The sequence below is a fragment of the Kiloniella spongiae genome (genome assembly GCF_001026905.1).
Classification (GTDB): domain Bacteria; phylum Pseudomonadota; class Alphaproteobacteria; order Kiloniellales; family Kiloniellaceae; genus Kiloniella; species Kiloniella spongiae.
Window position 1 is genome coordinate 1 of the sequence record NZ_LAQL01000007.1, and the last position, 57671, is coordinate 57671.

54 protein-coding genes and 1 pseudogene (1 of these 55 running past the window's edge) are annotated in these 57671 nt (G+C 45.7%); 23 read left to right on the plus strand and 32 right to left on the minus strand.

The window, feature by feature from the left end; translation table 11 throughout:
• Positions 1 to 22 precede the first annotated feature (22 nt).
• Positions 23 to 633, plus strand: a pseudogene (locus WH96_RS22540) (integrase core domain-containing protein); the annotation flags it as partial.
• Positions 634 to 860: 227 nt separating this feature from the next.
• Here WH96_RS22540 and WH96_RS11325 read toward each other — a convergent pair.
• The gene (locus tag WH96_RS11325) at positions 861 to 1892 is read right to left on the minus strand and encodes a helix-turn-helix domain-containing protein (protein ID WP_053005860.1); all 1032 of its coding nucleotides are present in this window, start codon (positions 1890 to 1892) and stop codon (positions 861 to 863) included.
• 213 nt (positions 1893 to 2105) lie between these two features.
• On the opposite strand from WH96_RS11325, the gene dctP reads away from it, so the two are divergent.
• The 10 genes from dctP to WH96_RS11375 all read left to right on the plus strand — a co-directional run bounded on the left by dctP (position 2106) and on the right by WH96_RS11375 (position 14623).
• On the plus strand, positions 2106 to 3158 hold the full coding sequence (gene dctP, locus WH96_RS11330; protein ID WP_053005861.1) for a TRAP transporter substrate-binding protein DctP: 1053 nt from the start codon (positions 2106 to 2108) through the stop codon (positions 3156 to 3158).
• Complete coding sequence (locus tag WH96_RS11335; RefSeq protein WP_047764310.1) at positions 3155 to 3688, plus strand: TRAP transporter small permease subunit; 534 nt, start codon at positions 3155 to 3157, stop codon at positions 3686 to 3688. The genes dctP and WH96_RS11335 overlap by 4 nt, the downstream gene beginning before the upstream one ends.
• The gene (locus WH96_RS11340) at positions 3681 to 5003 is read left to right on the plus strand and encodes a TRAP transporter large permease (RefSeq protein ID WP_047764311.1); all 1323 of its coding nucleotides are present in this window, start codon (positions 3681 to 3683) and stop codon (positions 5001 to 5003) included. Before WH96_RS11335 ends, WH96_RS11340 begins: the two co-directional genes overlap by 8 nt.
• Positions 5004 to 5094: 91 nt before the next feature.
• Complete coding sequence (locus WH96_RS11345) at positions 5095 to 6828, plus strand: amidohydrolase (protein WP_047764312.1); 1734 nt, start codon at positions 5095 to 5097, stop codon at positions 6826 to 6828.
• Positions 6829 to 6867: 39 nt separating this feature from the next.
• A complete protein-coding gene (locus tag WH96_RS11350; protein WP_053005862.1) occupies positions 6868 to 7827 on the plus strand; it encodes a CobW family GTP-binding protein in 960 nt (319 codons plus the stop codon).
• 13 nt (positions 7828 to 7840) lie between these two features.
• Positions 7841 to 9439, plus strand: a complete 1599-nt coding sequence (locus WH96_RS11355) for a zinc-binding metallopeptidase family protein (protein WP_047764313.1) — start codon at positions 7841 to 7843, stop codon at positions 9437 to 9439.
• Positions 9440 to 9451: 12 nt separating this feature from the next.
• On the plus strand, positions 9452 to 10534 hold the full coding sequence (locus WH96_RS11360; protein WP_053005863.1) for an arginase family protein: 1083 nt from the start codon (positions 9452 to 9454) through the stop codon (positions 10532 to 10534).
• 61 nt (positions 10535 to 10595) lie between these two features.
• Complete coding sequence (gene gabT, locus WH96_RS11365; RefSeq protein ID WP_047764314.1) at positions 10596 to 11885, plus strand: 4-aminobutyrate--2-oxoglutarate transaminase; 1290 nt, start codon at positions 10596 to 10598, stop codon at positions 11883 to 11885.
• A 13-nt stretch (positions 11886 to 11898) separates the two neighbouring features.
• Positions 11899 to 13353, plus strand: coding sequence for an NAD-dependent succinate-semialdehyde dehydrogenase (locus tag WH96_RS11370; protein ID WP_047764315.1), 1455 nt, complete (start codon positions 11899 to 11901; stop codon positions 13351 to 13353).
• A 505-nt stretch (positions 13354 to 13858) separates the two neighbouring features.
• Positions 13859 to 14623 (plus strand): helix-turn-helix domain-containing protein, encoded by a 765-nt coding sequence (locus tag WH96_RS11375; protein ID WP_047764316.1) that lies wholly within the window; start codon positions 13859 to 13861, stop codon positions 14621 to 14623.
• Positions 14624 to 14825: 202 nt separating this feature from the next.
• Here WH96_RS11375 and WH96_RS11380 read toward each other — a convergent pair whose 3' ends face one another.
• Positions 14826 to 17273 (minus strand): GcvT family protein, encoded by a 2448-nt coding sequence (locus WH96_RS11380; protein ID WP_047764536.1) that lies wholly within the window; start codon positions 17271 to 17273, stop codon positions 14826 to 14828.
• 398 nt (positions 17274 to 17671) lie between these two features.
• Here WH96_RS11380 and WH96_RS11385 point away from each other — a divergent pair, with 398 nt between their 5' ends.
• The 3 genes from WH96_RS11385 (at position 17672) to mtgA (ending at position 20089) form a co-directional block, all read left to right on the plus strand.
• The gene (locus WH96_RS11385) at positions 17672 to 18523 is read left to right on the plus strand and encodes a dimethylarginine dimethylaminohydrolase family protein (RefSeq protein ID WP_204248184.1); all 852 of its coding nucleotides are present in this window, start codon (positions 17672 to 17674) and stop codon (positions 18521 to 18523) included.
• Between the two features lie 11 nt (positions 18524 to 18534).
• Complete coding sequence (locus tag WH96_RS11390) at positions 18535 to 19209, plus strand: TetR/AcrR family transcriptional regulator (protein WP_047764318.1); 675 nt, start codon at positions 18535 to 18537, stop codon at positions 19207 to 19209.
• A gap of 214 nt (positions 19210 to 19423) precedes the next feature.
• Positions 19424 to 20089 carry a monofunctional biosynthetic peptidoglycan transglycosylase gene (gene mtgA, locus WH96_RS11395; protein WP_047764319.1) on the plus strand — a complete coding sequence of 222 codons (666 nt, stop codon included), beginning with the start codon at positions 19424 to 19426 and terminating at the stop codon, positions 20087 to 20089.
• A 124-nt stretch (positions 20090 to 20213) separates the two neighbouring features.
• On the opposite strand, the gene WH96_RS11400 is transcribed toward mtgA, so the two are convergent.
• Genes WH96_RS11400 through WH96_RS11425 form a run of 6 tightly spaced genes read right to left on the minus strand, consistent with a single transcriptional unit; the run spans position 20214 to position 25487 of the window.
• Positions 20214 to 20594, minus strand: coding sequence for a carboxymuconolactone decarboxylase family protein (locus WH96_RS11400; RefSeq protein WP_047764320.1), 381 nt, complete (start codon positions 20592 to 20594; stop codon positions 20214 to 20216).
• A gap of 59 nt (positions 20595 to 20653) precedes the next feature.
• Positions 20654 to 22120, minus strand: coding sequence for an aldehyde dehydrogenase (locus tag WH96_RS11405; RefSeq protein WP_047764321.1), 1467 nt, complete (start codon positions 22118 to 22120; stop codon positions 20654 to 20656).
• Entirely contained in the window at positions 22120 to 23166 is a 1047-nt protein-coding gene (locus tag WH96_RS11410) for an LLM class flavin-dependent oxidoreductase (RefSeq protein ID WP_047764322.1), read from the minus strand. Before WH96_RS11410 ends, WH96_RS11405 begins: the two co-directional genes overlap by 1 nt.
• Before the next feature lie 3 nt (positions 23167 to 23169).
• Complete coding sequence (locus WH96_RS11415) at positions 23170 to 24099, minus strand: flavin reductase family protein (protein WP_047764323.1); 930 nt, start codon at positions 24097 to 24099, stop codon at positions 23170 to 23172.
• A 1-nt stretch (position 24100) separates the two neighbouring features.
• Positions 24101 to 24913, minus strand: a complete 813-nt coding sequence (locus WH96_RS11420) for an alpha/beta fold hydrolase (protein WP_204248185.1) — start codon at positions 24911 to 24913, stop codon at positions 24101 to 24103.
• Complete coding sequence (locus tag WH96_RS11425; protein WP_047764324.1) at positions 24879 to 25487, minus strand: amino acid synthesis family protein; 609 nt, start codon at positions 25485 to 25487, stop codon at positions 24879 to 24881. The genes WH96_RS11420 and WH96_RS11425 overlap by 35 nt, the downstream gene beginning before the upstream one ends.
• Before the next feature lie 105 nt (positions 25488 to 25592).
• Between WH96_RS11425 and WH96_RS11430 the strand changes: the two genes are divergently transcribed.
• Together WH96_RS11430 and WH96_RS11435 are read left to right on the plus strand one after the other, a co-directional pair.
• Complete coding sequence (locus WH96_RS11430) at positions 25593 to 26294, plus strand: GntR family transcriptional regulator (RefSeq protein ID WP_047764325.1); 702 nt, start codon at positions 25593 to 25595, stop codon at positions 26292 to 26294.
• Positions 26294 to 26599: a DUF1330 domain-containing protein gene (locus WH96_RS11435; protein WP_047764326.1), complete on the plus strand. Its 306-nt coding sequence runs from the start codon at positions 26294 to 26296 to the stop codon at positions 26597 to 26599. The genes WH96_RS11430 and WH96_RS11435 overlap by 1 nt, the downstream gene beginning before the upstream one ends.
• A gap of 50 nt (positions 26600 to 26649) precedes the next feature.
• On the opposite strand, the gene WH96_RS11440 is transcribed toward WH96_RS11435, so the two are convergent.
• From WH96_RS11440 to WH96_RS11460, 5 genes are all read right to left on the minus strand, one after another.
• Positions 26650 to 27420, minus strand: coding sequence for a substrate-binding periplasmic protein (locus WH96_RS11440; RefSeq protein WP_047764327.1), 771 nt, complete (start codon positions 27418 to 27420; stop codon positions 26650 to 26652).
• A gap of 119 nt (positions 27421 to 27539) precedes the next feature.
• Positions 27540 to 28352, minus strand: coding sequence for a 5-deoxy-glucuronate isomerase (gene iolB / locus WH96_RS11445; protein WP_047764328.1), 813 nt, complete (start codon positions 28350 to 28352; stop codon positions 27540 to 27542).
• Between the two features lie 60 nt (positions 28353 to 28412).
• A complete protein-coding gene (gene iolE / locus WH96_RS11450; protein WP_047764329.1) occupies positions 28413 to 29309 on the minus strand; it encodes a myo-inosose-2 dehydratase in 897 nt (298 codons plus the stop codon).
• Positions 29310 to 29313: 4 nt separating this feature from the next.
• Positions 29314 to 31161 carry a 3D-(3,5/4)-trihydroxycyclohexane-1,2-dione acylhydrolase (decyclizing) gene (iolD, locus tag WH96_RS11455; protein WP_047764330.1) on the minus strand — a complete coding sequence of 616 codons (1848 nt, stop codon included), beginning with the start codon at positions 31159 to 31161 and terminating at the stop codon, positions 29314 to 29316.
• A 99-nt stretch (positions 31162 to 31260) separates the two neighbouring features.
• Complete coding sequence (locus tag WH96_RS11460; protein ID WP_047764331.1) at positions 31261 to 33180, minus strand: bifunctional 5-dehydro-2-deoxygluconokinase/5-dehydro-2-deoxyphosphogluconate aldolase; 1920 nt, start codon at positions 33178 to 33180, stop codon at positions 31261 to 31263.
• A 210-nt stretch (positions 33181 to 33390) separates the two neighbouring features.
• Here WH96_RS11460 and iolG point away from each other — a divergent pair, with 210 nt between their 5' ends.
• Positions 33391 to 34380, plus strand: coding sequence for an inositol 2-dehydrogenase (gene iolG, locus WH96_RS11465; RefSeq protein ID WP_047764538.1), 990 nt, complete (start codon positions 33391 to 33393; stop codon positions 34378 to 34380).
• Positions 34381 to 34471: 91 nt separating this feature from the next.
• On the opposite strand, the gene WH96_RS11470 is transcribed toward iolG, so the two are convergent.
• The 5 genes from WH96_RS11470 to WH96_RS11490 form a co-directional block, all read right to left on the minus strand.
• Positions 34472 to 35293, minus strand: coding sequence for an inositol monophosphatase family protein (locus WH96_RS11470; RefSeq protein ID WP_204248187.1), 822 nt, complete (start codon positions 35291 to 35293; stop codon positions 34472 to 34474).
• A 50-nt stretch (positions 35294 to 35343) separates the two neighbouring features.
• The gene (locus tag WH96_RS11475; RefSeq protein WP_047764332.1) at positions 35344 to 36414 is read right to left on the minus strand and encodes an ABC transporter ATP-binding protein; all 1071 of its coding nucleotides are present in this window, start codon (positions 36412 to 36414) and stop codon (positions 35344 to 35346) included.
• Complete coding sequence (locus tag WH96_RS11480) at positions 36411 to 38645, minus strand: ABC transporter permease (protein ID WP_245629481.1); 2235 nt, start codon at positions 38643 to 38645, stop codon at positions 36411 to 36413. Before WH96_RS11480 ends, WH96_RS11475 begins: the two co-directional genes overlap by 4 nt.
• 37 nt (positions 38646 to 38682) lie before the next feature.
• A complete protein-coding gene (locus tag WH96_RS11485; protein WP_047764333.1) occupies positions 38683 to 39714 on the minus strand; it encodes an ABC transporter substrate-binding protein in 1032 nt (343 codons plus the stop codon).
• Positions 39715 to 39928: 214 nt separating this feature from the next.
• Positions 39929 to 41062, minus strand: a complete 1134-nt coding sequence (locus WH96_RS11490) for a LacI family DNA-binding transcriptional regulator (protein ID WP_047764334.1) — start codon at positions 41060 to 41062, stop codon at positions 39929 to 39931.
• A gap of 75 nt (positions 41063 to 41137) precedes the next feature.
• Here WH96_RS11490 and WH96_RS11495 point away from each other — a divergent pair, with 75 nt between their 5' ends.
• Positions 41138 to 41965, plus strand: coding sequence for a MurR/RpiR family transcriptional regulator (locus WH96_RS11495; protein WP_047764335.1), 828 nt, complete (start codon positions 41138 to 41140; stop codon positions 41963 to 41965).
• Between the two features lie 135 nt (positions 41966 to 42100).
• Here the strand turns inward: WH96_RS11495 and WH96_RS11500 are convergent, their stop codons facing one another.
• The 7 genes from WH96_RS11500 to pspA all read right to left on the minus strand — a co-directional run bounded on the left by WH96_RS11500 (position 42101) and on the right by pspA (position 46187).
• A complete protein-coding gene (locus WH96_RS11500; RefSeq protein ID WP_047764336.1) occupies positions 42101 to 42781 on the minus strand; it encodes a DUF799 domain-containing protein in 681 nt (226 codons plus the stop codon).
• On the minus strand, positions 42778 to 43134 hold the full coding sequence (locus WH96_RS11505) for a DUF4810 domain-containing protein (RefSeq protein WP_047764337.1): 357 nt from the start codon (positions 43132 to 43134) through the stop codon (positions 42778 to 42780). Before WH96_RS11505 ends, WH96_RS11500 begins: the two co-directional genes overlap by 4 nt.
• Before the next feature lie 23 nt (positions 43135 to 43157).
• Positions 43158 to 43454 carry a hypothetical protein gene (locus WH96_RS11510; protein WP_047764338.1) on the minus strand — a complete coding sequence of 99 codons (297 nt, stop codon included), beginning with the start codon at positions 43452 to 43454 and terminating at the stop codon, positions 43158 to 43160.
• Positions 43454 to 44419, minus strand: coding sequence for a CsgG/HfaB family protein (locus WH96_RS11515; RefSeq protein ID WP_047764339.1), 966 nt, complete (start codon positions 44417 to 44419; stop codon positions 43454 to 43456). The genes WH96_RS11510 and WH96_RS11515 overlap by 1 nt, the downstream gene beginning before the upstream one ends.
• A gap of 233 nt (positions 44420 to 44652) precedes the next feature.
• Positions 44653 to 45135 (minus strand): hypothetical protein, encoded by a 483-nt coding sequence (locus WH96_RS11520; protein ID WP_047764340.1) that lies wholly within the window; start codon positions 45133 to 45135, stop codon positions 44653 to 44655.
• Positions 45136 to 45213: 78 nt separating this feature from the next.
• Positions 45214 to 45441 carry a hypothetical protein gene (locus WH96_RS11525; protein WP_047764341.1) on the minus strand — a complete coding sequence of 76 codons (228 nt, stop codon included), beginning with the start codon at positions 45439 to 45441 and terminating at the stop codon, positions 45214 to 45216.
• Positions 45442 to 45518: 77 nt separating this feature from the next.
• Complete coding sequence (gene pspA, locus WH96_RS11530; protein WP_047764342.1) at positions 45519 to 46187, minus strand: phage shock protein PspA; 669 nt, start codon at positions 46185 to 46187, stop codon at positions 45519 to 45521.
• 161 nt (positions 46188 to 46348) lie between these two features.
• On the opposite strand from pspA, the gene pspF reads away from it, so the two are divergent.
• Positions 46349 to 47344 (plus strand): phage shock protein operon transcriptional activator, encoded by a 996-nt coding sequence (gene pspF / locus WH96_RS11535; protein ID WP_047764343.1) that lies wholly within the window; start codon positions 46349 to 46351, stop codon positions 47342 to 47344.
• A gap of 24 nt (positions 47345 to 47368) precedes the next feature.
• Here pspF and WH96_RS11540 read toward each other — a convergent pair whose 3' ends face one another.
• The 5 genes from WH96_RS11540 to WH96_RS11560 form a co-directional block, all read right to left on the minus strand.
• Complete coding sequence (locus tag WH96_RS11540) at positions 47369 to 48346, minus strand: helix-turn-helix domain-containing protein (RefSeq protein WP_047764344.1); 978 nt, start codon at positions 48344 to 48346, stop codon at positions 47369 to 47371.
• A gap of 270 nt (positions 48347 to 48616) precedes the next feature.
• Positions 48617 to 49138, minus strand: coding sequence for a winged helix DNA-binding protein (locus WH96_RS11545; RefSeq protein WP_047764345.1), 522 nt, complete (start codon positions 49136 to 49138; stop codon positions 48617 to 48619).
• A gap of 56 nt (positions 49139 to 49194) precedes the next feature.
• Positions 49195 to 50490 (minus strand): TRAP transporter large permease, encoded by a 1296-nt coding sequence (locus WH96_RS11550; protein WP_047764346.1) that lies wholly within the window; start codon positions 50488 to 50490, stop codon positions 49195 to 49197.
• A gap of 14 nt (positions 50491 to 50504) precedes the next feature.
• Positions 50505 to 51077, minus strand: a complete 573-nt coding sequence (locus tag WH96_RS11555; RefSeq protein WP_047764347.1) for a TRAP transporter small permease — start codon at positions 51075 to 51077, stop codon at positions 50505 to 50507.
• Between the two features lie 140 nt (positions 51078 to 51217).
• Positions 51218 to 52195 carry a TRAP transporter substrate-binding protein gene (locus tag WH96_RS11560; protein WP_047764348.1) on the minus strand — a complete coding sequence of 326 codons (978 nt, stop codon included), beginning with the start codon at positions 52193 to 52195 and terminating at the stop codon, positions 51218 to 51220.
• Positions 52196 to 52472: 277 nt separating this feature from the next.
• Between WH96_RS11560 and pxpB the strand changes: the two genes are divergently transcribed.
• The 3 genes from pxpB to WH96_RS11575 are packed head-to-tail and all read left to right on the plus strand — an operon-like array spanning position 52473 to position 55070.
• Complete coding sequence (gene pxpB, locus WH96_RS11565) at positions 52473 to 53219, plus strand: 5-oxoprolinase subunit PxpB (protein WP_047764349.1); 747 nt, start codon at positions 52473 to 52475, stop codon at positions 53217 to 53219.
• Complete coding sequence (locus tag WH96_RS11570; protein WP_047764350.1) at positions 53219 to 54310, plus strand: 5-oxoprolinase subunit C family protein; 1092 nt, start codon at positions 53219 to 53221, stop codon at positions 54308 to 54310. Before pxpB ends, WH96_RS11570 begins: the two co-directional genes overlap by 1 nt.
• Positions 54297 to 55070: a LamB/YcsF family protein gene (locus tag WH96_RS11575; RefSeq protein ID WP_047764351.1), complete on the plus strand. Its 774-nt coding sequence runs from the start codon at positions 54297 to 54299 to the stop codon at positions 55068 to 55070. The genes WH96_RS11570 and WH96_RS11575 overlap by 14 nt, the downstream gene beginning before the upstream one ends.
• A 19-nt stretch (positions 55071 to 55089) precedes the next feature.
• On the opposite strand, the gene WH96_RS11580 is transcribed toward WH96_RS11575, so the two are convergent.
• A complete protein-coding gene (locus WH96_RS11580; RefSeq protein WP_047764352.1) occupies positions 55090 to 56172 on the minus strand; it encodes a D-TA family PLP-dependent enzyme in 1083 nt (360 codons plus the stop codon).
• A gap of 2 nt (positions 56173 to 56174) precedes the next feature.
• The gene (locus WH96_RS11585; RefSeq protein WP_156176787.1) at positions 56175 to 57053 is read right to left on the minus strand and encodes a MurR/RpiR family transcriptional regulator; all 879 of its coding nucleotides are present in this window, start codon (positions 57051 to 57053) and stop codon (positions 56175 to 56177) included.
• A gap of 205 nt (positions 57054 to 57258) precedes the next feature.
• Here WH96_RS11585 and WH96_RS11590 point away from each other — a divergent pair, with 205 nt between their 5' ends.
• Positions 57259 to 57671, plus strand: the 5' portion of a protein-coding gene (locus WH96_RS11590; RefSeq protein WP_047764353.1) for a TRAP transporter small permease. The gene runs 112 nt beyond the window's last position; only the first 413 of its 525 coding nucleotides appear in the window; it begins with the start codon at positions 57259 to 57261; its stop codon lies off the right edge, out of view.

Sequence of the window (57671 nt, forward strand, 5' to 3'; positions counted from 1 at the left end):
ATGACCATTATTAACACTGATACGATCTAAATCGCTTGGGGTAGAAAATACTAAGTTAAAGAAGTTACTTGCAGAACAAATGCTTGATGTCGCGACCTTGAAGGAAATGCTGGGAAAAAATTTCTATGGCCTAGTTCTAGAAGAAAAGCTGCGAGTTGGCCAATGAAAGTGAAAGATTATTCTTAATGCAAAGTGTGTGACCTGGAGGGCATTGCTCCACGTGTTTATCGCGATTAACCTTGGCGATCGGCTGACACTCATCTGCGCAAGTGGTTGGTAGAACTCTCATCCGAACGCAGACGCTTTGGGTATCGTCGCCTCCATTTTCTTCTGAAACGTGAAGGTTGTGAGTTGAATTGGACGAAACTTTACCGTTTATACAAGGAGGGGAAGTTGACCGTATGCAAGTGTGGCGGCAGGAAGATAGAAAAAGTAGAGTGGCATTATATTGCACCAGACATGCCCATGCAAAACGGATTTGTCGAGAGTTTTAACGGTCGCCTACTCACAAACTATCGTCATGCAAGAGAATTGATCGGGGAGTGGGAAATCGATTACAATATAAAAAGGCCCTACACTAGCTTGATGGGTCTAACACCAAATGAATATGCAATCAGACCAAAAATAGATTAAATGATGAACACTGCTAACTTATTAACGAGTAGAACCTGGGGAGCAGGTCAGTGCACGTCACTCATCACTCTTCGGGTCAACACTGATCTCTTTTGTTTCTTATAAAGAATCACAAATTAGCACTCTGGAAAAGCCTAAATGTCAACAAACTCTAATGTCTTCTAGCTCTATTTCAAATTTACCAAGAGTGCAAGCAAGTTATAATTTGGATACCTACACTATCTTATTTACGCAATTTCTTGGGTAGCTCTGAATTGCTCGGGAGTTAAGTTAAATTTCTTATGGAATGCTCGGTAAAAACTGGGAGGGTGTTCATAACCTGTCAAATAGGCAATTTCATTGATGGTTAATTCTGTACCCAATAAATATTGTCGTGCTAATGTCATTCGTGATTCATAGAGAACCTTTCTGAATGAAGTTCCGTTTTTTGATAAACGTCGTTGAAAAGTATGAATTGAAAGTCCAAAATGTTCCGCGGTTTCTTCTATATTTGAAAAAGCAATGTTTGCAGTTTGAAGAAGATATAATCGGACATCATCAACCAAATGATTGGCTTCATGCATAAATGGTAAAGTTGCAATACTATGCTCAAAGCACAGTTTTGAAACAGAGCTACTGGCAGATGAAAAAGGGTGTGCGTTGAATTCAATCGGGAAAGAGAATGATGTGCGCAGTTGATTAAATAAAATTTTTCCAGGGAAAATATTTTCATAAAATTCAGTATGATCAGGCTTCGCATAAGATAAGCGAATTTCAACGTCTTGACAATTTTGAATTTGAGGAAGTCTTTGGCATGTCCATTTCCAAGTACTGGTTAGCCATTCTTCTGATAATCCTTTTGATTGAAACTCATTGAGTTTCAGTGACTGCAAGATGATCTCAACTCTGTCATTGAGTATTTTCCTTTCTGTTTTGATGGGGTGAAAGAGAAGAGCAGAAGAAAGCTCCCAGGATCTTTGTAAATTAGTCGTGCTAACAAGTGCATACCCTAATAACCCTAAATCAAAAATATTGTAGCTGTGTCCAAGATGTAGAAAAAAGCCACGGTTCCAGCAAGATGGGGCAACAAGTAATAAAGTTTTATAATATGTATCAATATTAACCTTTTGCTTTTCTTTGACGATGGCGTTTTTGTTGTAGCCCATAGGTGCCAGTATTTTATCAATAGAAATATCTGGACAGCTTTTGTCCCACTGGCTGAAGAATCGCATAAAAAACTGATACGCCATTGTCTGATTTTCAACAAATTGGGTTTTCATCGTTATTCCTTATAAAATCTTGACGAGTATATTATACACAAATTGTCGTATAATGCTAGCAATATGCTGTGTAATGCTATTGTTCGTGTGGTTTTTCATAACTATGGTGTTTGAAGAAATAATGTAGCGTGAACGAACCCTCGGAATAGCATCTGTTCTTTTTTTGGTGTTTGCTCGTGATTACGTTTAACAAAAACATATGGGGTTTGCTAAATGTCTGAGGAAGTAAAGTTGTTTGCTAAATGGGCTAAGAAATTATCTTGTGTTGTAATTGGTGCAAGTGTGTTTGCCTCGGCACTAACGATAGGTGCTGATACATTTGCGGCAGACGAAAAAATCTATCGCTGGAAAATGCAACGTTATACTGGAACAGAAAGTCAAAAAATTTTCAGGAATTTTGCCAAAGACGTGAAAGAGGCGAGCAATGGTCGTTTGAGAATTACGACATTTGGCGGCGGTGAATTGGTTCCTAATGATCAGTTATTGAAAGCAACGGGTTCTGGCGTTCTCCAAATGTCATATGGGTATGGTGCTTATTGGAGTGGGAGTGTCGATCTTGCTCGTATCGAATCTGGCCTTCCACTTGCTTGGACAACGCTGGATGAAGCAAAAGACCTTTGGTTCAATAAAGGCATGAACAACCTTCTTGTCGAAGCTTATGGCGAGCATGGCGTGCGCTACATGTCTCCATCTTTTGGTGGTGATTATGATCTATTGTCAAAAGAGCCAATTGAATCACTTGATCATATGAAGAAAATTAAAATTCGGGCCACATCAAACGTAGCGGTAATTCTTGAAAAATTTGATGTACCGACAGTGTATTTGCCGCCTGAAGAGTTCTATACATCAATGAGTACAAACTCTATTAGTGGTATTATTTATGGTAGTGCTTATGACTATGAGCAGCTTAAGCTGCAAGAAACAGCCAAGCATTATACAAAGCTTTCCCTTTTGACACCTGGATTTGTCGACAACATTCTGGTCAATCAGGAAGCTTGGGATGAATTACCAAAAGATCTACAGGAAATTTTGGACACCAGCGTTAAGAAATTGGCGGAAGATCACCATAATTGGCTGATTGACGGAGCTAAAAAAACACTGAGTGATAATGTTTTTGAAGTTCATACTTTGCAAACAAGTGATGTTACCAAGCTTACTGATGCTGCCCAGGACCTATGGAATGAAGAAGCAAAGCGTTCTGTACGTAATGAAGCTGCAATCAATATGATCAAAGATTTAGCAGGTTCTAACGGACGCCTAAAATGACTTGGATGAAAATCCTTCTGCAACGACAATTGGAATTAGGCGATCGATTTGGTCGCCTAATTTCCTGGGTCAATTTATTGATTATTGCCGTTCTTCTGTATGAGGTCTGCATGCGCTATTTGTTCAGCGCTCCGACAAATTGGGCTCATGAAATGTCAACAATGTTGTTTGGCGGGTATTGCCTAGCTGCAGGGGTTTATACGCAAGCATATGATAAACATGTAAAAATTGACGTGATTTATCATCTGTTTGGCGAAAGAAGCCGTGCCTTTTTAGATGTTATCTCAGGCCTGTTTATCCTTGCCGGTTTTGCCTTTTTATTTATGATTTCGTATCAGTATGCGCTGGACTCCTGGATACTTTCTGAAGTGTCATCAAAAAGTTCTTGGCGTCCTATACTGTTTCCTATCAAAGCTGTTATTCCTTTAACAGTTTTTCTATTGATACTTAACCAGCTTATTTACTTTCTGCGTGACGTTATGATCGCTCTCAGAATGATTGATCGTGAAGGGGAGATTCTTCATGATTGATATGGATCCTCTTCTCGTTACCGCTATCATGTTTGGCTCAATGCTGTTTCTCATGATTATTGGTACTCCGCTTGCTTGGGCGTTACTCATAGTTGGTACCGGTTCAGCCATTAATCTTTGGGGCTGGGACTCTTTGGATATGGTGGTGATTAGCACCTTCGGGGTGATGAATACCTTTATCCTGGTTGCTTTACCCATGTTCATTTTTATGGGGCTTGTTTTACAGCGTTCTGGAATTACCGATGATTTATTCGGTATGGTTTATAAGGTGATGGGGGGTGTCAAAGGGGGGCTTGGCGCCGGTACAATTCTTATTTGTGCTGTAATTGCTGCGATGGCAGGTGTAACTGCAGCTGCAACGGTCAGTCTTGGCCTTATTGCATTACCTGCAATGTTAAAACGGGGATATGATAAGAGACTTGTTACGGGTGCTATCATGGCTGGTGGAGCGTTAGGATTTCTGATCCCACCAAGTATTACGATGATCCTCTACGCTTTTTTAACACGAGAATCAATTGGTAAGCTCTTTGCCGCCGGTGTAATGCCAGGTCTTATGCTGGCTGCAATATATATCATATATATTCTTGTCGTTTGCCGGGTTAAGCCATCTCTCGGTCCTGCAATCGCGGAAGAAGAGCGTGTGGATTGGCGTGGCAAGATTGCCTCTCTTCGTTCTTTAATTCTGCCGGGCATTATTATTACGACTGTTCTTGTTTTCACAATGAAGGGTGTTACGTCCCCAACAGAAGCCTCTGTAATTGGAGCGGTGGGGGCGGTTCTTAGTGCTGCGGTTAATCGGACACTTAGTTTGCAAGTGTTGAGAGGGGCGTTGCAGGAAACAGCGCGTATCATGGGGATGTTGATGTGGATCATGATCGGTGCTGTTATCTTTAGCAAAATCTATATTGGCTTGGGAGCAGGCCAAATTATTGCTGAAAGCATTATTGATGGTGATTTAAGTCCGAATCTTGTGCTTCTGATGATTATTTTGACCTATTTCCTGCTTGGAATGTTTCTGGATGATTCAGCCATCTTGTTCATTACAGTTCCATTATTTGTTCCGATTATCAATGAACTTGGCTATGACCCTGTCTGGTTTGGGATTGTCTTTATTCTGGCAATGCAAACGGCTTATCTGACCCCACCCTTTGGTTATAATCTGTTCTATATGAGATCAGTGGCTCCACCTGAAATTAGAACGGTTGATATCTATCATTCAGTTACACCATTTATCCTTTTGCAGATGGTTGGACTGGCTCTGGTTGTGTTCTTTCCTCAGATCGCATTATGGCTACCTCAAGTGCTGTTTAACTAGAATGGAGGAGGTGATCTCCTCCTTCAGCAACAAACGACAAAATAAGTGGCCTTAAATAGTACTCTCGCCAGACCTTACAAAGGAGAAGTAGATGAAGAGTATGCAAGACTTTGAGTCTTCAAACTGCACATTGACAGCAGGAAAAGCAGACCTTTTTTTAAAAAACGGACGCATTTACACCGTAAATTCAATGCAACCATGGGCTGATTGTGTTGCTATTCGAAATGGGCGATTTATCGGCGTCGGCAGTTTTGAAAAACTCTGTGAACTGATTACTTCAAACACGCATATTATCGACCTTCATGGTCAATTTGTTATGCCTGGAATTTATGACATGCATACACATCCAGATTTGGCATTGGCACCATCTTATGCTGGATATCTGGATATAGGTTGCGAAGATCCTTCACCGGATAATGTTAAAGATGCGATCCTAAATTATTCGAAGAAAAATACTGAAACCCCTTGGGTCTATGGGCAATCATTTGTCCGCTATACTTTCAAAAAAGAAGGGCTTGTGCCAGATCGATATTGGCTTGATAGTTTTATAAGTGACCGTCCCGTTGCCATTCATGATCGTTCATGGGGGTGCATGTTGGTAAATAGTAAAGCCCTAGAGCTTGCTGGGATTACATCAAAAACGAAAGACCCCGGTAATGGCTACATCGAACGAGACCCGCTAAGCGGAGAGCCCACGGGCATTTTGGTCGATGGTGCCTATTCTCTGATTTATCACGTAATGCCCCCGACACCGGCACCTGCATTAGAACGTGCATATCGTGATGGCTTGAATTATCAGGCAAGTCGCGGTGTCGTCGGGACAAAATATCTTCATGTTTGTGAATATCGATTGAATGCTTTGAAGGCCGTTGATGATGAAGGTCAAATGACGGCTCGCGTCGAAGCGGCGATTAGTTGGCAGGATGATATTTTTCCAGTTAAAAGGCGTTGGGAGCTGCTTGCTGGGGAGCGTCATTATTACAGAAGCAATCGCTTAAATGCGAATGCTGTTAAGTTCCACTTTGATGGGACACATGAGTCACGTTCGTCGTATCTTTCAACATCCTGGCCAGGTGAAAGCAAGTGGCGCGGCGGATTGAACCTTACGCCAGAACATATAACGGATATGGTTGTGGATATGGACCGCAAAGGCATCCGTGTTATCGCGCATTGTACAGGTGATGGTGCCTCAGATATCTTTTTGGATGCGGTTGCAGAAGCGCGCCGTAAAAATGGCAATAACGATGTGCGTCATCAATGTGCCCACTCAACCAATTTACTTGATGAAAACTTGCCTCGATTTGAAAATTTGAATGTGACGGCTGAGTTTTCACCAGTCGGATGGTATCCATCAGCATTTGCAACCGCGCGGCAAAATGTGGGTGAGGAACGTTGGCCTCGGATGTATAATTTTAAAGGCGTACTTGACGCTGGTGGTATTGCTGTAATGGGAACAGATTGGCCTGTTTCACATATCAATCCATGGGTTGGCTTTGAGGCCATGATCACACGACAAAATCCGATAACTGATTCTGTTGAAAATTTTCCAGGGCAACCCGTCAGTTTGGAAGAAGCGATTCAGGTTATGACCTTGAATGGTGCGTGTGCCATGGATTTAGAAGATCAAGCGGGATCAATTGTACTTGGAAAATCAGCAGACTTTATTGTTCTGGAAAACAATCCTTTTGAAATGGACGTCAGAGGCAGTCTCCACAAGATGAATGTCGAGATGACCTTTGTTGAAGGTCAATGTGCGTGGGATGTATTGGGGCGTATGGACGGGACGGACAATGAAGCGGTTTGGAAAGAAAGACCAAATTTCTAGTCACTCAAAAATAGAAATGCGGATAAAGCGAAGTCAAGGATGATGCAGAAAATTAACAAAATTCCTGTTTGTGTTATTTCCGGTTTTTTAGGAGCAGGAAAGACAACTCTATTAAATAATATTCTTAATGGGGAGCACGGTCTTAACATAACTGTGCTTGTAAATGATTTCGGCGCTATTGATATTGATAGTCAGCTTTTGTCTAAGCAGGATGGCAATAGCATCAGTCTGAAGAATGGATGTATTTGCTGTAGTCTTCAAAATGATTTGGTTAATGAATTAACGCAGTTGCTTAACCAACCTGATGGGCCACCAGAGTATATCATTATTGAATGTAGTGGTGTCTCAGACCCTGGCAAAATCATCAATTCATTGCGCTACCCTCAGCTACGTGAATATTTTCAAATTGACACGGTTCTTACTCTGATTGATGCCAAAATGATTAACTCTCTCGAAGGAGAGGTGAAGTACTTGGCAACCGCACAGTTGGATGTGGCTGACATTATCATTTTGAATAAAACAGATATTGTCTCACAAGATGAAATTGAAAAGATATATCACGACTGGCTGTATCCAGCTGCTCGGGTACTTGAGACGACGTATGCAAAAGTTCCAATGGATATTCTCTTCTCACGAGACCATGTTGAAAATGCGTCCATAGAGACAGAAAAAATGTTGGAAACAAAGCATATTCACACGCATTTGTTTCAATCGTGGAACTGGAGCAGCACAGCGCCTGTTTCTATTGAAAAGCTACGTTTGGCAATTACGGATTTGCCCAGAGAAACTTACCGAGCGAAAGGTATTTTCTATTCCGATCAATATCCACGCAAGCGCATTATTCTACAAATGGTCGGCAGCCGGCAGGAATGGTCTGTTGAAGAAAGTAATACTGATAAATGCGTTAGTGAATTGGTGATGATTTCTACAGATGGTGAGATTAACCAATTGCAGGTAGAACGAACTCTGAATAATTGCGTTCTATCTCCTACATTTTAAAAGGAATAATACTGTGAAAGATGCAAAAAGAGATGCATTGTCATGGGTAGAGGAAAACTTGCCTCGTCTTTCAGATTGGAATCAAACAATCTTTGATTACGGCGAAACAGCATGGCGGGAATATAAATCCTGCGCTTGGTATGTCGAACGCTTAAAAGCAGAAGGTTTTGATGTAGAGGAAGGTAGCGGAGGTATGCCGACCGCATTCTGTGCTGTTTGGAGAAATGGTGATGGTCCGACAATTGGAAGTTACGCAGAATATGATGCGGTACCTGGTAATTGTCAGGCTGCGGACACTGTTCAACGTCCTCGTGACAATTTAAGCGAACATGCTGGCGGGCATACAGATCCTCATTCAGCATTGGGTATTAGTGCTCTTGGTGGCCTGCTTGCTGCAAAAGAGACTATGCAACGTCATAACATACAAGGAACTTTGAAGTTTTTTGGCGAGCCTGCTGAAAAAGTACGTGGATCAAAACCGATCCATGCGGCAAAGGGGTATTATGATGATCTGGATGCGGCCATCAGCTTCCATCCTTTTTATATGTTGCCTCTCTCCAATACGACGCGTTGGAATACCCATTGTGGTGCGGCTTATGCGGTTATTTATACCTTTGAATGTAATGACCCGGAAAACTGGCTATTCCAAAGTGGTGAAGCAGCCTCTCCAATCCCTGCATCTCACGCTTCAGCACGTGCACCCGGAGCGAATGACGCCTTGATGCAAATGTATATGACATCAAAGATGCTTAAAGCGTCCATGGTATCGGCAGGTACTGGTTGGTCCATGAATGAGTGCATTCTGACGGCGGGTCAAGCAACTGCAGATAACCTTCCAGCTCAGATCGCACAAATTCAATATATGATGCGGGTGCCGGATCTTGAAATGGCTGAAACGATTATGCGTGTCTTGGATAAAAACGCAGAGTCCGCAGTCAATAATTCTCATTGCAGTTTCAAAAAAGATTGGGTTTGTAAATCTCGCCCCGGGCTGCCTAACCATGTCATGGCACAATTGACGTATGACAATTTGGAACGTGTTGGCGCGCCAATCTTTAACAAAGGTGAAGCCGTTACAAAGGCACAGGAAATTCAACGCAATCTTGGCATTGAAGTGATGGAACAGCCTTTTCTGTCTGAATGCGAGAAACTGATTTCCCCTCAAGATGCTGAACATGAGTTACGCAAACAGCTTCCCGAATGGCAGAAACATTTTACTTCGGATGACTATACGGAATTCTGTTGGCATGCACCGACCGTGCGCTTGTATGTTGCTCGTCCTATGTTACGAGCACCTGATAATGGTTTCAAATATCCTGCATGGGTAATGAATGCATTGGGGGGAATTCGTGAAACCATTGATCCAATGATTGAATGCGCGAGCAAGACGATTGGCGCAACTATTGTTGACCTGTTTTGCCGACCTGAAATGTTGGAAAAAGCACAAAAGGAATTCAATGAGCGCACGGGTGGTATCGGTGGTGAAAACTGGATACCTCCTCAATGTGACTATGACTCTCCCCATCATTTTCGCTGGCCTGAATATGTGGAGACAGACCGGGGGTATGAATGGTGGATACCAACGTTAGAAAAAGCAAGCTTGCGAAACTAAGGTAAAAATAAAATGGCTAAAATTGAAAAAGAACGTTTGGAAAAATACCGCAAGCTTTCTGAGAAAGGCTTGTGGGATATTAATGATGACGGTTTTCGAGATTTTTATGCTCGTGCAATAGGCGAAGGTGTAGAGCTTGTTAGCAACAATTTCAATATATTAGGAATGTTCCGGGCTCCACATAGAAAAAACCTCATAGACGTGGATATGGCGTTTGTTGGAATTCCCTTGGATCTTGGTGTGCCCAATCCTCGTCCCGGTACCCGAAAAGGCCCCGAAGCCGTTCGCTACTGGTCACTTGATCGAAACCTTGTTCATTATGCAACTAAAGTATGCCCATTTGATCTGTGTTCAGTGATTGACTGGGGAGACATAGAGTTTACGCAAGATGCCTATAATTTGGAGGCCTGCCTCAATGAAATCTATTGCGTATATAGAGAATTCAAGGAAAAAGATATTGTCCCCCTGACAATAGGGGGAGAGCACACATGCACATATCCTGTTCTCAAAGCTTTATCAAAAGACGGTGAGGAACCATTAGGTCTTATTCATCTCGATGCTCATGGAGACACCAGCTGCAATTTCGGGGGAACGCGTATTAGCGACGCAACATTGTTTCAAGTTGCAACTGTTGATGGCTTGATTGATCCGGAACGAACCATTCAAATCGGGTTAAGGGGACGTGGCGTACCACGCTGTGATTTCTCACATGATAGTGGTATGCGTGTCGTTCTTGCCGATGAATTGCAGGAAAAAGGTGTTTCGTATGTGTTGGAAGAAATTCGCAGGGTCGTCGGTGATAAACCTTGTTATCTTTCAGTTGATACGGATGTTTTAGATTGCTCTGTCATGCCGGGAACAACACTACCAGAACCTTTTGGTCTAACTGGTCGTGAAGTTCGTGATGTGATTAGAGGCACGCGAGGACTTGACGTGGTTGGGGCTGATTTAATGGAGCTAAGCCCGACCTATGATCCAACGGGTATGTCGGCATGTTTAGCCTCTGGTCTCGCGTTTGAATTGTTCTGCTTGCTTGCTGAAGCGCGAAGTAAAAGCAAGTCAAAAAATGAACTGACGCGTTGGAAAATTGCCTAATTCACATTGCTTTACAACGTTCTTTTCAAGAACGAATTAAATTTTTAAAAGGAAAACCCTAATGGCAACTAATTCAAACCTTTTGAAGCGCCGCGTTGACGCCATTTCTCGTGGCGTAGGTTTTTTGACAGATTTTTTTGCAGAATATGCGGAAAATTCAGAGATTTGGGATGTCGAGGGGCGTCGTTTTATCGACTTTGGTTCTGGGATTGGCGTGTGTAATACGGGGCACCGCCACCCTAAAGTCATGGCAGCCATTGAAAAACAATTGTCAGCCTTTACTCATACCTGCCATCAGGTCACACCTTATGAGAACTATATTGAGCTGGCAGAAAAACTGAATGCAGCAATGCCGGGTTCTTCGAAAAAGAAAACGGCTTTTGTGTCAACAGGTGCAGAAGCCGTTGAAAACGCAATTAAAATTGCACGCGCCCATACCGGGCGCCCTGCGGTGATTTCCTGTGCAGGTGGGTTTCACGGTCGCACCTTCATGGGCATGAGCCTTACTGGCAAAGTCGTTCCTTACAAAGTGGATTTCGGTTCGATGATGAATGATGTTTTCCATTTTCCGTTCCCCAATGACGTTCATGGCATTTCCATTGACGAGTCAATTGCGGGTTTGGAACGTTTGTTTAAAGCTGACGTCAGTGCCAACCGTGTGGCTGCGATTATTTTTGAACCAACCCAAGGTGAGGGTGGTTTCTACGTGGCGCCGAAAGAATGGGTTAAGCGCATTCGCGCCATCTGTGATGAGCATGGCATTGTGATGATTGCTGATGAAGTTCAATCCGGTTTCGGTCGTACAGGTAAATTCTTTGCCATGGAACATTACGGCGTCGAAGTCGACCTGATGACATCGGCAAAAGGTCTTGGCGGTGGTATGCCGATCTCAGCTGTGATCGGTAAAGCGGATATTATGGATGCGCCGAACCCGGGTGGTCTTGGTGGCACTTACGCAGGGAATGCGGTTGCTGTGGCTGCAGCCAATGCGGTGTGTGACATCATGTCTGAAGAGGCGTTCCACACGCGCACAACTGAATTGGGTGTGAAACTTAAAGACATGCTCAATGGTTTGAAATCTGATGTACCTCAAATTGCTGATGTACGCGGTCAAGGTCTTATGGTTGCCGTTGAGTTTATCGATGGCAAAACACCACGTGCAGATATGGTTGCCTCTGTCGTGAGTTATGCCAAAGAAAACGGCTTAATTTTGTTGTCTTGCGGTATTTACGGAAACTGTGTGCGTTTCTTGCCGCCGTTAACCATTCAGGATGATATTTTTGATGAAGCACTCGGCATTATTTCCAATGGCATCAAACAAGCTTCAAATACTGTGCAAGCAGCAGAATAAGAGAGAGTGTGTGATGCTTAAACTTACAAATGAAAACCTGCTGAAAAGCCAATGCTACATTGATGGTGAATGGATTGATGCTGACAATGCAGAAACCATGGATGTGCTTAACCCGGCCACAGGTGAGGTTATCACCAGTGTACCCAAAATGGGCCAAGCTGAAACAGAACGCGCCATCACTGCGGCAAACGCTGTGCAAAAAAACTGGGCGAAACGTCCGGCCAAGGAACGTGCAAATATTCTGCGCAACTGGTTCAACCTGATTATGGCGAATCAGGAAGATCTTGCGCAAATCATCACCGCTGAAATGGGAAAGCCTTTGGCGGAATCCCGGGGCGAGGTCGCTTATGGTGCGAGTTATATTGAATGGTATGCTGAAGAAGCAAAACGCGTGTATGGCGATACCATCCCCGCACCGGGTGATGATAAACGCATCATCGTGATGAAACAGCCCATCGGGGTTATTGCGTCGATCACGCCATGGAATTTCCCCAATGCGATGATTACACGTAAAATTGCTCCTGCCTTGGCGGTCGGCTGTGCCACGGTAATGAAACCTGCCGAACAAACGCCTTTGTCTGCCCTTGCTTTATGTGTCCTGGCTGAAGAAGCCGGCCTCCCCAAAGGCTTGGTCAACTGTGTCGTGGGTGACCCGGTGGCGATTGGTGGTGAGATGACATCAAACGATATTATCCGCAAACTGACCTTTACAGGCTCCACCGAAGTCGGACGCCTGTTGATGCGTCAATCGGCACAGCATATCAAGAAACTCGGTTTGGAATTGGGCGGAAACGCACCGTTTATCGTCTTTGATGATGCCGATATTGATGCTGCGGTTGAAGGTGCAATGATTTCAAAATATCGAAATTCCGGCCAAACCTGTGTCTGTGCCAATCGCATCTATGTTCAAGAAGGCGTTTATGACCAATTTGCTGAAAAACTCGCTGCCAAAGTCGCCGATCTTAAAATCGGTAACGGTGCTGAAGACGATGTTGTTCAAGGTCCGCTGATCGATGACAAGGCGGTTGCTAAGGTTGAAGCTCACCTCACAGATGCGGTTTCCAAAGGTGCTGAAATTGTTTGTGGCGGACAACGTCATGAATTGGGGCGTACGTTCTTTGAACCAACCATCGTTAAGAACGTCACCAAAGAAATGAAAGTGGCACGAGAAGAAACTTTTGGCCCCATCGCGCCTCTGTTCCGATTTAAAGATGATGCCGATGTGATCGCTCAAGCCAATGATACTGAATACGGTTTGGCTTCTTATTTTTATGCCAAAGACATGAGCCGTGTCTTCCGTGTGGCAGAAGAGTTGGAATACGGAATGGTTGGCGTGAATACAGGTATTCTGTCCAATGAGGTCGCGCCCTTTGGTGGTATCAAGCAATCGGGACTGGGCCGCGAAGGCTCTAAGTTCGGTCTCGATGACTACCTTGAGATCAAATACGTTTTGCTCTCTGAGATTTAAGTTTTTCCTTGGCCTGCTTTCTTTCTGTTGGGGGAGAAAGAGCGGCTCACAATATGAGATAAAAAGTGCTTGAGCGTTTTTCGGTGGTGAAGGAGGTTGCTATAAAAGCATTGAGTTTTTTCAATGTCTCTGTTGGCTTGCCTAAGTTGTGTACCGATATTATCTTTCCAATGCATGCTGCTCGGACAGCAACGAGTAGCCGGCAATATGCGCAATTGAAACTAGTTACTAATTTGAGTCTTCAAAAAGTCTGTCTAAAGTGTTGCGTGCCCCCGCAACCAACGAAATCAAAACACCCCTTACCAGAAATGGTAAGGGGTGTTTTGCGTCCGGGATAAAATATATGAAAAGGATCGAAAAGAGTGGTACTTGGAAATTGAGGGTTATTTAGTTTGGTTCCTTGAGAAAACAATGGGAAATTTGGAACGGTTTACTGATAAAGTAAAATCAACTAGAAATAATTAAACTGAGTTACTAAATATCCTTAAGTTTTTGAAATTGGGCAATGAACAAGAATTTTGCAAAAAATCTAAAATACTTATGCGCAGAGAAGGGACCTGTCGCCCAGGTTTGCCGGGAAATTGGTATTGTGCAACAGCAGTTCAGTAAATATCTACGCGGCCCGACAATGCCCTCAGCGCACACATTGCACAAAATTTGTGTGTATTTTGGCGTGACAGAAACGGAAATACTCGCACCTCATGATGATTTCCTGCGGGAGAATAAGGTGTTAAAGAGCAGAGGCGGAGAATTATCCAACCACCCCTTGTTTCGCGCTTTTCCAGGTGAGTTAGCCAAGCTCCGCCCGCTGTTGGGAATACATCATATTTTCTTTAAGCCACCTGCCTGGCCGAAATCGATTGTTGTTGGTGCCACGTTCCTACACGAAGAAAATGGCCAGATCCAGTCACGTACCATAGAGGGCGGGATCGCACCTGATGGTAGTAATATGGAAAGTACGCGGTTTGAGGGGTTACTTTGTTATCAGGGGGGGCGAATATTTGTGTGTGAGCGAGAGCGGCATAACGAAGGTGGTGTTATCGAAACCATACTGCTTCCGGCACACAGGCAGAATAAGAGATATCATATGGGGGTTTTCCTTGGGATGACATGGCAACCGCGCCGCTTTCCCTTTGCTGCTAATATTGTCTGGCGGAAAGCATCGTCTATTTCGACGGCCAGAGAAGTGCTCTCTGAATGTGGTGTTTATCCTGAAAATAGTCCCAAAATTGATGCTATTGTACGCAAACATTTGGATCAGGGAATGTAATTTCTGATCTACGAATGTACTTAAATAGGGGGAGAGCCGTTCTTATTAAAGCTATTTCCCTCTTAGTAATTTAGTCCAATTTAAAAAACCGTCTTTGATTGATAACTGCCAATAAACCTCATCATTACTCACATCGTCTGGACCTCTTCCTTGAGAGGCCCAGCTTGAAGTAACGTTTAATCTCGCTGTTGTCTTTAAGACATCAAGTACGCAGGCGTTCGTTTGCCGGATCCCAAAGTGGTTCGTCTTTCTGAATCACGGCAGGATATTTCTTACCGTAAATTTCGACTTCAAGTTCGGTGCCTGGTGCCGCGAAGTTGGAGCGCACGATGCCCAGTGCAATTGATGCGTTTACACGATACCCCCAACCACCTGAGGTGGTTTCTCCAATGATTTCGCCATCTTTCCAAATACAGGACATGTAGGGTGCATCTGCCTCACCTGCGTCGATAATCAAAGTGACAAAGGATTTTTTAACTCCTTGCTGCTTTTCGTTTTGGATTGCTGCTTTGCCTGGGAAATTCTGTGATTTGTCGAGTTTGACAAAACGTTCTAGCCCACCTTCAAGTAAGGAGTAGTCAGTTGACAGATCTCCTTTCCATGCACGATAGCCTTTTTCCAAACGCATGGAATTCAGCGCATACATGCCAAAAGGCTTCGCTCCACCATCCAGAATGGCCTCGTATATTTCAGGCATATCTTCGTTCAGGGCGTGGATTTCCCAGCCCAGTTCACCAGCGAAGGAAACGCGGATTAAGTGTACTGGTTTGCCTGTGATAGCCGCAAACTGATGAGTTAACCACCCCAGAGAAAGATCAGCATCGCTCAGATTTGACAGGATCTGGCGTGAGTTTGGACCTGTTACGATGAGGGTATCGCGTGTGGTGGTCACGTCTTCAACGGTGACGCTTGCTGGCATTGCCTGGATGAGAATATCACGATCATGCCACTGTGCTGTCGCGGCGGTGATCATAATGAATTCATTCTCATCCAGACGGATGCATGACATTTCAGTCAGTATCCGGCCTTGAGTATTCGGGATATAGACCAAGTTGATCCTGCCGATTTTTGGGAGGCCACCGGCTATTAGGCCTCGTAGGGCCTCAGCTGCTCCTTCGCCCCTAACCTCGAACCTGGAGAAACCAGGTAAATCCAATACACCGCAGTTATCACGCACGTTTTCTACTTCTTCCCTGATGCGTTGCTGCCAGGGTCCTGAACGGTTCCAGGTATGGGTACTCTCTTCAGAGGTATCGTCACCCGGTTTGGCAAACCAGTTGGCTCGTTCCCAACCGTTATAAGCACCCATCTGTCCGCCTAGTTCCTTAACTCTACTGTGTACGGGGGAGAGTTTCTTATCACGTGCTGCGGGCCATTCGTGGTGGGGGAAGTGCATGGCATATTCATTGCCATAGACCTCAAGCCCTTTCTTGTTGCAATAATCCTGATCGGTGTAGTCGGTGTAACGACGCGGATCGACAGCCCACATGTCCCATTCTGTTGCACCGTCGATAATCCATTCGGCCATAACTTTGCCTGCGCCGCCGCCCTGAGCAATGCCGAAAGTAAAGACACAGGCTTCGAAGGCATTTTCGACACCAGGCATAGGGCCTATCAGGGGCAATCCGTCTGGGGCATAGGGGATCGGGCCGTTAATGACACTTTGGATGCCTGAGGATGCCATGAGGGGAACGCGTTCCATAGCATCAGTTACGATGTCTTCAATGCGGTCCAAATCATCGGACCACAGTTGGAAAGAAAAGTCATCGGGCATCGGGTCGTCTTTGGTTGTCCAGTGTGCTTTGCAGTTCGGTTCGTATGGACCTAAGTTATAGCCGTTCTTTTCCTGCCTCAGGTAATAAGATACATCTACATCACGGATCAGTGGTAATTTGCCTCCATGCTCGTTTGACCATGCTTCAATTTCGGGAATTTGTTCTGTCAGTAAATACTGATGGGACATGACCATCATCGGAACGGTACGTCCCCCGTACGGTTTGAACCACTCACCAACTCGTTGTGCGTAATAACCAGCAGCATTGACCACGTAATCGCACTCTATATCGCCTTTTTCGGTGTGAACGATCCAGGTTTTGTCTTCCTTTTGGGTTACATCAGTAGCAGGACAGAAGCGAATGATTTTCTGCCCCATATCGCGTGCGCCCTTTGCCAGAGCCTGAGTGACCTGCGCCGGGTCAATATCGCCATCAGAGGGATCCCAAAGAACCCCTTCGAGGCCGTGGGTTTCCAAGAAAGGATAGCGTTCCTTGGCTTGTTCTGGAGTCCATATCTCCATTTCGATCCCCTGGTAGTGACCCATGGACATCGCGCGTTGGAATTCTTCCATTCGCTCCTTACTGTGTGCCAGACGGATCGAACCAGTCTGATGGTAGTTCATAGGGTAGTCGACTTCTTCGCCAAGACAGGAATACAGCTCAGTCGAATAGCGTTGCATGTTCATGATCGCCCAAGATGTGGAGAAAGTTGGTACATTGCCCGCTGCGTGCCATGTTGACCCTGCAGTTAGTTCATTTTTTTCGAGCAGAACACAATCGTTCCAGCCTTTCTTGCCCAGATGATAGAGAGTAGAGGCGCCTATGATGCCACCGCCAATAATGACCACTTGAGCTTTGGTTGGAAAATTAGACATGTTTTCTCCGTAAATCAGTTCTGTTGCCGCACACAGTTCGCGGTGCAAGTTCTTCTGTTCAATATGTTTTCAAAATGAACGTTTAAAATGGTTTTTCAAGAAAGCTAACTACAGCAAAATTAAGCTAATTAGATCTAATTAGCTTAAAAAAGCTTAAGTTAATCAAATGTAATCGTGCTGATATATGTGGATTAGGTGGGATTTAATATCCTGTTCAATAGACGCCGACGAAAGCCCGTCAGTTTACAATGATAAATTTTATTATGCAGTTGCATAAATTTATGCAATTGCATAAAGTGTGCTTTAGTTAATTTGTACGTACAAGCCGATTGCATGAATTGTGGCTAAAAAAATTAATAGTTGAGAGTGTTCCAATGTTGAAATACGGATGTCAAAATATGGTTGCTCCCATGACGCGGGTTCTGATGCGCAGACCGGGAGAGAGTTTGCGTAATGCCGATCCCGTAAAGTGGCATTACAATGAGTTGTTTGATGCTGAAAAAGCTATTATTCAATATCAAGGGCTTGTTGAAATGGTCGGAGAGACAGGTGCCGAGATTGTCTGGATTGAAGACAACAGTGATGGATTGTCGGACGCGATGTTCACCCGGGATGCTTCGCTCATTGTTAAGGCTGGTGCCGTGCTGTTACGCATGGGGAAGTCTTTGCGTGCAGAGGAGCCTGCGTTACATGGCAAGATTTATGAGGCGGCAGGTATCCCGGTTCTCGGGGCTTTATCCGGCGACGCGCTGGTGGAAGGTGGCGATACGATCTGGCTCGATGAAAAGACGCTTGTGGTCGGTCTAGGATTTCGATCAAATCGTGAAGGGGTGCGTCAGTTAAATGAATTGCTGAACCCGCATGGGATCGATGTGTTGAGTTTTGATTTGCCTACATGGCATGGGGAAGAAGCCTGTCTTCATCTGATGTCTGTGATTTCGCCGCTGGACGAAGATCTTTACTTGGTCTTTTCGCCATTGATCCCCGCATCTCTATATTCTCTGATAAAACAGCGTGGTATTCAGATGATTGAAGCACCGTCGAAAGAGTTTACGGCGAGTTATGGTTTGAACCTGAATATCATGCCTCTTTCACCACGAGACTGCATCATGATCGATGGGTTCCCCGAGACAAAAGCGATAATGGAAGCGCATAATGTCAAGGTGCGGACTTTTGATGGGGATGCCCTGTGCATGGCATGCGAAGGTGGACCAACCTGTTTAACGAACCCTATCCTGCGGGAAGTTTGAGGCGTTTTCCCATGCCTAAACTACAAAAGTTGAAACAACAGAGACCAAAGCAATTAAAGCCCAAAAGGGAAAAAAGCGAGATCCGCAAAGACGAGTTGATTGAGGCGACACTGGAGTGTATCGCCTGTGAGGGATTGCAAGGCGCGACAGTACGTAAAGTAGCTGAATATGCTGGCGTTACCAATGGTTTGATCCGGTTTCATTTTGGTAGCAAAGACGAGATGATCCAGGTAGCCTACCAACGGTTATTAGAGGGAATTTTTCAATCTTCCCTTACCGCTGTCGCGGATGATAAATCTCCCCCACGTCAACGCTTGAGACAATTCCTGAAAGCCAATCTGTCTCCGCCGATTGTGACGGCAAAGACAGTGGTCCTCTGGGCGAATTTCCTTCCTCTGACATACAAAGATAAACAGATGGCGTTTATCCGCCGTGCGGCTAATGCCAAAACAACAGCTTTGTTTGAAGACTTGATAGAAGCTGCATTGAGCAGTGAAAGGAAGATTCGTTCTGATAAAGGCTTTTCTGAGCAGGAGTACCGCCATTTAGCCGTCAAACTCAATTCACTGATTGATGGTCTGTGGTTGGAGGGTAGTATGGCAGAGAATAGCAGCTATAAAAAAGAATTGGTTGAAATTGGCTTGGATGCTGCATCTGACTTGATGGCGATGAACTTGAGGGAATAATGTTGCATTAATAAGAAATAAAAGCGGCTTGCAGGTATCAATGCGAGAGGTCAGTGCGGCATAGAAAAGCTACGTGTGAAGTTTCTTGTTCCTTTTGCATAGATTGTTACACTCGCTGGAATCAACTTCAGTGAAGTGAATGTTTCATGAATACTAATGAGATTAATCTTTGATAAATCGTATAAGCACTCTCCCCAAGGACAGCTGTAAATAGATGAAAATTTTTCTCCGTCGATTTATTTGGACCAGCGTGTTTGTCGGGCTAGTCTTTCCTGTCGGGGTGATCTTGTTGTATCGGGTTGTGCCGCCTTTGGTAACACCACTTATGTTGCTCAGGGATACGCCGATGCAGTATGATTTTGTCGCATTGGAGGATATCTCTCCAAATCTGGTGAAAGCCGTTTTGGTTTCAGAAGACCAACGCTTTTGTGACCACACAGGTTTTGACTGGAAGCAGATGGAGATCGTTTGGGAAGAGTTGCTTTATACAGGAACTGCTTCGCGTGGTGCCAGCACGATTTCCATGCAGACAGCAAAGAACCTGTTTCTTTGGCCATCGCGTAGTAAAGTTCGAAAGCTTCTTGAGATCCCGCTTACTCTGATGTTGGAAACATTATTGCCCAAGCGTCGAATTCTGGAACTCTATTTGAATATTGCTGAATTTGGTGATGGCGTTTATGGCGCAGAGACTGCTGCACAAAATCATTTTAAAAAGACAGCAAAAGGTTTAACACGAGGGCAGTCAGCCCGCCTTGCCGCGGTGTTGCCTAATCCGCTGACTAGAAATGCAGCGCGACCTAGTCAAAATGTGCAGAAAAGAGCAGATAAAATTCAGAGAGATATCAGGATTGCGCCTGCGTTCCTCTGGTCTTGTCTTTAGGTAGTGATTCGCTTTAAATTGCAGTTGATATTGTCGGTTAGTTCGTTCTTCATTTTTGCGATGTTGTAATTAATGATTCTTATGAATTTTAATCAAATAACGTCCCTGGTTAAATAAAGCTAACTTAAAGTTCTCCTGCTTCTTCAAGAACTTTGCGCGCGCTTCGAAAACATTCCACACCTTGAGGGACGCCTGCGTAAATAGCGATGACGTGACACGCTGCACGGATCTGTTCTTTTGTTACGCCATTTCTCAGTGCGCCTTTGCAGTGAAGTTCCCATTCATGCATTTTTCCAAGCGCGCCGATCATGGCTAAATTCATCAAACTGCGTGTTTTTGGGTCAATGGCTTCATCACCCCAGCCAAATCCCCAGCACCATTCGGTCATAGCTTCTTGAAAGGGGAGTGTGAAATCATCCGCTTTTGCCAAGTTGTTTTCGACATATTCCGCGCCAAGGGTGGCTTTGCGTTGTTTGAGGCCTTCTTCAAAGCGTTTGCTTTTCATTTCGTGATATCTCTTCAGCTTATGATGGTTTTAACTGATTAATTTTCTTTGGTTGTAGCTTAACGCATAACAAAGGGATCGGGGATCGGATCATCCGATGTACGCAACCATACTGTTTTCACTTTTGTATAGTCCAGCGCGGCTTCAATGCCCCCTTCACGGCCATGACCGGAAAGCCCATGACCACCAAAGGGAGCAATAGGGGATACAACGCGATAGGTGTTTACCCAGACAATGCCAGCCTTGATCCGTTTGATCATCCGATGTGCTCGGGCAAGATTTTGAGTGAAGACACCCGAGGCCAATCCAAAAGGCGTATCATTGGCAAGTTCAATGGCCTCTTCTTCACTGTCGAAGGTTAGAATGGATAGGACGGGGCCAAAAAACTCATTTTGAATAGCTGCAGCATCTTTCACATCGCTACAATCCAGAATAGTTGGAGGGTAGTAGAAACCTTCCTTTTCTATAGGACGCCCGCCAGTAAGAACCTTCGCGCCTTGCTCCTGTGATTTATCAACAAGTGCTTGAATATGTTCTACTTGTTGAGAGCTACAGAGAGGACCAACTTCGGTATTCATTTCCAAAGGTGAGCCAATAGTAATTGTTTTAGCTTTGTTGGTTAAGAGCTCAAGAAAGCGATCTTTCACTTTTCGTGAAATAAGTAATCGGGATCCTGCCACACAGCTTTGCCCTGTTGCGGCAAAAATGCCGGCAATTTGCGCGTTTACTGCACTTTCAATGTCGGCATCTTCAAAAACAATAAAGGGTGATTTCCCACCGAGTTCCAAAGATGTACTGGCAAGATTTTCAGCCGAGTTACGCACGATATGTCTGGCTGTTTCCGGCCCGCCTGTGAAGGCAACGTGAGCAACAGATGGATGCGACGTTAGAACGGCACCACACTCGGATCCAAAACCAGTAATAATATTGACGACACCTGCTGGGAAACCTGCTTTGTGGACAAGGCGTGCAAATTCAAGCAAAGGCCCCGGACCTTCTTCAGAAGCTTTTACAACTATGGTACAACCAGCGGCCAAAGCCGGGCCAATTTTCACTGCTGCAAGAAACAACTGGCTGTTCCAGGGAACAATCGCTGCGACAACCCCAACAGGTTCACGACGTAACCAGACTTCCATATCTGGCTTGTCGATAGGTAAATGTGCTCCCTCAATTTTATCTGCCAGACCTGCATAGTAGCGATAATATTCAGCTACATAAGAGATTTGTGCGGATGTCTCGCGGATGATTTTTCCTGTATCTCGGGTTTCAATCTCTGCGAGTTCTTGAACATGTTCTTCGATCAGATCTGCCAGTTTTAGAAGTAATTTCCCACGCTGTGTCGCTGTCAGATTACACCATTCTGGCGCATCAAATGCTTTTGATGCCGCTTTGACCGCACGATTTACATCGTCACTTTTTGCTTCAGGCATTTGTGCCCATGGCTGACCTGATGATGGATCAAGGCTCTCAAACGAGACTGACCCATCTTCAAAATTCCCATTCACATACTGCTGAAATCTTCGCATTATTTTGTCTCTGTAAAGGCGGGCATGACTTCGTTGATGAAACGTTCCAATGATGCTTTTTTACGGTCAAAGCTCATGCCGGAATCAATCCAGAAAGAATATTCATCATAACCTAATTCTTCATAAGCTTTAAGACGCTTGATGACGTCATCAGGTTGCCCGATAACATTGTTCTCTCGCATGCTTTGGGCGCTGTACATCGGATTATTAGCAATGTCTTCTGCGCTCAAACGTTCAATAAGTCCCTGTTTTACGGGGCGTTCGTTTTTAAACCATGCTCCAAAGTAATTGTAGAAGGTATTTATTTCTTCAGCACCTAGTTGAACGTCTGCTTCGCTATCACCAACATAGGTATGGCGTAACAGCATGATCTTGGGGCGTGGAACTTCGGCGTTATTTTTACAGGCCTCTTCGAAGCGTTCCATCAGGCTGATGACTTCTTCATCGCCAAGCCATAGCGGAGTTACTTGAACATTACAGCCATTAGCAACGGCAAAATCATGACTGTTAGGGTCTCGGGCGGCGACCCAGATTGGTGGATGGGGATCTTGTAGAGGTTGAGGTGTCGATGTGGTGCTTGGGAAGGACCAATGTTCTCCTTCGTGGGCATAATCCCCCTCCCACAATTTTTTTACGGCGGGGATAAGTTCGCGCATTCTTTGCCCGGCTGTCCAGGCATCCAGTCCAGGTGATAACCTTTCGTATTCGTAGCTATAGGCTCCTCTGGCGATACCAATATCAAGGCGGCCATCCATAATAATATCAGCCATGGCTGCTTCGCCTGCGAGCTTTATTGGATGCCAAAATGGGGCAACAATTGTACCTGTTCCCAACCGGACATTCTTTGTTCTTCGAGCAAGGTCAACCAGATTAAGGAAAGGATTAGGGGCCATGGTGAAATTCATACCATGATGTTCACCTGTCCAGATTGCATGCATGCCGCCTTTATCAGCAATTTCGCATAGCTCCAGAAATTCGTCATAGAGTTGCTGTTGGCTTTCTTCGGCTGAAATACGCTCTAAATGTGCAAAGAGTGAAAATTTCATTGCTTAAGCTCCTGATACAATCTGGCGGACTTCACCAGAATTCTGATTTCCAAAATATATACCATAATTTCCCATCCAGCTTTCGGCCTGCAGGCGTTTAAGCATGTCGATGGTTGCGCTGTCTTTTATTCGGGCAAATGTTTCATCATTGAGAGGGTAGAATGCACCTGATGAGGTTGTAGTATCTGCGGCAGCACAGTGATAAATAATGTTCTGCTGATTTTGGTTCATATCTTCATACACTGAGTAGATAAAGCCAACAGACGCTTGTAGCTTGGTTTCGGCGAGTATGGTGTTTATTTGTTCACTCGCCCCATGTGTTGGAGTAACAGATTTGTGAGGAAGTTCTAGGTTTCCCTCTTCACTTTCTGTGAATAGAACTTCGCCCTGATGATCAATTATGGCGCTTACAACAACATCCGTGCCTGTTGAGGCTACAGATGTGGCTTTATCTTCCAATGCCGGGGTAAAATAAGCGCCACGGGCATAGCCCAACCCATTGGCAAGACCGTTTTCAAAAGCCTCAACTTTGCCAATCAGGATCGCGTGGTCACCTGCTTCAACAATTTGATGTGTTGAACAGTCAAACCATGCCGCGACGTTATCAATAACTGGGGAGCCGTGAGGGCCCTTCTGCCATGTAACGGTTGCGAAACGATCGTCTACCGGAGTTGCAAAGGTTTGTGATACGTCCTTTTGATCTTCAGTCAGGATATTTACAGCAAAACCGGTGGCAGTAGTGAAGGCATCATAGTTCCGGGATGTTTTTGCCAGACTAATAAGCAGTAAGGGCGGGTCGAGCGATACACTGGAGAAGGAGTTGGCTGTAAATCCAAGTGGAGTACTTTGGCTATCATGTGTTGTCACAACCGTTACGCCTGTTAGAAATGCCCCGAAAGCATCTCGTAATTGTCTGGGGTCAATTGTGCTCATTTTAGCTACTCCTGTGATGACAGACAGGTTGGTTCAACCAGTCGGTGAGGGCATCATTTACGGTATCTGCTGCGGTCAGGTTTGCCATATGCTTGTGCCCTTTGATAATGCATAGATGTCCCCGGGGGGCTTGTTCTGCCATTGTACGTGACATCTCGGGGGTAGAGTTTGGATCGCCGTCGCCAGTCAGAAAAAGCGCCGGGCACTTAACTTTTTCCCATGAATCGGTATAGGTTGCATCACCGCGGGCAAAAGCACGGTAGGTGATTGCGTAGCTTTGTTGGTTCATTTGAGAAAGCCAGCGTTCAGTTTTCTCTTTCGCTATTAAATCTGTTGGACTTTCTGTAAACCATCTAGCTAAAGGCCCTTTTAGGTCAATGCCGCCATTGGCAATTTCGTCGGCTCTCGTAAGAACGGCTTTTTGGGCTGTTTCTGTACGTTTGTAAACTCCGTTTAGCAGAGCAACACGATTAACGCTCTCTGGGTGTTCTGATACATATCCGCCTGCAATTAAGGCTCCCATTGAATGGCCTGCGATATTTGCTGGCCCGCAATTGAGGGCAATGATGAAATCATGCAGCCATTGAACAAAATCAGGAAGCTCTGAGCCTTTTTCAAGGGGCGTGCTCTCGCCATGTCCGGGTAAATCAATTGCGATAACGCGGTGTGTCTGGCTAAAGGCCTCAATCTGAGGAGACCACGCCTGATGTTGCATGCCGACACCATGGATAAGTATCAGGGGTGAGCCTGTTCCTTGGTCGAGATAGGAAACTATTTGATCAGTTCTTAACCGCAGCCGGGTTGTCAACGTCATGACCCAAGTCCTTTAAATCCTGATATCGGTCACCAATCCGGTGATGAGGTCGTCCGCCAAGTGAAGCGCCCAAGGCGATGACAATTTCATCATCAGCGGGAGCATCTGGTACGGAGAGCTGGATTGTTAAGTAATGTGAGCGGCGCCCACCATCATTTTTATCCATCAGAGGAATCATGATCGGGGCGTTCGCACCACCGCGCGTGTTACAAAAAGCGAGATAGGATTTTGCGCCTACAGCCTCTCGATAATGATTGCCAAATCTAAGCGTGTGTATCAGGGCTGAAGCATGTTCGACTTCGCCATTTAAGCCCACTACGGCTGATTTTCCATATCCTTCAACTGAGTCACCGCTTCCGGCTTCTTCAATGATCATTTTGGTGAGAAGCTCGCCAAGTTCTGGAGCAACGCTGTGTATTCCGGGTTTTAGATCTTCAACAAAACCTTGGCCTGCCCATGGATTTTTTATGATAGCCACAGCTGCAATCATTTTTAACGGTTCGTCTGCTTTCTTTCCACCTTCGATAAAGGTGTTTTCTACATGGAGGAGGGTTTTTCTAATTTCAGCAGGCATTGGCGGTTTCCATAAATACGTAATAATAATGATAATATGGTATACCATAATACGGAATGTCAACAAATTGTTGCTCTGATCATATTTGCTGTGTAAATTCCCTGTATGAGTAATAGCTTAAGCCAAAGTCTTAAAATTGAACGCCCTCCCGTAACATTGCGAGAAATGGCGCTGGAACGTATGCGTGCAGCTATCATTGCTGGCCAATTTCCATCGGGGACTCGATTGGTAGAACGCCCCCTTTGCGAGCAACTGGGGGTTAGCCGTTCAGTTGTACGAGAGACAATCCGTTATCTGGAAGCAGAAGGGTTGGTCGAAATTATCCCCAACAAAGGGCCTATAGTTGCCTTGATGGATTGGGATCAAGCAAAGCAGATTTATGATGTACGTTTGCTGCTTGAAGCCAAGGCTGCAGAGACCTGTGCTAGTGTTGCAACTAAAAAAGATAAGGCTCGGTTGAAAAAAGCACTAGATGCTTTAGAGGCGGCTTATCATGCTGGTGAGGTAATACAGCTGTTTGAGACAACAACTGATTTTTACAAGGTAATCTTTGAGATCAGTGGTCATCGTGTCGCTTGGGAAATCGTGCAGCGGTTAAATGGTCGTATAAGTCGATTGAGAGCGATGACTTTGGGGACGTTTGATCGCCATCAAACCGGGTTTTCGCGTATTACAGAAATCTATCAAGCGATTGCGGATAATGATCCGGATACAGCTTCAAAATCTGTTCAGGTGCATTTGAATGAGGCGTCAGAAATCGCAAGAAAATTATTAACCAACGAGAATGACGGTAAGGGCAATTCGTAATGACAAAAGCCTATTGGATTGCGCATGTTACTGTTACAGATCCGAATAAATACAAGAGCTATATGGCGATGGCCCCAGAAGCTTTTCGCCGACACGGAGCACGTTTTCTGGCGCGTGGTGGTATGGTAACAACTTTTGAAGGTCAGGAATTTGACCGCCATGTCGTGATTGAATTTGATTCAATAGACCAAGCAAGAGCCTGTTATAATTCACCAGAATATCAGATGGCAAAAAAAGAGCGCGATGGTGCTTGTATTGCGAGTGTCACAATTGTTGAAGGTATTGGTGATATCAACTCAATTTGATTTAGTGGCAGATAAGCTTGAATTGGTAATGTCGAATGAGGTTCTTTTATTTACTCGTACAAATCGGAAGGCATAACAATATTATGTTTGGCGTATATATTTGCCAAGGTGCCATCTTTTTTGATTTGTGCAAGTGAAGCATTAAAATCTTGAATGATTCTATCTGCATCCTTACGTTTTTTGCTAATGATGAAATGTAAAGCTTTGCGGCCAAGCACTGGGCTAGCAAAATCGAAGATCTCATTCCATTTTGGATAAATCTTTTGGAGCAAATGACGCGCCACGTTTTCGTCTTCTGGTAATAGGTCAATACGGCCACGTCGCAGGAGTTCCAGACCTTGGTAAAAGTCATTTACTGTTGTGGTGTTCAAATCTTCATGGGCAACAGGTAATTCGTAAGCATAATTTCGCAGCAGACCGATTGAGTAGGTGGGGAGCGCATTAGGATTATCTATAGAGACGTTCTTTTTTGTCAGCTTGATCATACGTAAGCCACTTTTCACAAAAGGCATGCTATAGATATATTTTTTACGACGTTCTTCTGTATACCAGGCCCCTAAAACACCATCCGCTCTTCCCGTTTCAGCGTATTTCAATGCTCTTGACCATGGCAAGAATTCTATTCTTGTGTCGTAACCTGCACGGTTGAGCGTTGTTGTGACTATTTCGGTAACAAGCCCACCGTTTTGAAGTGATGCACTGTTATAAGGTGGGAATTCATCATTAACTAAATAGAGGGTTTCAGCCGAGGTTATTCGGGAGAAAAAAATTAGGATAAAATAAGCACAGATAGCTGGTTTGCAGAAAAGAAGCCTCTCCATTTGTGCATGCCTTTTTAGTCATGGGTTACATGCTATTGTATGAATGGAGAGGTTTCAAAAATGTTAAGCGCAGTGCTGCAACACTTTGTAGTTTTTTTTAATAAAACAGGATTAAATCTTTATGACTTCAGCATCCATTCATGATCGGGGTCGTTATGGAATTTCCAGACACGTTTGGGGCCGGCCATTACATTGAGATAATAGAGATCGTAACCATGAGGTGCGCCACAAGGGTGGTAGCCTTCCGGCACTAAAACGACATTACCATCTTCTATGGCAAAGGTTTCATCCAATGATCTATCATCCGTATAGACACGTTGAAAGGCAAAGCCCTGGGATGGATTGAGACGATGGTAATAGGTCTCTTCCAGCAATGATTCATTTGGTAAGGCATCCTGATCGTGTTTGTGAGGGGGATAGGAAGACCAGTGCCCACCGGGTGTTATAACCTCAACGACAAGCAAGCTGTCTGCAGGTTCGGTCTCTGGTAAAATGTTGGCTACATGGCGAACGTTTGTACCTTGTCCGCGTGTTTCCCTGCTTGCTTGCTTTGGTGAAATTACGCGGGGCTTCAAACGCTTGTCAGGTGCCGATGTTACTGGTGCTGAGCAAACGGCCAATTCTACATCAGTCTCTGCAGTTAAAGACCATGTGCATCCCCCTGGGATATAAACTGACCAGGGATCTCCTTCGAAGGGGGACATGCGTTCACCTAAAGAGCCAAAGTCCTGATCGTCCACACTGACTGTACCTTTGCCGGATACAAAAACGAGGCAAATTTCACGATCAGTGGTTTGTTCTGATATGGCTTGGTCTTTTGAAAGCTTGTGCACGTTAAAGCCAACATATTTCCAGCCGGCGTTTGCGGGGGTGACTTCTATCACCTTCCCGTTTTGATCCGGTGTTGATGGTTTTACAAGTAAGTGGCTCATTATTAATTTCTCGTGCTATTCAATTTGGTCGTTTAAATTTGTTCGATGGTGTAGCAGGTTTTACGCTGCTTTTTCAAGAAGACCTGCTTGTTGCAAATAACTAACCAAATTAGCATAGCCCAGTTTGGCAAAGGAAAGGGCTGAAATTTCATCCGAATACTGTTCTGCCTCAACAACAACCCAGCCTTGATATCCCTGAAGCTCTTTTAAGGTACTCACAAAATCAATCATACCATCGCCTGGGACGGTGTAGACACCAGCAATGACAGCCTCCAGAAAACTCATCTTCTCGTCGGTAGCTTTTTCCATAATTTCTGGACGGACATCTTTTGTGTGGACGTGACTGATCCGGTTTTTGTAGCGTGCAGCAAGGGCCGCAGGATCTGCGCCAGCCCAAGTGGCATGTCCTGTATCCAGCAGTAAATGAACGGATTGACCTGTGACACGCATAAAGTTGTGAATGTCTTCTTCAGACTGTACTACCGTGCCCATGTGATGGTGATATACAAGGCGAACGCCTTCGGCCAAGGTTGCATTGCCAATCTCGGTAACGCGTTTTCCAAATTCGACCCAATCTTCATCTTTTAGAACAGGACGTTTGGAGAGAGGTGTGTCGATATCACCATGAACAGCGTTTGATGTTTCGGCAAAAACCAGAACATCTGCGCCACAGTCTTTAAGAAGATCTAGGTGAGGGCGCAGGTGTACAAGTTCATCTTCAACTCTGCGGATTAACAATTCAGAAGAATACCAGCCGGATACAAGGCTATGTCCGTATTCGGCAAGTGTTGCTTTTAGCGTTTCACTTTTGCGCGGGAATTTATTGCCAAGTTCCATACCAACAAAACCGGCTTCCTGTGCTTCTCGAAGACATTGTTCCAGCGGAATGTGTCCGCCCAGTTCAGTCATATCATCATTTGACCAGCCAATAGGATTGGCACCAATACGAATGGTCATAAATTTAGTCTCCGATACGTTGTTGCTTGAGCGCGGTTTCATAGTTTTTACGCGCAGAATTTACATTTTTGTCTGCCGATACTTCTGGGACGGCGACATCCCACCAGTGCCCACCGGCTTCTGTTGATTCCAGAGGATCAGTGTCGATCACAATAACGGTTGTTTTATCGTTGCTTTGAGCTTGTTCTAAAGCTGCTTCCAGTTCGTCAATCGTACCGACCTTTGAGGCAATGGCCCCTAGGCTTTCGGCGTGGGTTTTAAAATTAATGGTCGGCAAAGACTGATGATTTGTGTGTTCGAGCAAGTTGTTGAAAGAGTGATTACCTGTACCGCGCTGCAGGCGATTGATACATCCGTAGCCACGGTTATCAAGTACGACAATTGTGAGCTTTTGTCCTAGAAGAACAGAGGTCGCGATTTCCGAATTCATCATCAAGTAGGAGCCATCGCCGACCATGATCACGACTTCCTTTTCAGGATTGGCAATCTTGACACCAAGGCCCCCCGCAATCTCATAGCCCATACAGGAGTAACCGTATTCTACATGATAACTGCCGGGCATTGAAGCTTGCCAGAGTTTATGCAATTCACCGGGCAGTCCGCCTGCAGCACAGACAACGATACTGTTCTCGGTTGATTGGCGTTGAACTGCGCCGATGACCTGGGCATCAGAGGGATAAAGGTCTAGTGTCGGGGCTGTAACTTTGTTGGCGGCATCTAACCAGCTTTGATAGGCATTTTGCCCTAAGGTTGCCCACTCATCCGGTGCTTTCCAGTCTTCTAGTTTAGCACTTAACTGCCTTAAGGTGCTTTTTGCATCGCCAACAAGAGGTAAGGAGCGATGTTTTGTTGCATCAAAGTTTTGTACGTTGATACCAATAAACTGTCGGTCGGGATTTTTGAAAAGTGCCCAGGATCCGGTTGTAAAGTCCTGAAGTCTTGTGCCGACAGCCAGGATGAGGTCGGTTTCTTCGGCTAGTTTGTTTGCTGCAAAGGTTCCCGTTACACCGATTGCTCCCATGTTCAAAGGATGATCGTGAGGCAAAGCTGATTTGCCGCCCTGTGTTTCTGTAACCGGGATATTGTGCTGCTTTGCAAAGAATTGAAGTGTGTCACACGCTTGTGAATAGTGAACACCACCCCCTGCAATAATGAGAGGTTTCTTGGCTTCTTTTAAAGCAGCAATCGCAATCTCAAGTTCTTTGGGGTCGGATGCGGGGCGGCGGATGTGCCAGATTTTCTCGTCAAAGAAACTCTCTGGATAATCGTAGGCTTCTGCCTGAGTATCTTGGCAAAGGGATAGGGTTACCGGGCCACAATCTGCCGGATCTGTGAGAACGTTCATTGCTCTGTTAAGGGCCGGGATAATTTGTTCTGGGCGTGTAATGCGATCAAAGTATCTGGATACAGGCTTGAAGCAGTCATTCGCCGAAATCGTGCCATCGCTAAAATCTTCGATTTGCTGAAGCACGGGATCAGGGTTTCGGTTGGCAAAGACATCACCGGGCAGTAGTAAAAGCGGCAGGCGATTGACGTGAGCCAATGCTGCAGCGGTGACCATATTCGTGGCACCGGGGCCGATGGATGTCGTGCAAGCCATCATGCGGTGACGCTGGGATGATTTGGCATAGGCGATTGCTGCGTGTGCCATGCCCTGTTCGTTGTGCGCGCGATAGGTCGGCAGCTTATCCCGAACCTGATAGAGGGCTTCCCCCATGCCGGCGACATTACCGTGCCCAAAGATAGCCCATACACCACTAAAGATTGGTTCTACCTTGTTATCAATTTCAATTTTTTGAGCGCTTAAAAAGCGAGCGACAGCTTGCGCCATTGTTAATCGTATTGTTTTCATCTATTTTAATCCGGTTCACGCAGATTTTTGTTTGCCTGATAGAAAACTAAGTATGACACATTTCGTCTTCATCGGCTTTGTTGGTATGGGATTTTTTGTTTACGAAGCGCGTGTTGATTTCTCGACTTCTATCCATGCATCTGTCAAACGACGGAATTTATTTTCCATGTCTGCAATAGCCGCGTTGTCATCAATCTCGCCCTTTAGCCATGCATTAGCTGCTGTGGCAAAGATTGTCCGCCCGACAGCAAATCCCTTGACCCAAGGGGAAGATATCGCCGACGCAAAGGCTTCTTTTAACTCGTCTTCAGGGGCTTCCAATCCCAATAGGACGATACCCCGGCAATAGAGATCATTTTCTTCAATGGCGTGGCTGATGTTTTGCCATGCAATCGTGCTGGTTTGTGGTTCCAGTTTCCACCAATCCGGTTTTATGCCTAAACAATAAAGTCTGTTCATGACCGTTGAAATTGTTTCATCATCGAGAGGGCCATTTTTCCCTGCAATGATTTCAATAAGGAGTTCACGACCAACTTTACGGGCAGCTTCGTGAAGCCTTAATAGCGATTTTTCTTGCTGTTCCCTGAGGCTTTCTTCGTCATCAGGATGGTAAAAGCACAGGCATTTAACAACATGTTCCACGGGCCACTCGTTCAAATGTGATCCCAGATCTTTGATTTGGTCAAAATCCAGAGGGCGAGAACCCGGCAACTCCACAGGTCGTCCAATCCATAAAGGTTCTTTTGCAGCATCAAACATGGCTTTTACACCATAGGTACTGTCCAGGAGCATGCCGTAGTTCGGGCGTCCTTGAGCAACGTTGCTGGCAGCTTTTACCGCGAGTTGTTTGAGCTCTGAAATACGATCGCGAGATACGCCAGCGCGGTCTGCCATGTCCTCTAGCTGAGATCTGTGGTCAATGGCAAAAGCCATCAGGCTTGTGTCCGCAGGGCGTCTTGTTGTGGCCCAGTGGATGTGATTGATATCCTGATCCTTGCGTAGGGCACGGTGTTTACTGCCAGCCTTCAGGAAGTATTGTAACTCGTCCCATGTGGGGATCTCCGGGGAACAAAGCAGGCGTGATACGGCAAAAGCGCCACAGGCATTGGCCCATTTAGCACAGGTCTCAAAGTTTTCATCTTTGAGCCAGCCTCGTAAAAATCCGGACATAAATGCGTCGCCAGCCCCCAACACATTGTAAACCTCAACAGGGAAACCTGGACCAGTAATACCGTCTTCCAGGTTTGACGGTATCGCGTCGGGATAGACAACGCAGCCCATGGGACCCCGCTTGAGAACAATAACGGCCTTGGAAAGAGAGCGAATTATCTTGAGGGCGTTGAGTGTATTTTCAGTGCCGCTAGCAATGTGAACTTCTTCTTCGGTGCCAACGATAAGATCACAGTCCGCTAAAGCAGATTGAAGGTGCTTTGTCACCAAATCCGATTTGATAAAGCGTTCTTCCCCTGCTTCATGGCCAGCCAGTCCCCAAAGATTGGGGCGGTAATCGATATCCAGAATAACTCTACGGCCTGCGGATTTCGCTATGGATACAGCCTTTTGGCTTGCTGCAAGAACATTGGGTTTTGACAGGTGCGTGCCGCTGATAAGAACTGATTGTGATCTCTGAATAAACGCAGGATCAATGTCTTCTTCACACAGGGCCATATCGGCACAGTTTTCGCGATAGAAAATCAAAGGAAAGGTGTCATCATCCTTTACACCCAAAAGAACCAATGCAGTCAATCGATCCTTGTCGGTGATAATGCCATCAGTAGCAACGTCTTCACGGGCCATTTGTTCTCTAATATAGCGTCCCATCTGTTCATCGCCGACCCGTGTGATGAAGCCGGATTGCAATCCCAATCTAGACGTACCAATTGCGATATTCGCTGGACATCCGCCGACTGACTTCGCAAAACTTGCCATATCTTCCAGGCGACCGCCAATTTGCTGACCGTAAAGATCCACGGAAGCCCGTCCAATGGTGATAACATCAAGATCGTGTTGCTTTGTCATGATTTTTGTCGTTTCTACTTACTGCTCTATGACTTGTTAGGCCGTTTGTAACGCGGGGCTCTGTTTGTCGTTGCGTTGCTTACGTAAAAGAGATCAATGTTCAAATCTTAAGTTTGAGGTACTGAATCTTTCGTATCTTCTTCTTGTGGTAATGAAACACATATTCTATATTTAAGTCAATTCAGAATATGTATTCCTTTGGAGGTTCTTTTGGTTGGGTTTGGATTAATTGGTGCTGGCCGGATTGGGCAGCTCCATGCAGATAATATTGTGGCAAACAGTCGGGCAAAATTGGTTACCGTTTCAGATGCCTTTGCTGAGGCTGCAGAATCTTTGGCAGCAAAAACAGGAGCTGTTGTTTCTTCTGTTGAAGATATGCTGGCTCGAGATGATGTTCAGGCGGTTTTTGTTGCGTCTTCGACGGATACGCATGCGGACTTTATTGAAGCTGGCGCACGTGCAGGTAAGGCTGTTTTTTGCGAGAAACCTGTGGATATGGATGCGAGTAGAATTCGTTCCTGCCTTGAAGTTGTTGAGAGTTGCAATCAATCCCTGATGATCGGCTTTAATCGTCGTTTTGATCCCAATTTTGCGTCATTGCAACGACGATTGTCTGAGGGTGAAATCGGGGATGTCGAAATCGTCACCATTCAATCCAGAGACCCTTCACCTCCTCCGGTTTCCTATATTGAGCGTTCCGGCGGTTTGTTCAGGGATATGATGATTCACGATCTGGACATGGCACGCTTCCTTTTGGGCGAAGAACCCGTTTCTATCTATGCCACAGGGTCGGCATTGGTTGATCCGGCTATCGGTGATGCCGGGGATGTGGATACCGCGCTTGCTGTCCTCAAAACCGCAAGTGGCAAGGTGTGTCAGATATCCAATTCGCGTCGCGCGACCTACGGCTATGACCAGCGCGTAGAGGTACATGGATCAAAGGGCATGCTCCGCGCAGGAAATGTTCATGAAACAACTGTGGAAGTCGCGACCTCTGCTGGTTTTAAGGCCGATCCCGTTCAGCATTTCTTCCTGGAACGCTATATGGCTGCGTACCGTGATGAGCTTAATGCCTTTATCGATGTCGTCGAGCAGGGTGCAAAGCCGTCGCCAAGTGGTTATGACGGACTCATGGCACAAGCCTTGGCCGATGCGGCAACCGAATCTCTAAAAACGGACGTGCCTGTTTCACTTGCCTAGTCTTGCTTAAAAGGCCGAATGCTCAAAAAAGAGAGGACGTAAAATGCGTCCTCTCTTTTGGTGCAGGTGTGAAAAGATATAGGTGGCAGCTTTAGGCTAGGCCTGTCATCTTTTGTAGATCAGATGCAATGCCGCTTGCTGATGAAAGAATAGGATTACCCTTGTTCAAACCATCATTAGCAAGGAAGGGTGATGACCATCCGCCAGCCTCATTGATCAGAATAATACCTGCCAGACAGTCCCAAGGGTTGATATGGGGTTCGTAGTAACCGATCAAACGGCCAGAAGCCACATATGACATCATTAAAGCGCAGGAACCATTCCGGATAAACATGCCGCCTGCTGAAAGTAGCTGGTCGAGAAAAGGCAAGAGCTCTGACGGTGGGATACGATGGGATGTTCCCACCCCCATGACCCCTTGTGTAACAGAGGTAATATCCTGTGTTTGAATGACCTGATTATTCAGGTGAGTGCCATTCCCTGTCAGGGCAGAAAATAACTCATCTTTATTGGGGTCATAAACAAAACCGGCAACGATTTTATTCCCTTTCATCAGGGCGATTGAAATACACCAGGCATACATACCTGTTAGAAAACAGGCCGTACCATCTATGGGGTCAATAACCCAAAGATAATCATTGGTGCCTTTTTCCTGTCCGTGCTCTTCGCCGAGATAGCCATCATTCGGAAATTTGTCCCGTGTTAAATTCCGAATAATTTTTTCGACATTTTGGTCTGCGATACTGACGACGTCCTGCGGATCTGTTTTGGTTTCGACAATTAGTTCATCGCGGCGATTAAAGTAATCAAGCGCAATTTCGCCCGCCTTTTTTATCATGTCCTTGCCGTGAATAAATCTCTGCTCAATGTCATTTTTATCTTCTGGTGTGAGATCCTGATAATCGAGAAACACAATAAAGTCCTTAGGTATTAGTTGTCTGAAAAATATTTTCTTTGGGCAATTTATGATGCAATGAGAGACATACCCTTGGTGGCAAAGGTGATAGAGATATCGCTACCTGCCTTTATGGCGTTTTCAATACGATAATCGACCACAAACAGTTCACCCAAAGGACTATCGACGGAATAGTGGATTTGATTACCTAAATAGGTTGAATGTGTGACACTTCCTTTGATGCCAGCTTGATTTGCAGAGGCGGGTTCAAGCAAAATTGAATCCGGACGTATGGCTATCTGTGTTGAACCATTTCCCAAACCTCTGTTCGGGAGTTCGTATTCAACGCTCTCGATGCGTACCTTCGCGGTTTTCTGGTTTGACTGAGTTACTTCGCCAGTAACCAGGTTTGCATCGCCGATAAAGTCGGCAATAAAGGCGGAAGCAGGTGCTTCATATAACTCTCTAGGTGTGCCTTCCTGCGCAATAACGGATCTGTTCATAACAATGATGCGGTCAGAAACGGCAAGGGCCTCTTCTTGGTCGTGTGTTACATAAACTGCCGTCAAACCTAAGTTTTGTTGAAGATCTCTTATTTCTTCACGGACTTTGCGGCGTAGTTTGGCATCCAGATTTGATAGGGGTTCATCAAGCAACAAGACTTCTGGCTCCAACACCAAAGCACGTGCGACGGCGACCCTCTGTTGTTGGCCACCGGAAAGCTCGCTTGGTAAACGTGATGCATATCCAGCAAGGCCAACCAGAGCCAAGCCTTCTTCTGCTCGTTCTGTCGCTTCTGATGCTTTTAGACCGCCCACGTTCAACCCGTACGCTACGTTTTCTCCAACTGTCATATGGGGGAAAAGGGCATAGGATTGAAAGACCATGCTGACATCGCGATCCGTGGCGGGAAGGCTGGTAACGTCTTTCCCGCCAATTAAGATCCGCCCGGAAGAAGCGTGTTCAAGTCCGGCAATCATACGCAATGTGGTGGTTTTTCCACATCCACTCGGCCCTAAAAGGGTGACGAGATGACCGGGCTCAATTGAGAACGAGACGTTATCAATTGCGGTAACTGCGCCATAGTTCTTGGTGACGTTTTCGAAGGTGACGGATCCTGCTTGAAGTTGCAGACTCATGCTTGTTTCTCCATCGGGGCAGAGTTTGTTGGTGATTTTGTCGTGTCGGATTGAGGTGCCAAGCGGTTTGTTCTCCGCAGTTTTCTCTCGCCAATGGCTTTTTGAACAAGAAGGATTGCGCTTAGCATCACAAAGATCAGGACAGAGGAATAGGCAATGGCGATCCCATATTCGCCATTTTCAACGAGGCCGATGATATAGGATGTTGCCATGTTATGATCTGCACTGACCAAGAAGATCACAGCGCTGACCGATGTGATGGCGCGAACAAAACTGTATACCAATGCAGCAACAATGGCTGGGCGCAATAAAGGCAATATAACTTTTCTCAGTGTTGTAAAGCTGTTCGCCCCAAGTGTGAGAGAAGCTTCATCCAGGCTTTTATCAAGTTGGCTCATGGCCGCGATTCCGCCTCGTACACCGACAGGCATATTCCTGAACATAAAGCAGAGCACAAGAATGGCAGCGGTGCCTGTTAACTCAAAAGGGGGAACATTAAAGGCGAGAATATAGCTGACACCGATAACAGTCCCGGGGATTGCAAAGCTCAACATCGTGCCGAATTCGAAGATGTTTTTCCCGCCGAACTTCTGGCGTACAAGAAGATAAGCAGTTAACAGGCCGAGGGCTGCGGTAAGAGGTGCTGCGATTGCTGAAATTGTTATGGTCGTCCAGAAGGAATCCCATGCGGCACCTTCCCATACCAGACTGCCTTCGCTCCAGCCAATGCCGAAACCCTCTGCGTAGTGTTGCAGGGTAAAGCTGTTGTTCCGACCCCAATTTACAACAAAGCCGCCAAAGAGAACTGTGCCGTATATAACAAGTGTAAACAGTGCCCAGGGAATAGTAACGCACAGGCAAATTCGACGCAGCAGCGGGTTCATCCCGGCGTGGATACCTGAATCTGCTTTGCCGGCAACTGTGGTGTAGGATTTTTTGCCAAGCCATATACGCTGTGCAAAGAAGGCGCTGAGCGTGAACATTAAGAGTGTGATAGCCAGAACGGCGGCCATGCTTTGATCATTTTGGGCGCCGACGATGGCAAAAAAGATTTCTGTGGACAAAACGTCATAGTTTCCGCCAAGCACCATGGGGTTACCAAAGTCGGCCATGCTTTCGATAAAGCCAATCAAAAATGCATTGGCGATACCGGGGCGCATCAGGGGCAAGGATACCTGTTTAAAGGTATGCCATCGACTGGCGCCAAGTGTTTGTGAAGCCTCTTCCATTGAAGGGCTGACGCCCTCGACGACACCAATCAGCACAAGGAAGGCGATGGGGGTAAAAGAAAGCGTTTGTGCCAACCAGATACCGGGAAGACCATAGAGCCATCGCCCGGCCTCAATATTTAAAAGATCAGCGACAAATTGAGTGATGGTCCCTGAGCGCCCCAAGAGAAGAATAAGGGCAAGACCGATAACAAAAGGCGGCGTGATGATAGGAAGGATGGTGAGAATTCTGAGGGATTTTTTCCAACGGAAATCAGTTCTTGTTGCAACCAATGCAAAGCCAAGCCCGAGCAATGTCGTTGATGTGGCAGTTAAAATTGCGAGAAAGAAGGAGTTTAATCCAACACCGCAAGAGACGCTGGTGCTTAAGCATTCGACCCCCCATATTTTTTGGGTGAAGAAGTTATCGGTAAAAGTACTGAGTGCATAAAGGCCTTCGTCATTTACAAAGGCGGAAACCAGAATTTTCCCGACAGGTAAGAATACAAATGTAGCGACAAGGGCAACGACAATCCCAATAGCCGAGGTTACAAAAACGTCACCTCGTAAATTCCCCGCTGCAGCAAGACCGGTGGTCAGAAGAATAAGAAATGAGCCTGCTGTGAGAAGCGCCCCGTAACCCATGCCGTATTGGCGTGTTTCCAAAGTACCAAACAGGCTTTCCAGCGTGTCGAATTCCCAACCACTGATCCCAACACTAAAGCCTTGTCCAAGCAGATAGGCAAGGCCGAAACCACCGGAAATTATCAGAGTTGATGCGTATTTAGGATCGCTTTTAATCCTGTTAAAAACCCGCAAAGGCAGAAGAAGAGGGAAGAAAAGTGGTAATAACCACCCTTTATCCTGAAAGATCTGAAGAAGTGCCGGGGCATAATCGCTATCAAACGGATACCCGTCGATAAGCCATTCAAAGGCCCAGAAGCCATCTTCAAGCGCATACCAGGGAAGAATGGCAAAGCCGATCCACCCCATAATAAGCCATGGAAAAAAAGATGTACGCACGAATCTTCCCTCTTTTATCTCAAGTAACGCTTATGAATTAGCGTGGTAGAGATTTAATTTCGTCATCCCAACGCTTCAGGAGACGTTTGCGTGTCTCGCTGGAACCGTAAGTGGCGAAGTCATAGTTGATCAATTTGATTTCTGTGAGTTTTGGCGCGCCTTCTGGAACGGAAGATCCTGAATTGGAAGGAACCTGATAGGCTTTTGCCTTTTCGGCCAAGGATTGTACGTCCGGACGCAGTGCAAATTCCGCGAACTTTTTAGCATTATCGAGGTTGCGTGCGCCTTTGATGATGCTCATGGAGCCAACTTCGTATCCTGTACCTTCACAAGGGGCGACAACCTTGATCGGAAAGCCCTTTTTAACCTGTTTCACCATGTCATGCATGAAGGTGATTGCCAAAGTGGTTTCGCCACGAGCTGAAGCCTTAATCGGCGCAGATCCAGATTTTGTGTATTGGTTTATGTTCGAATGAAGTCCGGCCAGAAATTCAAATCCTCTTTCTTCGCCAAGAAGCTGCACAACAGTTGCCAATGTTGTGTAGGCAGTACCTGAAGAATTCGGGTTTGCCATTTGTATTTCACCCTTGTAGGCAGGGTTGGTTAGATCGGCCCAGCATTTGGGTGCTGGAAGGCCTTTTTCTTTCAAAAGCTCTTCGTTGTATCCGATGCCAAGGGCTCCGGCATAGATTCCAACTGTTTTATAGTCGCCTTGTTTTGCCTGATTTTGAGCCCATTCAAGAAGGTTATCAATCTGATCTGATTTATAGGGTGTTGTTAAATCTTCTGCCGCAGCTTGCAGATGAGGATCACCAGTCCCGCCCCACCATACATCAACTTTAGGGTTTCTTGCTTCTGCTTTAACATGGGCGAAAATTTCGCCAGAGCTTTTCCGCACCATGGAAACATCAACGCCGGACTCTTTCTCGAACGTTGATTTCATCAGGTTGCACCATTCTTCATCCGCAGCGCAAAGGACATTCAGCTTTTCTTTCGCCTGTGCAGAAACCGCTGATACAGCGCAAAGCGTCGCAACTGCGAACCCGAATGCGATATTTTTCTTTGTCATCCCTGTGACCTCCCTTTTTGGTCGTTTCTTTTGAGGTTATTCTTCTTGGATTGAATTGTGCACACGTTTGCACAATTTGGCTAAAAAACCTTACTGAGAATCCTAGCTCTTGATATGATGATAAGAGGGGATAATGTTGAATGAAAGAAAAATTTCAAAAAATATAATGTTAGAATTTATTTTCTAAATCTGGACTTGTAGAAGGATATTCATTTCAATCCTTTAGGGATGGCTTTCCCGAAGGCTCTTGGGGTGGGGCCGTAATAGTTTTCCTCTTAATCAAGGAGACAGGAATTATTTTGCGTGTCCGTTCAGAGGTACTGTCAATCTTATCTATGCATTCTGCGACAGCTTTTGCCAGGTCGTTGGGGCATTGTTTAATTGTAGTTAAGTCGTAAGTTGGGCGCGCAGAAAGGGGCAGGTCATCAAACCCGATTACGGACACATCATCAGGAATTTTTTTACCCATTTCATAGCGTGCGGCATCCATAAAGCCAAAGGCGATATTGTCGGTTGCACAGAAAAATCCAGTTGGATGATCTGGTTGAGATAGTGTTTTAAGGGCAGCCTTAAACCCGGCTTCATATCCTGTCTCGTCGACGTTTATTTTTTCGAGAGTTACGTCGCCTGTACTTGTTTTCAGTGCAAGTGTTTGTTCGAAAAAATCACGTCTGGACACGCCGCTGAAGGTGCTGAAGCTGCTGTTAATAAAAGCAAGCTTCTTGTGTCCGGCATCTATGAGGGCCTGTGCTGCTAGCATAGCGCCTTTTTGATTGTCGCAATTTATCAGGTTTGCCTGATCTAGCTGTCCGGCTCTGTTTAGCAAGATAACAGGTATGTCCCGGTTTATAAATTTGGCGCCAATAGAAGAAGAGGGACTTCCCGATGTGATGACAATGCTTTTGACTTGGTACTGGGCAAGCTTCTTTATGGATATATCAAGCTGTGTTTCATTAGACGCATCCAGCAAAATGGGATGCAAACCCATTTTTTGGAGCGTTGAAATCAGCTGGTCCACAAGAATAACGGCAAAGGGGTCATGCAGGCCAGAAGAGACCAAGCCGACCAAATCGCTTTCCTTGGTGCTCATTGACCGTGCAAGCTTATTGACTTGATATCCCAGTTGATCCGAGATTTCTAATACCCGCTTACGTGTGTTATCGGATATTCGACTATCTTTTTTGAAGCAGCGTGAAACTGTCGAGCGCGATACACCGGCCAGCCTTGCTACATCGGCAGAGGTGATATTTTGTGTTTTTATACCGGGTCCTGATTTGGTCATAGGTGTTTTATCTACATGCTTTTTGGGTTTTGCGCAAACGTGTGCATAGGCTTGAGTTGTTATCATCTATTCCTTTTATAGAATTTATATTCCATTTGCGTGTCAGTCTGTTATGAATAATGGAAAACGAAAGGCTATTTGATGATTGCGCCCGGTACCTATGATGCTTTACGGAATGAGTTGGCGACACGCCACGATGAACTAAGTAAGCGTCTCAAACAGATCGCAGAGTATGCGCTGGAAAATCCAAATGATATGGCGCTGGAAACTGTTTCTGCGATTGCCGCGCGTGCAAAGGTTCAGCCTTCAAGTCTTATCCGTTTTGCTAAGGCCTTTGGGTACACGGGTTTTAGTGAAATGCAGAAGGTGTTTCGTTCGCACCTTGTCGAGAATGGCTCTAACTATAAAGAACGTATTCGATCATTAAGTCGGGATAATGCTCGTCAATCCAATAGCTCCAGTGTGGTCTTGGATGATTTTATTGATGGAGGTATCGCTGCGTTGAACAACCTGCGTCACGTAGTGAGTCCCGAAAAGCTCGAACAGGCCGTTGAGACTCTGGCGAATGCTGATGTGATATATCTGACAGCACAAAAAAGGGCTTTTCCTATTGCAAGTTATTTGGCCTATGCTCTGGCACAACTGGATAAGCGCTGTGTTCTGATAGATGGGAATGGGGGGATGTTTTTTGAGCAGGCGCGTTCTATCCGTAAGGGGGATGTATTGCTCGCGATTAGCTTTAAAAGCTATGCCTCTGAAGTTGTTCAGCTCGTCAAGGAAACGAAAAACAAAGATATACCTATCGTTTCAATCAGCGATGGTGTTTTAAGTCCTTTAGCACAGCATTCGGATGTGTGTTTGGAGGTCGAAGAGGTTGAAGTGCACGCTTTCCGTTCTCTTGCTGCAAGTATGACACTGGCTCTGACGCTGGTAGTTGCCTTGGGACGTGCTTTGGATCAGGAAAGTTGATGGTGTGATTATTTGCTTAGGTGGCATGCTTGGCGAGGGTAAGTAAAACTAACGCCCTGAAATTATTCTCAGGGCATTAGTCATAGAGTTATCGTAAGCTTGCAAAATCTGCATCGGGCAGCACGAAAAGATTATTTATTGAACGGGAGTTGGGGGCGTTTCTTCTTCTGGCAATCCATAATCTTTATGGTATGGACCGGGAAGTAGGCCTCGGTTCTGCTCGTTCACAGCAAAGTAGTTTGCTCTTCGGCTTAGAGGGATGTAGTTCGGTGATGCTTTTTCTATCGCAGAAGCAACAACTTGAACAATCAATCCGGCAAGTCCTCCGCCAGAATTCCCGTCATTTGGGGAGTATGATATTGTTGATGCGCTGTCCCATATGGTCTCGCCTGTTTCACCACTTTTTAGGATGTAAGAAAAACTGACGGTGGTTCTGGCGTCCAGAACAATGTATTGGGATGTCCATTCATCAATGGAGATGTAAAGGACGGAATCTGCACCAAAAAGTTCTGCAAGAACGGTTGGGTCGGAGTTATAAACGAGATCCGCATCAGACATTCCTTCTTCTTCCATGACCCGTTTAACAAGGTTCACAGGAAAGACATAGTAACCTTTTTCTGCAACTGGCTTGCTGATGGTCGATAGGAAATAATGCGGGGCTTCGACTTCGACACTTTTGTTTATTGGCATTACAACAAGAACTGAATGAGGGTCTTCTGTGCGCAGTTTTGTGTAATTGTAGGGTTCTGCCGTATGCTGGCAAGCGCCAAGCGTCAACAGTATAAGGGCGGATATTATTAGTTTTGGGAAATTCATTGTTTTTTGACCTCGGCTTCAGCAACCTTAATCATCGCCTGCATTAATGTTGCTGACTCTGGCCAGGCGTCGCGCTCTTTTTTAAAGTATAAAATACTGTCTTTCGCGTTACCGCTCTCTAATAAAAGATACCCGTACTCGGCGTAAATGCCTGGTGGTACTAACCCCTTTTCTTCTCCTTTGGTGATTGTTTCACTCAGATTTTCAACAAGAATAGTTCCTTTGTCGCTATCTCGATAATAGGTCAGAAGGTCTTGTTCGTAACTTCCCCAGTGATATTTGTCTTGCACCATGCAGCCTGATAGCAGGGCAGCCGTCAGTGCAGCAGTCCCCATGCGGACGACAGTTCGCATTGTTGTATTCCCCCAAATAAAAATTATGGTCGTAAAATTGTGACGGATGGACCGTTCAGGTATATATTCTGCGAGAGAATTTCTTGGCCGTTGTGGACAAGTTTGACTTTATGGCTGCCGTTAACAAGTGTCAGGCTACGTGTCTTTCCATCAAAATCTCCAGCAAGACCCATGTTTAATCCATCAATGATAATTTCTGCATCTTTGGGGACGTTGGAAAAGCCAATGCTTGGGCGTTCATCTAAAGTCCTCGTTGTTTCTGCTGTTGAGCACGCGCTGAGGAGGAAAATTGAGGCAACGAATAATAAGATTTTTGACATTAGTTAGCACCTTCGGCGATGAAATACTCCGATACGCTACTGTTTTCCATTGTACCAGAGGTGATTTGTGTGACTGAGCCTTCATTGGTTTCGTCTGTGCCAAAGAAACTTAGAATTTTTAGGCTTCCGATTTTTTGAGCCGGTAATTCGATATCAAAACCACTTTGAGCACTTCGGATGGTGTCGCCTGCTTTCATAATATCGAGAGTATCGCCAATAGATAACCCCTGGCTTTGTCCCCCACTAATAAAGACCGTCGAACCTTCTCTTTTTAGTATATCTGTGCGCCAAGGACGTTCATCAAGTTTGCGAACAATTTCGTTCATGACTGATGACACTGCAGCAGCAATTGCTTTGTCGTTTAGAGTTGCGTCATATTCTGATCTATTGCCAAAGCCTGCGACACTATTTGCTTCATTGCTTGCCTCGCCTGCACCGTTGGCGGAAAAGAAAATGTGCCCGGTTTTACTGTCGACCAATCGAATTTCGACTTTTGCTCTGGCAACTTGTTTTTTTGTTGAGCTTAAAAATCCGCTTTTTCCAACGGTTTTTCGGCCAAACTCGGTAACCGAGCCAACAATAAGTGTATCGACGCCAATCAAGTTTGATGCTTGCGTGTATTCTTGTTCTTTTTTGATTTTTTCGATGTCGGGACGTTCGAACACCAGAAACTTCCCTGATTCCACCAGTCTTGATGACAGCATATCTGTGGCTTGCTTGCCCAAAGGATCATTCTCACCGTCTCTCAAGAATGTTTTCCCGTAACGTGTTTCATTGGAAAAGCGCGCAATTGCAACTTTGCGTTTTAGTCTGGTGACCTCTGGCGTTGCAAAGGCTTGTTTTTGGGCTTCTTCCTGTTGAGCCTGAGATACAGGGGCTTCGACAGGTTTTGCGACTTTGTCTGGAACGGCACATGCTGAAAGTGTAAGCGCTGAAATTCCTGCGAGAATAATTTTTTTGATCATTTAAGTGGCCAATTTATCAAGGTTCTCTATTATACGATCAATATTTTGCAAATAATTTAGGTTGCATAGCATTGATGAGCTTTGTGGATTTTCTACTTAAAAACGAAATTGGCAAGAGTAAAGTGTTAATTATGCTTGGTTTCAACTTGTAGTGTAATTGTGTTGAGTAGAAAAAATCCCTTTAGGTGGGTTCCTAAAGGGATTTTTTTGATCGGATGTATTCTAGGGGGATTTTATTTGTCGTCTTTCTTCATCTTCTGAAATTCTTTGTTGAGTTTGTATTCTTCAGAAGAAACATGTTTTTCCATGTCTGCTGTTCGACGTTCTAGGTCTTCGAACTCTCGGCAAAGCTCAGAAAAGTCCAGATTGTCATCTCGACTATACTCATGGGATGATGGTTGTTCAGCGCCAGCATAGGCGTATTGTGTCTGATATTTTTCAGTATGATTGCCATTTGCCCAGTTTTTCGCTTTGCTGGCCATTCTGTTGAATTTTCTCTCTAGGCGGCCAGGGTTATTTACCCAGTAGAGGGAGAGAAAAAAAACGATTAAGGTCAGAACAAAGTTTATAAAAAGACCAATAATAAAGGCGGCCAACACGAGTTTCCGTGGTACGCCAAAGCGATCTGCAATGGCGCGGGTTACCCGTTTGATGGGGCCTTGATGATGATAGGCCTGATAGCTATGACAGCCTGATTTTTTTCTTTGATTGTGCATTTGAATAATCCCGTTCTCTTCTGGTCGCTGTTCTGATTGGGTGAGTGTGTCGTTGGCGCTTGTTTGCAGGCTTGGTGGTCAATCCTGTTCAAGTACCTTCTCAAGTGTGGCAACGCGATCTGCCAATTTTCTTGCAACGTCACGCATCTTTAAAAGCTCTTCTTTGGGGACAGCAACCATACCATTTCCCAGATCTTGTTTTTTCATCGTTTTCCACTTTGTTATGTAATGGAAAATGATCCAGAGCGGGGCAACGATAGATAAAAACACTACCAAGGGGACGAAGAAAGCTACAGCGAAGCTCATTGTTTTAATTTCTTTCTCAGTTCAAAATCTGTTTGTTCTAAATCCCGGCCGCTCTGGACCGTTGCAGGCTAGGGGCATTATTTCTTGGACTTTGACATTTTTGCCTTTAATGCTGCAAGTTCGTCAGCGATTTCTGCTTCGGCTTCCAGTTCCGAGAACTCATCGTTTAGCGTTTTTGTGCGACCAAGGTCGTATGAATCAGCTTCCGCGTCCAGTTCAGTAATTTTACGCTCTAGATTGTCGTAACGAGCCAGGGCGTCATCAACGCGGCCATCGTAAGTTGTCTTACGAAGTTTTACTCTTTTTTCTGCTGTGTTTAAACGAATTTCCATAGACTTCTTCTTGGCCTTGGCTTCGTCCAGCTTTGCCTGAAGTTTTGAAAGGTCGTCGCTGGATTTCGCGAGGCTTTCTTCGATGTAGCCAAGTTCTGTTTGAAGGGCGTCAATCTGCTCCTCAATCTTTCTTTTTGCCAAGAGAGCGCCTTTAGCGAGGTCGTCGCGTCCTTTGGATAGTGCAAATTCAGCTTTAGCTGCCCACTCAGTTTGGGATGTCTCAAGTGCCGTGAGCTTTCTCTCAATATCTTTTTTGTCGGCAATAGCCTTTACAGAAGATGAGCGTACCTCGATCAAGGTGTCTTCCATTTCCTGAATCATAAGGCGGGCCATTTTTTCCGGTTCTTCCGCACGGTCCAACAGTGAATTTATGTTGGAATTAACAATGTCGGTCAGACGGGAAAAGATACTCATAACAATTTCCTTTCGAGGAGTAAGAATACTTCGATAGATTGCATGAGGTGTGCCAACTTTATAAAATGTTTTAAAACAATAGCTTATAATAATAGGTTGAAAATTTCATTATTAAAACCGATATTAATTAGCGAAAATAGATAACGAAAATAGATAATACTATGGATGCACTTGTTAACATTATTGGGGAAGATCCACATTTTTTGGATGTGGTTGAAAAGAGCTCTCAACTTGCTCTGATTGATAAGCCTTGCCTTGTGGTGGGGGAGCGGGGGACAGGCAAAGAACTCTTTACGTCTCGCTTGCACTATTTGTCTCGGCGTTGGGATGGTCCTTTGGTCAAAATCAACTGTGCGGCTTTAACGGATAGTTTGTTGGAAAGTGAGTTGTTTGGGCACGAACGTGGGGCTTTTACAGGAGCGCAGAGAACACATATCGGCCGGTTTGAGCGTGCAGATGGTGGTACTTTGATATTGGATGAGATCGCAACGGCATCCAGTGCAGTTCAGGAAAAAGTTCTCCGTGTTATTGAGTATGGGGAATTTGAACGGGTTGGCGGCAGCGAAACACTTCATGTGGATGTACGGGTTATTGGGGCTGCTAACGTAGATCTGCCTGCTCTTGCTGCTGAAGGAGGCTTTCGGGCTGATTTACTGGATCGCTTGGCCTTTGATGTCCTCACGCTGCCACCTTTAAGGGTGAGGCCGCGAGATATTCTGACACTTGCGCATCACTTTGCATTGGAAGTCACGCGGGAAGTGGGGCGCGACCTTTTTACCGGATTTTCAGGACGAGCGCGAAAACAGTTGGTTGAGTATGCCTGGCCGGGTAATGTCAGGGAACTTAAAAACGCAGTTGAACGGACAATCTGTAGATGGCCTACCTCGGATGCAGCAATTGATGAAATCTATATAGACCCCTTCGCCAGTCCCTGGCGGTTTGGCTCGTTAGAAAAGAAAAAAGAAGATGCTGTTCAGGTTGAACGTGAAGTTGTTGATGACTTTGCCGAAGCTGTTGCGGGCTTTGAGCGTACAATTCTCACGCAAACTTTGGAGAGGCATCAGTTTAACCAAACTGACGCAGCGCAGGCCTTGTCGTTGAGCTATCACCAATTTCGGAGACTTCTAAAGAAGTATGATGTGTCTGTGCGGTCTTAGTCCGAGAACGCACATTTTCAGGATTTAGACCGCTAATCCCAGAAATTTGATTTTTCGATGTAACGTCGCACGACTTATCCCCATGGCGTGGGCTGCAGCTGAGATATTGCCACCAGTGTGGGCGAGTGCTTGAAGGATTACCCGACGCTCAGCCAGTTCATATTCTTTGGCGTGATTAACGTTCCTTCCACGCAGGTCAGCAAGCAGAATGGGTTCATTTATTGGGCCATTTGGAAGTCCATAGAGACGTCGGGCCCCACGGGAGGCGCCGATAACAATTCCATCCTGATCGACAGCCAAAAGAGCGGTTTGCAGACTTGTTGACGTCTCTTGTTGACTGCTTGGTGGTGTGGCCAGAACAATATCTGCATTGTGGTATGTTTGTCGAAAATATTCTGATTCAATTTGTCGAGCCGTATCAATGACTGAAAAGGAGATGATCTTTGCAAAATCGGGTGTTAAGTCTGCCCGGCTGGAGGATACATCTATAGCGGCTAATAGGTGGCCTTCATGATCAAAAATAGGGGCAGCGCTACAGGACAGGTTGGTATTCTTGCTGTGAAAATGTTGATTTTTATGGATGGTCAGTGGGCGTTTTTCGACGATACAGGTACCAATGCCATTGGTGCCTTCGCTTTCTTCGCTCCATAATGATCCAGTGCTAAGGCCCCAATCATCATAGGTTTTATCGTCGCTAACGGCACCTCTTCGATCAACCGCAATACCGCTCGCGTCTGCGAGTACAACGCAACAACCGGCATTGCCAACGGCGAGGTAAAGGCGGTCGAGACTAGTCTCGGCTGTATGAATCAAGGAGCCCAGTTTTTCACGGGCCTGTTTTAATTCGTGTTCGGATATACGTTCCGGTGGTCGTGTGTAATCGGGGGAGAGGTGGTGCAAGAGTTTTGAGCGCCGCCATGATGCCGCGACAGCTGTTTGGGCGGCGCCATTTGCCTCTAGTGTATTTTCCACATGTGCTGCGTGGTTGCTTGTCGATCCCATGTTCGTTGCCCCAAGAGCATCTCACAAGAAAATACAAAACTGTATTCTGGATATTGCTCTATTCCTGACGTTTTTAGTGTGCCGTTTTGGTGTTCTTTTTTACGGCTTCACTATCCTTTTTATTTTTTTATGCAGAACTTTGTTCTGTTGAATGCGCCTGTTCATGCACTCTTGTTATTTATTCACGTTAAAACAAGTGGGATCATTTCGCAAACTTTACAAGTCAGCGAGTTTTTTTGCTTGGGAGCATTTGGGTGTGTTTTAGCTAAATCAAAGAGACGCTGCGGCTCTGGATGCCTGATCGTAAAGGCCGGAAATACTGCGCAGGATCTGGGCTGTATGAGCAACTTCATCAAATCTGGTGTCGGTCGCAACAGCTGGATCTATCAAGCAAAGCTCTCTGATTTTTCTGTACTCAGAGCAGGCTTCTGCGCCTTCTTCCGTGGTTGAATAAAAGATCTCTTTCCCTTTTTTTGCTCCTCTGACCAACTTGGCTTTGATCAATTTTTTAAGGGAATAATTTACCGTGTGGGGATCTTCGACATTAAGCACGAAACAGATATCGTTCAGCCGCTTTTCCCTGTTACGGTGGTTTACATTGTGAAGTACCAAGACATCAAGTGGGTTGAAGTCCTGATGTCCTGCGGCGTTCATACAACGAACCATCCATCGGGAAAAGCCGTTAAAGGCGATGATCATTCCGTATTCAAGCTCACTCATCTGCCATCCCTGATCACTGGCCAGGTGTTCCGATGAAACGATGTGGCGCGGGGCTTTGGATGTATCAGACATACTGGAACCTTTTAATCAATAAACGGAGTGTCTTACTGTTAGCAGACTTATCTTGCCTACATATTGTTCGGAAGATAAGTCACGATTTCTGGTACGGCAATGATAATAGCAAGTGCCAGTACCAGTAGGCCGAAGAACGGTAGGGCCGCTTTCGCAACCGTTAAAATATTTCGTCCGGTCAAAGCTTGTAAAACGAATAGGTTGAAGCCTACAGGTGGCGTGATCTGTGACATCTCGACAACGATGACGATGTATATGCCAAACCAGAGCGGATCAATGCTTGCCTGTTCTACCATCGGCATGATCACTGATGTGGTTAGAACCACAACGCTGATACCGTCGAGGAAGCACCCAAGAACAACAAAGAACACAGTCAATGCAGCAAGAAGAGCGTAAGGACTTAGTTCTAGACCGCCAATCCATTCAGCCAATAGTTTGGGGATGCCTGTAAAACCCATTGCGACGGTAAGGAAGGCAGCGCCAGCGAGAATAAAGGCAATCATACATGATGTTTTGGTGGCGCCCATCAGTCCTTCGAAAAAGGTTGTTTTGTTGAGGTCCCCGGTAAACCAAGAGAGAAGCAAGGCCAAAACAACCCCAACGGCTGCTGCGTCTGTGGGTGACGCGATGCCTGTATATATGGAGCCGATAACGCCACTGATGAGAATGACAACAGGGAGTAAGCTCTTGGCGCGCTTTAGCTTCTCACTCAATGATATTTCTTCAATCACATCGGGTAGAATATCTCGGTTTATCATTGCCCAGATAATCACAAAGCCAACAAAAAGGCCTACAAGAAGTAGTCCGGGCAAGACGCCAGCTATGAACAGGCGAGCAATGGATTGTTCTGTGGCAACGCCGTACACAATTAAAATGATAGATGGTGGAATAAGCAGACCAAGAGTGGCTGACCCAGCTAAAGTGCCTATCATCATGCTTTCCGGATATTTACGTTTGGAAAGCTCGGGAATTGACATCTTCCCAATGGTTGCTGCTGTCGCAGCGGATGAACCGGAAACGGCTGCAAAGATCGCACAGCCAAAAATATTCACGTGTAGAAGCTTGCCCGGCACTTTTCCCATCCAGGGGGACAGGCCGCTGAACATATCTTCGGACAATCGGGACCGGAACAGGATTTCACCCATCCAGATGAAAAGAGGCAGGGCAGCAAGTGCCCAGGAATTACTCGCGCCCCAAACGGTTGTGGCGAGGACATCGCCAACTGGGGCGTCAGTGAAGAGTGTCATGCCGAACAGGCCAACACCAAAAAGAGAGAAGGCAACCCAGACCCCGGATCCCAAAAGGGCAAACAGGGTAATCATGAGAAGAAGGGTTAAATAAATTTCTGACATTGGTCTTGCCCTTCTTATTCAGCGTGAAGATCGGCCTGATCTTGTTCGAGCAAGTTTTCACCCTTGCCTTCGTAACTTGGTTCGCCACCTGTAATGACACAAAACAGTTCATCAATCAGGGCGAGGGCGAGAATGGCTAGCCCGACAAGCATGGGAAACATGGGTATCCAGATCGGAATAGCAATTATGCCGGGAGAGAGGTCGTTGTATGTGTAGGCTTCATGTACAAGAAGGCTTGTGTAGATCGTGAAATAGACAGCCATCGAAGCTGCGACACCCAGGCACCATATTTCAACGCCGTGGCGTAGTTTCGGCGAGAGGTGTTGTAACACCAGTGATACCCTGATGTGGCTGCCGTCCCTTAGTGTGTAGGCCAGGGCAAGGAAAGAGGCGCCAGCTAGAAAAAAGCCAGTAAAGTCAGCATAGGATGGGATTGTGAGTCCGATGGCTTCACCTGTGATAAGGCTACTGAGGCGATCAAGCAGGTTCAGGAGGACTTGGGCCATTACAGTGAGGCAGATCGCGACAATAAAAAAAGCTGCCGTCCAACCGCTTACTGAATATATTTTATTGAGTATCTGTCTCATGGTTTTGCTCACCCTTGAGTGACGTTATGTCTTCTGGCATCCATCCAGATACAAAGATCTGGATATAAAGTTTGAGGCCCAGATAAAAAGGGCGATTCATCGCACGGTAATAGAGTGAAATGAACCGCCCAACAGGGAACTTAGTTACCGTAAGATGTCAGGATTTCAGATCCTTCATCTCCAGCAGACGCTTTCCAATCAGAAAGCATATCAGCACCAACTTTTTTCAAGCCAGTCATCAATTCAGCCGCAGGCGGGTTCACAATTGTGACGCCGTTGTCTTGCATGATTTTGATTTTCGCTGCTGTTTCTTCCTGGCTCATTGCCCAGCCGCGTGTTTCCGCTTTTTCTGCTGCAGCCAAAACAGCTTTTTGTGTAGCTTCATCAAGCTTGCGCCAATATTTTTTGTTAATCACAACAATATTTTTTGGTACCCAGGCTTGAATGTGTGTGTAGTGAGAAACAAAGTCCCAAGCCTTGCTGTTTGCGCCAGTAGAAGGAGATGTGATCATCGCTTCAACACGACCAGTTGCATAGGCTTGTGGGATGTCTGGGACTTCTACTTGTGTTGGGGCGGCACCTGTTAGCTGTGCGAATTTCTCGAGCGTAGCATTGTAGGCTCTGAATTTAAGGCCTTTCAGGTCATCAACTGTGTTGATTTCCTTTTTGGTGTAAAGTCCCTGTGGTGGCCATGGAACAGAGAAGAGTGGCATCAGACCCTGTTTGTCCAGCAATGTGCTGATAACAGGTTTTTGGGCTGCCCATAGCTTTCCTGCCTCGTCGTAATTTGTTGCGAGGAAAGGAAGGGAGTCTGCGCCAAATGCAGCGTGTTCATTTGATAATCTAGACAGGAAAAATTCGCCGATGGGCACCTGACCGCTACGAACAGCGTTCTTGATTTCGGGATGCTTAAAGAGTGATCCGGCAGAGTGAATTTTAATTTTCAGATCACCGTTTGTCGCGGTCTCTACATCTTTGGCGAATTCAATGATATTCGCGGTGTGAAATGTTTTGTCAGGATATGGTGTTGGCATATCCCAGGTGTCGGCAGAGGCAGTGGCAATTCCGCCTATAGTAAGAGCAGCAACACCTGCGGTGAAGTTACGTAAGAGTTTCATTTTTAAAACCTCCCAAAGGTCTCGATAGAGTGGGCCCAGATATTTGTTATGATCTTTGTGGCCATAAACGTTCTTTTTGGCTCAATCCTCTTTGTTCTACGAAAAGCAGAGGCGAGCAATACAGCGCGATGAATGAGCCAAAAATACTTGTGTCATCATTAACGCATAAATTAACGATGACGTTTTGTTGACAAAAAGTCAATAAAACAATAACAATTTATAGTTGATGTGTATCTAAGGCTGTAGTTCAATAACGAAAAACTCAAAGAGAGCTAAATTGGATATCCGAGTCCTTACACTAGGCGACAGCGCCTTTACGATTGAATTTCCTAAGCTCAAGGGAGCTATCGGTGCGCGTTCAGTTCGCGCTTTGAGACACTCTATTGAGCAAGAAGTTGAAGAGGGGCGGTTGCCCGGCGTTTTCGATATTATTTCTGCGAGTCGCTCTTTAACAGTGTGCTTGAATCCGGATTTGGCTGACTATAAGCAGGTGACTGAACGTGTGAGTGCGCTGGCGCAAATGCCATTGGATGCAGGAGGAGCAAACAAAGAACTTTGGATTTTACCTGCCTGTTACGAAGGAGAGTTTGCGCCTGATCTGGAAGAGGTAGCGCAGCGAAGCGGACTTTCGGTCACGGAGGTCATAGATATCCACTCTTCTGCAACCTACGACATTTTTTTGATCGGTTTTCTACCGGGCTTTGTCTTTATGGGGGAGATTGATAAGAGGCTACAGTTTCCCAGAAGAACAAGCCCACGGGTAAGAGTTCCGGCAGGATCTGTCGGCATTGCGAATGAACAAACGGCTGTTTACCCATGGGAAAGCCCTGGTGGATGGCACTTGCTTGCCCGCTGTCCGGTTCCCTTTTTTGATAGTACCTGGGCACAGCCAAGTTTGTTGTCTGCTGGTGGTTCGGTGAAGTTCAGGCCTGTAACGACAGAAGAATATAGCGATATTAAAGCTGACCTTTCTTCGGAACGGATTGCTCCACAGAGCTTTCTATCTCGAGAGGGAGAAAGCTGATGGCAGCGGTCTTAAAGATCCTTTCTCCGGGCATCCTCGCTTCTCTTCAGGATGAAGGGCGTCGGGGGTATGCTGGATTTGGTGTGCCAAGGAGTGGCGCGGCGGACTCGCTGTCTTTGCAGTTGGGCAATGCTTTGGTAGGGAATGCTGCCTTTGAAACGGCGATAGAATTTCGCTTCTTGGGGCCAAAAGTGACGGTTGAATCAGGGCGATTACGCCTTGGTTTAGCTGGTGATGTTACCGCAGAGCACAAGGGTGCTGATGGTGGTGATAGTGTCTCTATAAAACCTTGGCAATCGGTTACATTGGATGAGGGGGATGTTCTCACTGTTGATCCATTGAAAAATGGGGCGACCGGTTATCTGACTATAGAAGGTGGTTTTGATTTGGCTCCAGTGCTTGATAGCCGCTCGACCTATGCGCGGGCAAAGTTGGGGGGCGTAAACGGCCTTCCTTTGCAAGCGGGCGATAGAATTCCGACGAAGCTACCTCATCCCCGAGATGGTCTGGAGAGAATTGTTTCGGATCCAATCTCTACATCAACCAAAATAATCCGTGTGCTTGCTGGTCCACAGGATGATTATTTCTCTGAAGTTGAGATCTCTAAATTCACAGGAGGAAGCTATAAAGTCAGTTCCGATGTGGATCGAATGGGAATACGCTTAGAGGGTCCTGAATTAGAATCTTTACCGGAAAAGGGAAGTGATCTTATTTCAGATGGGATTGTACCGGGGGCTATTCAGGTGCCGGGAAGTGGGCAACCAATTATTTTGTTTGTTGATTGTCAAACAATCGGCGGTTATCCGAAAATTGGCGCTGTTATCACAGCGGACCTTCCGCTTCTTGGGCAGTTGATGCCCGGGAATGAAATCGGCTTTCAACTGGTTTCTCTGGAAGAGGCACAAGCTGCCCGAAAAACTCGAAAATCAGAACTGGAACGGGCCATATCCTCTGTTCAGGATTATTTTGGCGAAGGCGTGATGGATCTAAAGGCCTTGTATGAAGTGAATTTGATTGGCGGCGTAGTAAATGCCAGCTTAACGGGGCATTTCCCCGGTCATCTAGAGGGAGGTGCAAATGAAAAAAATTAATTTAAATGCAGATATGGGCGAAGGCTTTGGCATGTATTCCATTGGGAATGATGCCGCGATGCTGGATATCATTGGATCAGCAAACATTGCCTGTGGTTATCATGCGGGTGATCCGCTGGTCATGTCAGGTGTAACTCGGGCGGCTCGGGATAAAGGGGTGAGCATCGGTGCACACCCGGCTTTCCCTGATTTGCAAGGGTTCGGTCGTCGTAAGATGCATCTGCCATTGCCAGAGCTGGAAGCTATGATGGTGTATCAAATTGGTGCCCTGATGGCTGTTGCGAAAAGTCAGGGTACTAAGGTTACGCATGTAAAACCTCATGGTGCGCTGAACAATATGGCTGCGGTTGATATGGATATGTCTTTGGCCATTGCCCGTGGAATTGCAGCTGTTGATTCGTCTCTTATCATGCTGGCAACTGCGGGATCCTGCTTGTGCAAGGCTGGCCTTGAACTCGGCTTGCCAACAGCGGGAGAGATTTTTGCCGATAGAACCTATGACGAGAACGGAAATCTAACCCCAAGATCTGAGCCGCATGCGGTTATACACGACCCAGAGCAATCTGCTGATCAGATTCTCTCTTTTGTCGAAGAGGGCAAGATTATCACGCCGTCGGGCAAACGCATTGATACGCCCATCCATAGTATTTGCGTTCATGGAGATACTGCAGAGGCAGTTGCAATCGCCCATCGTGTGAAAGAGCGATTGGAAAAGGCTGGCTTTGAGTTGGTGCCTTTGCCTCGGGTTATGGAGGCTTAGGCGTTACTGCAAGGTGAGTTTAAGTTACAAGGCCTCTGGCGCTTACCACAGTTTTTTCAATGTGATTGTCATTTACCAGATAAACATGATTCACCATATTGGATACGACACAGGCATGGTTGGGGATGATATGGATTTGATCCCCGACTTTCGGTGACCACTTACTGTTACTGAGATCAAGGATGCCGTGCTCTTCGCTTAGGCTGGTGATTTTTACATCTGGCGCTTCTTTGATCAGACCGAAACCTTCCATTCCCAAAAGATCGGATGTCAGCATCTTTGAGCCGGCATCAATAATGGCGCGATCATCTGTGGGGCGGCTGATAACTGTTGCCCGAACACTCAGGGCGCAATCTTCAATACGGCAAAGGCCTGCTTGAATAAGGGATCTGTCGTTATAGATATAGGTGCCTGACCGGTGTTCTGTTGCTACGGAAACTTCTTGTGAGCGCCACATGTTTGGCGTACCGCCGCTACTTATTTTAGGGCAGGGAAGGCCATTTGCTATTAATAGATCTTTAGCTTGTTTCAACCAGTTGTTGACACGGACCTGATCACCCATTGGAGGGTAGGTCATTAACCCGCCAAGTGTCAGACCGCTTGCATTGTGGATTAAGCGCGCAAGACCAAGCGCTTCTTCTGCAGATTGTACGCCGCATCGATTTGCCCCGGTATCGCACTCAATCAAAACTTCCAGCGGGTGATCAGCCCTGACAAAGGTTTTTGCCAACCCGTCAACGACATAGGCATTGTCGGCAACAACAGACAGGGTACATCTCTGAGCAAGTTTTGCCAATCTATGTAACTTTTCATCCCCGATAATGTTGTAGGTAATGAGGATGTCTTTGATGCCTGCATCAGCCATCGTTTCAGCTTCACCAATCTTCTGACAGGTAATGCCGATTGCCCCGGCTTTAATCTGGCGTTGGGCCATAGAGGGTAATTTATGGGTTTTTATGTGAGGGCGAAGCGAGATACCGTGTTGGTCACAGTGACCTTGCAGTTTATCAATGTTTTTTTGAACGGTGTGTGTGTCGATTATAACTGCGGGGGTCATGATATCGCTTGTTACAACTGTTTCAGCCTGTGAAGTGTAATCCATACTCAATCCCCAATTGGCTGTGGATCTGTATTGCCATGAAGGGCGGTGAGAGATGCTCTGATACGGCGCAGTTTTTCTTTGGTTTTTTCCGGCATTTTACGTGCGACAGACGCGGCCAAAATATCGATGACAGCAAGGAAGACCAGACGTGATGCTGTGGGTTTGTATATATCCGGATCTTCGGGTAGTTCCATGCCGACGGTAATCGTACAGACTTGGGCAAGCTCTGAATTCGGCTTGGTCAAGCACACGGTTGTAGCGCCGTATTGATTGGCAATCTTGGCCGTGTCAATCAAAGCCCTCGGGGTGCCTGTTGAAGAAATAAAGAACATCAGATCATCTGGGCCGAGGGTGGCGGCATGCATTCTGAGAAGGTATGCGTCATTAAGAGATAAAGCGGTGATGCCAAGCCTGAAGAACCTGTTGGCAGCGTCAAAGGCAACCGTTGTCGATCCGCCACCTACGCCACAGAAAATGAGTGTTTTTGTTCGGGTCAGGGCATCGACTGCTCTGGATATTTCATCGTGATTTATTTGATTTTTGGCGACCTCAGTTGTTGAGATAAGGGCATCAAGAACTTGATCAATTGTACTGTCTGTTGATGTCGCTGGCTTATCGGAACGAGATAGATATTGCATGCTGACAGCAACATTTTGCGCTAGTTGAATTTTAAAATCTCTGAAGCCATCGCAGCCAAGTTTCCTGCAAAAGCGAATGACGGTTGGTTCGCTGACATCGCAAAATTTTGCCAAGGAGTTTACGCTGATTTGGCTAACGCTTTCGAGGTTATTAAGAACGTAAGTGGCTACCTGTTGTTCTCGGGCTTTAAAACTGCCGTCCATTTTTTTTATTTTTGTGATTAAATCAAAAGTAGCAGCCAATTGAGCATCCTTATACGTTTAAACTCGATATAAATTTATACTACGTAGTTAAATTACAAAAACAATGATTTTTAATAATATAAATGTGATATATACCTAAAATTACGCCAAAATATTAATTTACGAAGTTTATCTACGTAATTTTGCTTTACAAAAGTCGATTCTGAGCAGTAAATGTAGTTAAATTACATTTTAGGGAGGCGTGATGAGAGCGTTCGCCGCAAAAGCCAGCAAAAGAATGAACTGGGTTATTGAGCGCATTGTTGCTGTGCTGATGTTGTTATTGGTTCTGGATGTGTGGCTGGGTGTCGTTGATCGATATCTCTTTCATTGGCAATTACCCTGGCCTGAAGTATTGGCCCGTTACCTGATGATCTGGGCGGCACTTTTGGCAATCTCGGCTGGTATTGCCCGCAGAGAACATATTGGCCTTTCCATTCTAATTGATCGTTTGCCCCAGGCTTTTCGAAGACTACTTTTGGTTTTGGTTGATGTTATGACCTTTGCCTTGTTCGCCTTTTTGTGTTGGTACGGCATCGATTTTACTGTTGGTGGGAGCAACCGTCAGGCCATGATTTTTGGTATGACACTGGCGATGCCTTTTGCCGCAATACCGGT

Bases quoted from the DNA above. Each gene is read 5' to 3' on its own strand.
- WH96_RS11325 (WP_053005860.1), bottom strand. From the start codon at position 1,892: ATGAAAACCCAATTTGTTGAAAATCAGACAATGGCGTATCAGTTTTTT.
- dctP (WP_053005861.1), top strand. From the start codon at position 2,106: ATGTCTGAGGAAGTAAAGTTGTTTGCTAAATGGGCTAAGAAATTATCT.
- WH96_RS11335 (WP_047764310.1), top strand. From the start codon at position 3,155: ATGACTTGGATGAAAATCCTTCTGCAACGACAATTGGAATTAGGCGAT.
- WH96_RS11340 (WP_047764311.1), top strand. From the start codon at position 3,681: ATGATTGATATGGATCCTCTTCTCGTTACCGCTATCATGTTTGGCTCA.
- WH96_RS11345 (WP_047764312.1), top strand. From the start codon at position 5,095: ATGAAGAGTATGCAAGACTTTGAGTCTTCAAACTGCACATTGACAGCA.
- WH96_RS11350 (WP_053005862.1), top strand. From the start codon at position 6,868: ATGATGCAGAAAATTAACAAAATTCCTGTTTGTGTTATTTCCGGTTTT.
- WH96_RS11360 (WP_053005863.1), top strand. From the start codon at position 9,452: ATGGCTAAAATTGAAAAAGAACGTTTGGAAAAATACCGCAAGCTTTCT.
- gabT (WP_047764314.1), top strand. From the start codon at position 10,596: ATGGCAACTAATTCAAACCTTTTGAAGCGCCGCGTTGACGCCATTTCT.
- WH96_RS11370 (WP_047764315.1), top strand. From the start codon at position 11,899: ATGCTTAAACTTACAAATGAAAACCTGCTGAAAAGCCAATGCTACATT.
- WH96_RS11375 (WP_047764316.1), top strand. From the start codon at position 13,859: ATGAACAAGAATTTTGCAAAAAATCTAAAATACTTATGCGCAGAGAAG.
- WH96_RS11380 (WP_047764536.1), bottom strand. From the start codon at position 17,273: ATGTCTAATTTTCCAACCAAAGCTCAAGTGGTCATTATTGGCGGTGGC.
- WH96_RS11385 (WP_204248184.1), top strand. From the start codon at position 17,672: ATGGTTGCTCCCATGACGCGGGTTCTGATGCGCAGACCGGGAGAGAGT.
- WH96_RS11390 (WP_047764318.1), top strand. From the start codon at position 18,535: ATGCCTAAACTACAAAAGTTGAAACAACAGAGACCAAAGCAATTAAAG.
- mtgA (WP_047764319.1), top strand. From the start codon at position 19,424: ATGAAAATTTTTCTCCGTCGATTTATTTGGACCAGCGTGTTTGTCGGG.
- WH96_RS11400 (WP_047764320.1), bottom strand. From the start codon at position 20,594: ATGAAAAGCAAACGCTTTGAAGAAGGCCTCAAACAACGCAAAGCCACC.
- WH96_RS11405 (WP_047764321.1), bottom strand. From the start codon at position 22,120: ATGCGAAGATTTCAGCAGTATGTGAATGGGAATTTTGAAGATGGGTCA.
- WH96_RS11410 (WP_047764322.1), bottom strand. From the start codon at position 23,166: ATGAAATTTTCACTCTTTGCACATTTAGAGCGTATTTCAGCCGAAGAA.
- WH96_RS11415 (WP_047764323.1), bottom strand. From the start codon at position 24,099: ATGAGCACAATTGACCCCAGACAATTACGAGATGCTTTCGGGGCATTT.
- WH96_RS11420 (WP_204248185.1), bottom strand. From the start codon at position 24,913: ATGACGTTGACAACCCGGCTGCGGTTAAGAACTGATCAAATAGTTTCC.
- WH96_RS11425 (WP_047764324.1), bottom strand. From the start codon at position 25,487: ATGCCTGCTGAAATTAGAAAAACCCTCCTCCATGTAGAAAACACCTTT.
- WH96_RS11430 (WP_047764325.1), top strand. From the start codon at position 25,593: ATGAGTAATAGCTTAAGCCAAAGTCTTAAAATTGAACGCCCTCCCGTA.
- WH96_RS11435 (WP_047764326.1), top strand. From the start codon at position 26,294: ATGACAAAAGCCTATTGGATTGCGCATGTTACTGTTACAGATCCGAAT.
- WH96_RS11440 (WP_047764327.1), bottom strand. From the start codon at position 27,420: ATGGAGAGGCTTCTTTTCTGCAAACCAGCTATCTGTGCTTATTTTATC.
- iolB (WP_047764328.1), bottom strand. From the start codon at position 28,352: ATGAGCCACTTACTTGTAAAACCATCAACACCGGATCAAAACGGGAAG.
- iolE (WP_047764329.1), bottom strand. From the start codon at position 29,309: ATGACCATTCGTATTGGTGCCAATCCTATTGGCTGGTCAAATGATGAT.
- iolD (WP_047764330.1), bottom strand. From the start codon at position 31,161: ATGAAAACAATACGATTAACAATGGCGCAAGCTGTCGCTCGCTTTTTA.
- WH96_RS11460 (WP_047764331.1), bottom strand. From the start codon at position 33,180: ATGACAAAGCAACACGATCTTGATGTTATCACCATTGGACGGGCTTCC.
- WH96_RS11475 (WP_047764332.1), bottom strand. From the start codon at position 36,414: ATGAGTCTGCAACTTCAAGCAGGATCCGTCACCTTCGAAAACGTCACC.
- WH96_RS11485 (WP_047764333.1), bottom strand. From the start codon at position 39,714: ATGACAAAGAAAAATATCGCATTCGGGTTCGCAGTTGCGACGCTTTGC.
- WH96_RS11490 (WP_047764334.1), bottom strand. From the start codon at position 41,062: ATGATAACAACTCAAGCCTATGCACACGTTTGCGCAAAACCCAAAAAG.
- WH96_RS11495 (WP_047764335.1), top strand. From the start codon at position 41,138: ATGATTGCGCCCGGTACCTATGATGCTTTACGGAATGAGTTGGCGACA.
- WH96_RS11500 (WP_047764336.1), bottom strand. From the start codon at position 42,781: ATGAATTTCCCAAAACTAATAATATCCGCCCTTATACTGTTGACGCTT.
- WH96_RS11505 (WP_047764337.1), bottom strand. From the start codon at position 43,134: ATGCGAACTGTCGTCCGCATGGGGACTGCTGCACTGACGGCTGCCCTG.
- WH96_RS11510 (WP_047764338.1), bottom strand. From the start codon at position 43,454: ATGTCAAAAATCTTATTATTCGTTGCCTCAATTTTCCTCCTCAGCGCG.
- WH96_RS11515 (WP_047764339.1), bottom strand. From the start codon at position 44,419: ATGATCAAAAAAATTATTCTCGCAGGAATTTCAGCGCTTACACTTTCA.
- WH96_RS11520 (WP_047764340.1), bottom strand. From the start codon at position 45,135: ATGCACAATCAAAGAAAAAAATCAGGCTGTCATAGCTATCAGGCCTAT.
- WH96_RS11525 (WP_047764341.1), bottom strand. From the start codon at position 45,441: ATGAGCTTCGCTGTAGCTTTCTTCGTCCCCTTGGTAGTGTTTTTATCT.
- pspA (WP_047764342.1), bottom strand. From the start codon at position 46,187: ATGAGTATCTTTTCCCGTCTGACCGACATTGTTAATTCCAACATAAAT.
- pspF (WP_047764343.1), top strand. From the start codon at position 46,349: ATGGATGCACTTGTTAACATTATTGGGGAAGATCCACATTTTTTGGAT.
- WH96_RS11540 (WP_047764344.1), bottom strand. From the start codon at position 48,346: ATGGGATCGACAAGCAACCACGCAGCACATGTGGAAAATACACTAGAG.
- WH96_RS11545 (WP_047764345.1), bottom strand. From the start codon at position 49,138: ATGTCTGATACATCCAAAGCCCCGCGCCACATCGTTTCATCGGAACAC.
- WH96_RS11550 (WP_047764346.1), bottom strand. From the start codon at position 50,490: ATGTCAGAAATTTATTTAACCCTTCTTCTCATGATTACCCTGTTTGCC.
- WH96_RS11555 (WP_047764347.1), bottom strand. From the start codon at position 51,077: ATGAGACAGATACTCAATAAAATATATTCAGTAAGCGGTTGGACGGCA.
- WH96_RS11560 (WP_047764348.1), bottom strand. From the start codon at position 52,195: ATGAAACTCTTACGTAACTTCACCGCAGGTGTTGCTGCTCTTACTATA.
- WH96_RS11570 (WP_047764350.1), top strand. From the start codon at position 53,219: ATGGCAGCGGTCTTAAAGATCCTTTCTCCGGGCATCCTCGCTTCTCTT.
- WH96_RS11575 (WP_047764351.1), top strand. From the start codon at position 54,297: ATGAAAAAAATTAATTTAAATGCAGATATGGGCGAAGGCTTTGGCATG.
- WH96_RS11580 (WP_047764352.1), bottom strand. From the start codon at position 56,172: ATGGATTACACTTCACAGGCTGAAACAGTTGTAACAAGCGATATCATG.